Genomic DNA, 57671 nt, shown 5'->3' with positions numbered 1-57671 from the left:
TCCTGAGACACATGCCGAGCTTCAGCAAATTCAGATTGTATTTCACAAGAAGAAGATCTGGGACAAGTACCTGATTTTTTGGGTGGCGGTTTTCCTCTTATCCTCAGCCGCTTTTGTCGTCTTGCTGATACAGCAATCCGGCATCGTTTAGACCCCAACGACCGCATCCCCGCCATAATAAACAAAGCGAGGGGCGCCGCTCGTGCAGCACCCCTCTGTATGATGTTTTCCCTGCCTGATTTAGTTGGCAGGTGAATTGCCCAGTGTAAGATCGACTGTCTTCTCCAAACCGTTCCGGTAGAACGTTACTTTTATCGTGTCTCCCGGTTTTTTGTTGATGGTCAGGTACTTGCGAAGATCTGCCGTCGAGTTGATCTCTTTGTCGTCAAGCTTGACGATGACATCGTATTGTTTTAAACCTGCTTTTGCAGCTGGCGAGAAATCAGGGACTCCTCTGATGACGACACCCGCTTTTACATCTTGCGGCAGGTTCAGATCTTCCTTCCACGCAGAACGCGGCACATTCGTCAGATCAAGCGGATTTTGGATGCCGATATAGGCCCGCTTCAGCTTGCCGTCTTGCATCAATTGCGACACGATGTTCTTCACGTCGTTGATCGGAATGGCGAAGCCCAGCCCTTCAACACCTGTCTGGGAAATTTTCATGCTGTTGATCCCGATTACCTGTCCGTAGATGTTGCACAGAGCGCCGCCGCTGTTGCCGGGGTTGATCGCTGCATCTGTTTGCAGGACGTCCATATCCCAGTCGGGCTGTCCGTCGTTGTCCACGTCGATCGGCATCGAGCGGTTGAGGGAACTGATGATCCCCGCCGTCACTGTCTGGGAGAACCGCAAGCCGAGCGGGTTCCCGATCGCGATCGCCGGTTCACCCACTTTTAGCGTGTCGGAATTCCCCAGCTCCGCCACAGTGGTTACCTTCGAACCGTCAATTTCCAGGACGGCCAGATCGGTCAGGGCATCGGCCCCGATGATGGTCGCCTCGACGCGATCCCCTTTCGGCAGGGAAACCTCCACCTTTTGCGCCCCGTCAATGACGTGATAGTTGGTGATGATATGTGCTTTTCCGCCCTTTTTCTCAAAGATGACGCCGGAACCCTCGCCGCTTTCGACCGTGCCGCTTTGCCGCGTCCAGGGGTTGGTTACTTTTTGGATGTTAATCACCCCGACTACGGCATTTTCCACCTTTTGCACCGCCTGGACGATGCCGGTATTGACATCCAGCGATACGGGTTGTGACACCGATACTGGCGTCACCCCTACGTTGTTGCCCATCGCGAGAGCGGTATTCGGTTGATTTAGCGAAACATAACCTGATTTAGTAAGTGCTGGCATCATTAATAGAACGACAAGTCCGCCGATGACTGCAGATGTAACAGAGGTAACGATAAAGCGGCCAACGCCCTGGTCACGCCGTTTTTTGCGCTCCGGTTCGTAGAAATCGTCGTAATACCCCATTTCCATTCTCTCCTTTCTACTAGTAAGCTTAGCAGCCTTTCATAGAAGTTATACCATCCTTCACTCTCAGTATACGAATCCGTTACGGGAAAGTGGCGTGAGAAATATGGAAAGGTTGTGGAATCATACCTCTTCCAGCTTGGTGGGACGATGCGGATACGTCTCACGCAAGTGGGTGTCGTCGCCAACCTTCAACCCTTTTTCTTCGAGAATATTCTTTACGGTCAAGCGGGCCAGCTCTGCCATGTTGTTCTCCTTGCTCAGATGTGCCAGGTAGACCCGCTCCGCCTGTCCCTGCAGGATGTCGGTCAGCGCCTCTCCGGCGGTTTCGTTGGACAGGTGTCCAACATCGCTCAATATGCGCCGCTTGATGCTCCAGGGATAATGCGACATCCGCAGCATCTCGACATCGTGATTGGCCTCAAAGACGTACGCGTCTGCCCCGCGAATCGTCTGCTTGATCCGCTCGCTGACATAGCCCAGGTCCGTGGCTACACTCAGCTTTTTCTTTCCATGATAAAAACAGAAGCCCATCGGTTCGGCAGCGTCATGTGAGATGCCAAACGATTCGACAGCCAGATCTTCAAACTCTTTCATTTCCCCAATCTCAAAAAAACGGCGTTGATCCTCTGTAATCGTGCCGATTTGCCCATCCAGCTCTCCCCAGGTCTTCTGGTTGGTGTAGATCGGGATGTTGTACCTTCTGGCTAAAACACCTACGCCCTTTATGTGGTCGACATGTTCATGGGTCACCAAAATAGCCTTTAGCTCTGCCGGATTCACGCCGATCTCCTGCAGTGCCGCGTCTGCTTGTTTGCCTGTGATCCCCACGTCGATCAACAGTGAAGTCCGGTCTGTTCCGACATAGATGGCGTTTCCTGTACTGCCGCTTGCCAACACGCTAAATCTCAACCCTGTTCCCTTCTTCCTGCATCCTCGCTGTTTGTTGTATCTGACTGCGCTTCCAGCGGTCTTTCCACGGCCCCTGTGAAGGCATTTACATAATGGATCTTCCCATTGTGGACGATTCTCCATACGGGCGCCAAAACCTGCACGACTGCATCGTACTCGTGCCCATAGTACCCGAGCGTGACATCCTCCACCTGTTCGTTCGCTGTGATAATTTCCTTTTCGACCAGCGAGCGGAGCGCTGTATAGGCGGAGATCACCTGCCGGTTGTCTCCCTGATTGTGTACATGAAGATACGTCTGCTTGTATCCTGTCGCCATGCCTTTTTCTACTTTCACTTCCAATGGGGCAATGTAAATCGGCACTCCGTCATGCGACTGCCAAAACATAATCTGGCCCTTCTCGAGCAAATAGTGATCAAGCCGGTACTGTTCGGCGTGAACGACTTTTTGGCTCATTTGCCTTAAAAAATCGTCAGGGTTCTTGGACAGATTAAGCTGAATCGGTTGGGCCAGTTGGGCCGTGATCGGGTCCGCGTCCAAATACTCTACGTTTACGTAGTTCATTTCGGGCGTTTCCTGGGGGATGTCCACTTTCAGCGAGATTTGATGCTGCGCCAGAAAAGCGGTGCCCTCCACCCCGTTTTTGACTGTATCGGAGTCTACCCACTGCTCCGTCCGCGACACGTAGACCTGATACCCCAAAAAGAGATCGAGGAAGAGAAAAGCGCAGATCAGGATGCTTTTGGCTTTGCTCCAGTCCACTGGCCCTCCTCCTCTTCCGGGTTTTTCGCACGTGCGTCTTGCATCAAGGTCGTTCCATCCTGCATTTCCACTACCCAGACCGGGGTCAATTCCACATACTCCGGAAATACCTTGCTCTGATATCCCAAGTACACATTTTGAATCTGATCCGTATCCACCTTCTGTGCCCGCAGGCGCTCGTACAAGGTTGGCCCTGAGATGATCTCCGACTCCTTGTAGTCAACGTAGTTTTTCAGATCGATGAGCGAGCGTTTCATCGTGACGATTTGCCCTTCTTCCGTCGTGACCGAGATCGTTTCCCTGCCGTCATTGCTGACGAGCGGATACGACCCGACGTACCGTCGGAAAGAGATCACATCTCCCTCTCCCAATCGCTGTTCCAGCCGGTCAAAGTAATAGCTTCCCGTCCAGCCGAGGTGCTGATTGATGAACGAAATCCCTCCGAGCATTTTGTCTTCATCCGACAGCCCTTCTGTTTTTTGCGGCAGGGCGGGGTCGGTAAACGTCATCAAATACTGTTCTTTGCGAAGCTGCAGCGACCTGCTTCCATCGGTGTATATCACGGTATTGTCCCGCTCGACGATTTTGCGGATCAGCGTCGGGTCCAGGAAGAACGCGTCGATGATCGCCTTTTCATTAAGCAGCGAGTAGTGGAAACGGAACTGACGGATTTTCTGCTGCTCCTTCGGAACGTAGTATATCTGCCAAAACACCGTGTTCCTGGCCGGTTCCTCCGGCATGTACTTCAGGATTTGCTCCGGCATGAAACGGCCCATCGGCAGGTACGACTCCGTCAAATCCTTGGGGCTCACGACCGTGCGGGCACGAACCACCTGTTTGCCGTCTTTGGAAATAAACAAGGCGTAAACCATGTCCTCGCTCTCTTCGTAATACAGCCAGATCCGGTCGATGCCTTTCATCCGGTTGGACATTTCTCCGCGAAAGGCGAACATTTGCGAGATGATCGAGACCGGTATCCCGGAACGAAACTGAATCTCCAACCCCGGCTTCTCCTGGGTCAAACTTTCCCACTTCTGCTTGGTCAAGGGGTAGGTGAGAAAGTCATAGAAGTACCATTTGCTAAGCTGTGACTGGATCGAGGCGTAAGGGGCATCAGTCGGTCCGGCCTTGGTATGCCGGTTTTCTCCGTAGTGAAACACCACTGCGTTCGGCGTCACGAGATCCTCCATGTCCTTCGACTCGCCGATCAGCCCGGACTCCAGGTAGGTGGTAGGAGCGATAAATTCAAACTGCGGTTGTTTGTTCCACAGCTGGAACGTCAACAGGAAACTGACAGCTACCAGGATGCACAGGATTACCGTCTTGCCGGATTCGGTCATCTGTCTCATGCAGTCTCACCACCCTCAGCGAAGGGCACCCAGAAAGTGACTGTCGTTCCTTCATTCCATTCACTGGCGATTTCGATCTCTGCACCATGTGCTTGAACCAGTTCTCTTGCAATGGAGAGTCCCAGCCCTGTCCCTCCCTGTCTGCGGGAGCGGGCTTTGTCTACCCGATAAAACCGTTCAAAGATGCGGCGAATATCTCGCCGCGGAATGCCGATCCCCGTATCCGTGATCGAAATGATGACCCTGCGCAGCCGTTGGTCGGGGCTGACATGCAGCGTCACCGCCCCCCCTTCAGGGGTGAATTTGATCGCGTTGGACAACAGATTGTCCAGCACTTGATTCATCGCATCCGGATCGGCATAGACCTGCGGCAGCTCTCCCTGAATCTCATTCACAAAGCGGATGCCTTGCTGTTCGCTTTGCAGGGAAAAGCGGTCGGCTGCGTATTTGACTAACTGCGTAAAGTTAATCGCCCTGGGGTGAAGGATCACTCCCTGCGAGTCAAATCTCGACAGCTGCAGCAGGTCATTGACCAGCCTGATCATCCTCTCCGTCTCGGTCATCGTCACCCCTAAAAAGCGATTGGACAGTTCCGGCTCGTCCTTCGCACCGTCCAAGAGCGCTTCGACGTAGCTTTTGATCGTCGTCAGCGGCGTCCGCAGCTCATGCGAAACATTGGCGACGAATTCACGCCGCTGCTGCTCCAGACGGGCTTGTTCGGTGACGTCCTGTAGAACGGCAAACATGCCGCCTTTTTTTCCGCTGTCCTGCTGAAGTGACGTAAAGGTCACCCGCAGCGTCAAGATTTCTTGCGGGGCCAGCTGCATCTCCAGGATCAGCGGCCCCGAATCGAAAGAAAGCGGCATCTCTTCTTCTGAAGGCAGCCGCAGCACATCGTGCAGCGTCATCCTTTTCGCCAGCACTTCCGTCTCTTTCACTTGAAGCATCTCTTCTGCCGAAGGATTCATCAGGATAATCCGTCCGTCCCGATCCGTCGCGATAACGCCGTCGCTCATGTTGGAGAGGATCTGAGACAGCTTTTCCCTCTCCTCTTCCTGCTGCTGGATCGCTTCCCGCAATCGGGCCGTCATGTAATTAAAGGCCATGCCAAGATGGCCGATCTCGTCGTCGCCGTAAATCCGAACATTTCGGTTAAAATTCCCGTCTGCCACAGCCTTCGCCTGCAGTGTCATCTCCTTGACCGGTTTCGTGATCGTGCGGGCCAGCACCACGCCGAGTCCGACCGTCAAGAGCAGGGCGATCCCCGTTCCCGTAGCGAGAATGCTGGTAATGTTTCGGATAGTCGTGTACATCTTTTCCATCGAAGCGACCATGTAAACCGCGCCGTAAACCACGTTTCCCCGCTTTACCGGCACAGCCAGCACCTTTACCCGGTTGCCTGTCCGCGGGTCAATCCGGATGGCTTCATTTCTCGTGCCCATCAAGGCGATGGCGATCTCCTTCTGTGCCGTACGCTGTCCGATGATCCCCTTATCGTCCTCAGTGGTCGACACCACGGTACCGGTTTGGTCTACCACTTGAACTCTAGCGTCATTCACCGCTACGAGATTGTACACGAGGTTGTCGATGTCTCTCGTATCCACGTCAGGGGCAGAATCCTTCTTATTGTTGGCAGGTGAACTCAGATACCGCTCCGAATTGGCGGCCAACAACGTCGCCTGGGCATTCAGGTTTTCCTCGAAGGAATTGGTGTAGTAACTCTCTACTTCCCGTGCGAAATAAGCCCCGATAAACTGCATCGCGATCAAAATCAACAACATGTAAATAACGACAATTTTCCATTGGACCGTTTTAAACAGACGAAGGCGCCACATCTACATGTGGCCCCCCAGGCCGGGATTGCGCAGGGCGTACCCCAGACCGCGCCGGGTAATGATGTATTTGGGCTGGCTTGGGTCGTCCTCAATCTTCTCCCGCAGCCGTCTAATCGTCACGTCAACCGTACGAACATCGCCGAAGTAGTCAAAACCCCATACTTCCTGCAGTAAATGTTCCCGGGTGAGGACCTGCCCCTGGTGACGCCCCAGGTATACGAGCAGCTCGAATTCCCGATGAGTCAAGTCAAGTACTTCTCCTAACTTTGTCACCGTATAGGAATACAAGTCAATGTCCAAGTCATGGATACGTAAAAAGTGCCCATCCTGCTCTTCCGCCTTTGGCCTCAGCCTGCGAAGATGAGCTTTTACCCGGGCTACCAGCTCACGCGCACTAAACGGCTTGGTGACGTAGTCGTCCGCTCCCAGCTCCAATCCCAAAACCTTGTCCAGTTCCGAGTCTCGCGCCGTCAGCATGATGATCGGCATGTCAAAGGATTGCCGCACAGTACGGCATACTTCCATGCCGTCTCTTCCGGGCAGCATCACGTCTAACAGGATCAGATCAGGTTTCTCCACTTGAACCGCCTGAATCGCTTCCTCCCCGTCATATGCGCATACCACCTGGTAACCTTCTTTTTCCAAGGTGAATTTCAGTATGTCGGCAATCGGTCTTTCATCATCTACGACCAGGAGTTTGGCCATTTGCGCTCACCCCACTTACTATATGGATTCCACTTATAGAATATGTTTTCCTGCCTTTTACTCTTTGATAAGGCAAGCTTCCTCTGAAGAAGCCTAAAGAAAAAGCCGCCCCCTAACCCGGGAACGACCTTCTATGTTTATTCTACTACTATTATTTTAAGTATGACAATGGATTCATCAATTTACCATCTTTGTGAACTTCAAAGTGGAGATGGACACCTGTAGAGTCGCCTGTCGAACCCATGACCCCGATTTTCTTGCCTTTGCTGACGACATCTCCGACTTTTACGCTGATCGACTTCATGTGGCCATAACGTGTCGTCATTCCGTTTCCGTGGTCAATGACTACCGAATTACCGTAATCGCCATCCCAGCCAGCCAGGGTGACACGACCGTTGTCTGCCGCAAGAACAGAGCCGGAACCCGCTATATCAATCCCTTTGTGCATCCGGCCCCAGCGCATGCCAAAACCGCTGCTGATGTATCCCTTAGCCGGCCAGCTCAAACGGCCTGTCCCACGGGAAGGAATCACTTTTGTACCTCTCTCGACGATTTTGGTCACAGGCTTCTCCAGAACCTTCTCGTCTATTACCTCTTTGGAGACTTCCTGTCCATTCTCCATCACGATCTGATAGCGGACAAGTTTTTTGCCTTCCTTCCCCTGCTGGATGATTTTCGTTTCACCCTTGGGAAGCTGATCATTGTTTTTCGTTTCAGTCGAGTAGTCGATTGTTTCAGTCTGTTCTTTTTCCTCCGTTACCTGGACGGTGACCAGCGATCTCGTCGCCGTCACGTTCAGCTTCTGCCCTAATTGCAAAAGCGTATCTTCCGTCACTCCCGGATTGTTTGCATAGATGTCTTTGGAGGTGATTCCGTATTGCTTGGCGATGCATGTGATGCAATCGCCTTCTTTGACCGTATGTACTTCCTGCTTTAATGTTCCTTTGCTGAGCAGATCGGTAAGCTTGTCCACTGTCAGAACTTGTGCTACCGGAACAGAACCCTCGTCAGTGGCGACGTTTTCCTTAAACTTGACCTGTTTCTTCGGGCTGTCCGCTGCCATTTTGACTGAGGCGGCGGAGACTGTGTAATTTTTATCTTCAACCGCATCGCCTGCATATTTCTTCTTGATGCGGTTGAGCGCTTCGTTTGCTTCCGCTTGATTGGCCGCGTATCCGATGACCGTACCGTCTACGCTAATTTTTACCGCGTCTACCCTGATCTGTGCTTCTTTGGCCAAAGCGGCTAATGTTGCTTCGTTATCGTATTTCCCTTTGTAAACCATCTCTTGCGTAAAGCTTATGTAATCCGACAATTTCAGGGGAGCGCCGTTTTTCTTTGATTGTTCCTTTTTTAGCTGCTCCTCAGCCCACTTTTGGACGATTTCGGTATCATTGACGATCCCCACTTCCTTGCCGTTAACGACGACGTGGTAGATCGGTATAATATGAGATTCGTAATAGTATGTGGCGGAAACTCCGACAGCCAGGCAGGCAACTGCCGCTGAACTGCTCCAGATAACCGCTTTTTTATGTTTTGATATGTATGTGCTGACCCGTTCTCCGATTTTCTTTGTTTTATCGCCTGTGTAAATTGGTTTCAAACGTTGTTTCAACCAGGCTTTCCACTCGGCTAGCCCCATCATCAACCCTCCTGAACAAAAAATCACACGTTAACAGAATGTTTCTAAAATAGCTAATTAACATTCTGTTCTTTCATCTATATTTGGTTATAATTGGCAAATATATCGAAAAATCAACTATTACGACTTTACCACAAGTAAGATGCCGTCATCAAGTGTAAAATAGCGTCGAATAATCTCAATCTTTGAGTGGCACAATAGAAAAAATCCCATTCCACATTATGGAGGTCAACCGTGAAAGAGCGTAATATTCTCGCTGGATTCAGGAATGAAGATGCTGCTCATGCAGCGGCCAAACAGCTTCATGCAGCCGGCTTCGACACGGTGCAGGTAGACGTCATTGGAACCTATCCGGGAGATGGGGTTGAGAAGGTAATGAACCCGATAAGCGGGGACATTCCCAGCCTTGGCTCCTTGACTTTAGGTGCTGACTTTCCAACTGGCCGGGACGCAAGCATACTGGCTGCAGCAGATCCGGCGGCGAGCGGAATGTCTGACGGAGGCCAGGAAACAGTCGGGAGAAGCGTATTGTTGACTGCCGTCGTTCCGGAAGACCGCGCTGACGAGGCGAAAGCCATCATCACTGCTGCGGACGGCGAAGTGTAAAAAAAGCTTTAGAAGGGAGATAGAAGCCACCCCCCCGTTGTACGCGGATGGGTGGCTTTTGTTTATCTATCATTAGCGTTTGACCTCTATCATCGAGGTGACATCTTTCAGGGATAGGCGGCGGAATGAAAACTCTTCCGTATCAGCCCGCTTAAAGGTAGTAATAAAGCAAACATACCCTTTGCTCACGTGAGACATCGTGCCTTTGATCACGCTGCCGTTAAACATCTTTACCTCTACCTTTTTTCCAACCAGTTTCAACGCCTTTTGGTCAAATCCCATCTCAAACACCTCGTTTTCGTTTGGTATGGGATACCATATGCCCAGACGTTCCCCAGTGGTGTCTGTCTCTTTTTAAAAAAAGTTAGGAGTAAACGCCGCGAACCACGACCGTCTGTTCCCTGTCAGGACCAACGGAGAAGATGGACAACGGCACTCCGGTCAGCTGCGTAATCCGCTCAACGTAGTGGCGGGCATTCTCAGGCAAGTCGTTGATGTTACGAATTCCGGTAATGTCTTCCGTCCAGCCCGGCAATTCTTCGTACACCGGTTCACAGTTGGCCAGGACATTTAGGTTGGCCGGAAATTCTTCAATTACTTTGCCATTGTATTTATATGCCGTACAAATGCGAAGCGTATCGATTCCCGTCAGCGTATCCAGCTTGGTCACAGCCAACCCGGTAATCCCGCTGACACGGCGGGCATGGCGAACCACTACGCTGTCAAACCAGCCAACGCGGCGCGGACGGCCTGTCGTCGTGCCGTATTCAAAGCCTACCTCGCGAATGTGATCGCCGGTTGCATCATGCAATTCAGTCGGGAACGGACCATCGCCGACACGGGTCGTGTATGCTTTGGCTACGCCGATTACCTGATGGATCTTGGTCGGCCCTACGCCGGAGCCGATGGTTACACCGCCGGCGATTGGATTGGAGGACGTGACGTACGGGTACGTCCCTTGGTCGATGTCCAGCATGACGCCTTGTGCTCCCTCAAACAACACGCGATTTCCCTGGTCGATTGCATCGTTAAGCACCACGGAAGTGTCTGCCACGTACGGACGAATGATTTCCGCATAGCCCAGGTATTCCTCAAGTACTTCCTGAAGATCGAACCCGGACGTTTCGTACAGTTTTTCGAACAAACGGTTCTTTTCCGCCAGGTTGCGGGACAGCTTCCGTTCAAATTCATCCCGATCGAGCAAATCCGCCACGCGGATGCCGATCCGAGCCGCTTTATCCATGTAAGCAGGACCAATCCCTTTGCGGGTGGTGCCGATCTTGTTTGCCCCTTTGCTCTCTTCCTCCACACTGTCTAATTTGATGTGGTAAGGCATGATCAAATGGGCGCGGTTGCTGATTTTTAATTGTTTCGTGGAGAACCCAAATCCGTGAAGATATTCCAGTTCTGTCACCAGTGCTTTCGGATCGATGACCATCCCGTTCCCGATGACACAAACCTTGTCTTTATAGAAGATCCCTGATGGAATCAAGTGAAGCTTGTATTTATTCCCATTAAAAATGATGGTATGACCCGCATTGTTTCCTCCCTGGTAACGGGCTACCACCTCTGCTGTCTCTGCCAGATAATCTGTAATCTTTCCTTTTCCTTCATCGCCCCATTGGCTTCCTACAACAACTACTGAAGACATCGCGAAGCACCTCCTGATCTTGTCAGAAACACTACTTAGTGTACTAAAACGGGACCCTCCGTGTCAATGCAAAAGCCGAACAATACTCAAAACTATAAATCTATATGTTCGGTTTCAGTGTAGATACAAAAAAGAAATGCCGAACGATTCGGCATTTGCTGTCAGTTTTATCCAGCCATGTCTCGATGGCGTGTATCCAGGCTGACGAATTTGTTGTACTCCTTTAAAAAGGCCAGCTCGACTGTGCCTGTCGGACCGTTCCGCTGCTTGGCGATGATGATCTCAATGACGTTTTTATTTTCGGTCTCCCGGTCGTAGTAATCGTCACGATACAGGAAAGCGACGATATCGGCATCCTGCTCGATTGACCCGGATTCACGAATGTCCGACATCATCGGCCGCTTGTCCTGCCGCTGCTCTACCGAACGGCTTAACTGGGACAAGGCGATCACCGGAACGTTCAACTCACGGGCAATGCCTTTTAGCGTACGGGAGATTTCCGAAACCTCCTGCTGCCGGTTTTCTCCTCTTCCCCGGCCGTGAATCAGCTGCAGGTAATCGATCAGGATCATTCCGAGTCCCCGTTCGGCCTGCAGACGCCGGCACTTGGCCCGGATATCCTGTACGGTAACTCCCGGTGTATCGTCGATGTAGATAGGCGCCTTGGCCAATGTGCCAATCGCCATGGTCAGTTTTTGCCAATCATCTTCCTCGAGCCACCCCGTCCGCATTTTGGAGGCGTCTAGGTTGCCTTCGGCGCAAATCATCCGCTGAACCAATTGAGAGGCAGCCATCTCCAATGAAAAGATCGCGACGGTTTCCCCCGCCCTGGCCGCTACGTTTTGGGCGACGTTTAACGCAAACGCCGTTTTCCCTACAGATGGACGGGCAGCCAGGATAATCAGATCAGAGCGCTGAAATCCCGAGGTCATTTTGTCGAGATCGGGATAGCCCGACGGAATCCCTGTCACTTCACCGCGGCGCTGGCTGAGCAACTCAATTCGCTCGTAAGTCTCCATCAGCACGTCCCGAATGGAAGTAAAACCGCCGCTGTTGCGGTTCTGTCCAAGCTCCAAAATATACCGCTCCGCATCGGCTATGATCTCCCCGACTTCATCCTCGCGGGAATAGCCGTCGTTGGCAATCTTGGTCGCGGTGCGGATCAAGCGGCGCAGCAGGGCTTTTTCTTCCACGATCCGCGCGTAGTACTCGATATTGGCTGCTGTCGGCACCGATCGGGCCAGGTCGGTCAGATACGATACCCCGCCGATCTCCTCCAACAGCTTATGATCCTGCAGTTCAGCCGTAACAGTGACCAGATCGACAGGCTCCCCTTTTTCGTAAAGGTCCAGCATCGTTTTAAAAACGCGCTGGTGAGCTGTCTTGTAAAAGTCTTCCGGACGAAGGATCTCTACTGCCGTGATGAGAGCTTCCCTTGCTAGAAAAACGGCACCTAGTACAGATTGTTCAGCTTCCAAGTTTTGCGGCGGCACTCGATCTAAAAACAGGTCGCTCACTTCACACCCCTCGCTCACTCGTGTTCGATTGATTATTCTTCCGTTACGTGTACCTTGAACACTGCTGTCACATCGTGATACAGCTTGGCTTTCACCTGGGTAACCCCGAGGGTCCGGATCGCATCCATCTCCAATTTGCGTTTATCCAGCTTAATGCCGGCCTGTTCTTCCAGGGCTTGAACGACCTGCTTGCTGGAGATCGCTCCAAACAGACGTCCGCCTTCCCCTGCTTTACCGGAAATTTTGACCGTCAGTTCGTTCAGTTTGACAGCCAGCTCTTCCGCTTCCTGTTTTTCCTGTTCCTTGCGTTTTTCCTCGCTGCGCTTCTGCGCCTCAAGCGTCTTTATATTTCCATCGGTCGCTTCTTTGGCCAAGCCTCTGGGCAGCAAGAAGTTCCTTACATAGCCTTCAGACAAGTCCTTTACTTCACCTTTTTTTCCTTGTCCCTTTACATCCTTCAAAAAGATTACCTTCACGGCAAATCTCCCCCTTTACGACAAACTGTCAATAACTCCTTTGATGCGCTCAACCGCCTCTTCAACCGTGATGTCGTTTAGTTGGGCAGCCGCCCCAGTAAGGTGGCCGCCGCCGCCCAACTGTTCCATGATTGTCTGAACGTTGATGTCTCCCAAGGAGCGGGCACTGATCATGGTAGCTCCATCGGCACGGGTCCCCACTACAAAAGAAGCCTGGATCCCGGACAATGTCAACAGCAGCTCGGCTGCTTGCGCCATCTCCACCTGTGTGTATTCTTCATGCGGATTGCCGACGGCAATGGCGATATGACTGCGGTAAATCTCCGTATTCATAACCACCCGGGCCCGTCTGACAAACTGATTGAGGTCCTCTTTCAAGAACCGCTGGACGGAAGCCGTATCCGCGCCGTTGCGGCGCAAGAACGACGCTGCTTCAAAGGTGCGCGAACCGGTGCGGAAGGCAAAGCTTTTCGTATCGACGACAATCCCTGCCAACAGCGCCGTCGCAATCAAGTTTTCGATGTTGATTCGTTCGCTCTGATACTGCAGCAGTTCGGACACCAACTCACTGGTGGATGAGGCGTACGGCTCCAGATACGTTAGAACGGGATCATGAATGAAATCTTCTGCCCGGCGGTGGTGGTCGATTACAACCACCCGGTTGGTCTCCTCCAAGAGCTGCGGCTCGATCACAAGCGGTGGACGGTGTGTATCAACCACGACGAGCAGTGTCCGTCCAGTGATGAGCTGCAGAGCCTGCTCCGGAGAGATGAATGCTTCTGAAAGCTGCTCGTTGTTGTTGATCTCACGCATCAGCCGTTCAATGCCGGTGGTTACTTCATCCAGGACGATATAAGCATTTTTTTGATGCACCTGGACCGCCTTCCATACGCCAAGCGACGCCCCGATCGAGTCCATATCCGCATTTTTATGTCCCATGACGATGACAAAATCTGCTTCGTGGATTAAATCCCGCAAGGCGTGGGCGATGACCCTGGCGCGTACCCGGGTGCGTTTTTCCACTGCGTTTGACTTGCCGCCGTAAAAGGTGAGCTTACTGCCGACCCTGACCGCAGCCTGATCTCCGCCGCGCCCCAGTGCGATATCCAGACTGGATTGAGCAATTTGTCCCAGTTCCACCAGGGACGCATCCCCGCCGCCTACGCCGATGCTCAGCGTAACGGGAATTTTATTGTCCGCCGTCATGTCCCGGACGACATCCAGGATGTCAAAACGGCTTTCCTCAAGCCGATCCAGCGTTTCACGATGCATCACGGCGATAAATTTGTCGGAGGTGTACCGGCGCAGGAAAATCTTGTGCTTTTGCGCCCATTCGCTGATGACACCGTAGACGCTGGTCGAAAGCAATGTACGGCTCTGTTCGTCCATCACCTGGCCAACCTCGTCAAGATTGTCCAAATGGATAACCGCCACCACGGCCTTTTCGCGGCTGTAGCGCATGGACAGCTCCTTGAACTCGTTGATGTCCTTAAAATAAAGCAGGCGGTCGCCCGGACGAATCAAAACCTCGTAGTGCCGATCATTTATGATAAGTTCTGCCCGCTTCTGATCGGGCTTTATTTCAAAACCAGGAAAAACTTCAGAAAGATTTTTGCCGATGAGCGATTCTTCTCCTAAAATCTCCTGCATGTACGGGTTGGTCCACTCGATCACCTTATCATCACTGTACAGCAGAATGCCCATTGGCATCTCCTGAATGACGCCTTCACCAGCCTTTTTTACCCGATGGGCAATCGTGGCCAAATACACGCGCAAATCCCGCTGAAAACCCTTCTCCATTTGCAGCGAGAACAAAACAAGCCCGACAATGCATAAAATGCCTAGCGCTCCGTACATCCAGTGGTACCACGTCAATATGGCTAACAGCAATAAGCTGAAGCTGAGGGCCAACACCATGTGCAGCCCGTACCAACGCTTTAGAAGGAACTTGGGCATTTCCTCAGCTCCTCTTCACATTCTTGTTCCCAGTCTTTTGCGCAATCCGATTCCTAGATCAAAAATCCCTAATAAGCTTAGTATATTAGTTATAGGAGGAAAAATAAATAGAGAGACGATCAGCACGGGTGTAAGTAATTTCCATTTCTTTGCGTGAATGACGTACAGACAAAGGCCAAGTCCCTGAATGATAAAGGCGATGTCCAAGATGTAGCGGACATTGAGGATCGCGCTTCCCCAATAACCCTGCATAAGAGAAGATTGAAAGACGAGAATGAGCAGCAGGGAGATAAAGTAATAAATCAGAAAAGACCGGGGAAAGCTCCACTCCCGAAGCGGTTTTAGCACAGGGATAGGGTGACCCGTCCGTTTTGCAACTATACTTGCCAACCAGTGATTCACCCCGCTGAAAAACAGGCTGAACACGACGAGAAAAGACGGCAGCAAGACAAATGACAAGCTGATCTGCTGTTCGATCAGCTCTTCACTGACCCCCAACCTTTGCGAAAGGTTTAGCGTTCCTTTGGTCACCGTTTGGGCCAACCGGTCATACTCCGCGCCGATGTCGATCCCCATAAAAAAGGTAGCGATCGCAAGCGAGACCAAGATCAAGCCAAACAATACCCCGGCGCCGCCGAATACCGCAGGCAGAGCAGAGCTGCGCCCTTTGTACATCATCCCCATGACAGTGCCGACCAGGGCAAGACCTACACCAAGAAGCATCCCAAAAATACCCGCTATCAGCAGCCCCAGAATAGCGTAAACGACGATGACCACCAACATGTCTCTTCCGCTTCGCTTTACGGCCAGCAAAATGAACGATACGGGAATGGCCATTAACACCAGTTCGCCGAAAAAAGTATATGTACCTAAAAACAGCAGGACCGTTGAAATCCCCAATAGCAAAGCACTTTCAGCCACTTGTTTGGTCCGATTGGGCATATGGTGCGACTCCCCTTTGCATATGGAAAAAAAGAGGGTCACTAAATGTGTCCCCCTTTTTATCTCTCATTCCTATTATTCAGCCGTGTAAGGCAGCAGTGCTACTTGGCGAGCACGTTTGATCGCTATTGTCAGCATCCGCTGATACTTGGCAGAAGTACCTGTTACACGACGCGGCAAGATTTTGCCACGCTCACTGATGAATTTCCTCAAAAGATCGGTATCCTTGTAATCAATCTTTTTGATTTTATTCACAGTAAAGTAACATACTTTACGACGTTTGTTAGGACGTCCTTTGCGTGCCATGAAATTCCCTCCTTTTCAGGAATGTGAAAGTTTCTTAGAACGGTAAGTCATCATCCGAAATGTTAATGGGCTTACCTGCATCAGCGAAGGGGTCGTTAAACGTGTCGAAACCATTACCTTTCGCGGCCGGCTTGGATCCGCTGAAGCCAGGATCGTAGCCGCTTCCTTCGCCGCCCGATTTTGCGCCCAGGAACTGGACGTTCTCTGCCACTACTTCCGTCACGTATACCTTTTTGCCTTCTTTATTATCGTACGATCTCGTTTGGAGCCGGCCCTCGACGGCAGCTTGTCTGCCTTTTCGCAGATAGTTCGCACACAGATCGGCCAATTGGCGCCAAGCGACGACGTTGATAAAATCCGCTTCCCGCTCGCCGCTCTGGTTAGAGTACGGACGATTGATCGCCAGCGTAAAGGTAGTGACTGCCACACCATTAGGCGTGTAGCGCAGTTCCGGATCTCTGGTAAGGTTGCCGATAAGAATGACACGGTTAAGCATACAATACCCCTCTCCCGCAACGACAATTATTGTTCTTCTTTGACGAAGAGGAAACGAATAACGTCGTCGTTAATTTTCATTAAACGCTCTGCTTCCGCAACAGCGTCCGGATTCGCATTGAAGTTCATCAAAACGTAGAAACCTTCACGAAACTTTTGAATTTCATACGCAAGACGACGTTTGCCCATTTCTTGAAGTTTGGTGATTTCGCCACCAAAGCTAGTCACGACATCGCTGTAACGAGCTACATTCGCTTTCACTTGTTCTTCTTCAAGGTCTGGACGCAATACATACATAACTTCGTATTGACGCATACCTTTTTCACCTCCTTTTGGACTAAACGGCCCTGTAAGGGCAAGGAGCGAGTGCTATTGAACCGCATCTGCATGCACCCAATGAAATACTCGCATTTTGTTATTATAACAAACCACTATACGCCAAGCAAGGCCAGCACCTAAACATTAAACCGGAAATGCATGACATCTCCATCCTGGACGACGTACTCTTTGCCTTCCAGGCGATACTTTCCTTTTTCACGGGCAGCATTGACTGAGCCCGCCTCGACCAGGTCGTCGTAGGCCACGACTTCCGCCCGGATAAAGCCCCGCTCAAAATCGGTGTGGATCACCCCGGCTGCCTGCGGCGCCTTCATTCCGCGGCGGATTGTCCAGGCGCGAACTTCTTGTACCCCTGCGGTAAAGTACGTAATCAATCCAAGCAGACCGTAGGCGGCGCGGATCAACCGATCCAAACCGGATTCCTTAAGCCCTAGTTCTTCCAGGAACATCTGCTTGTCTTCGCCTTCCAGCTCGGCAATCTCCGCTTCCACCTTGGCGCTGATGACGACCACCTCAGCCCCTTCTGCCGCTGCGTGCTGCCGTACCGCTTGCACGTGCGGGTTGTCGTCTGCAGTCAAAATGCCGTCTTCGGCAACGTTGCACACGTAAAGCATTGGTTTGATCGTCAAGAGGTGCAGATCCCTGACCAGCTTCCGCTCGTCCTCATCCAGATCTACGCCGCGTGCTGCTTGGCCTTCCTCAAAAGCGGCCTTTAGCTTTTCCAGGACGTCCAGTTCCTGCTTCGCTTCCTTGTCGCCGGCTTTTACCTTGCGGGCGATCCGTTCGATCCGGCGATCAACCGAATCGAGATCGGCAAAGACGAGCTCCAGGTTGATCGTCTCGATGTCGCTCAGCGGATCAACCTTGCCGGCGACGTGTGTGATATTCTCATCTTCAAAGCAGCGGACCACTTGTGCGATGGCATCCACTTCGCGGATATGGGACAAAAACTGATTGCCGAGCCCCTCGCCTTTGCTCGCCCCCTTCACCAAACCGGCTATATCGACAAACTCAAAAGCTGTCGGAACGACCTTGTTCGGGACCACAATCTCCGTCAATTTGGTCAACCGCGGGTCGGGAACCTCTACTATGCCGACGTTGGGATCTATCGTACAAAATGGATAGTTTGCCGATTCAGCCCCAGCTTGGGTGATAGCATTAAACAGGGTGGACTTGCCGACATTGGGCAGCCCGACGATTCCTACACTGGAACCCATATGATTTCTCACTCCTCATTCTCTCGCTATTTTGGATGATACCGATTGTTAGAGATGATTGCAAGAAAAATACCGGGATGAAAAAGATGGCTCCTTCGCCTTTTCACGGCAGAAGAAGCCACCTCGCCAACACTGTTTTTCTGTAAAAAACACCTTGATGCTTTTCGTCATGAACGGTCTTGAAACATCCCGCCGAACCGTCCCGCCGACTCACATAGCCGATAGTACTCATTCAGCAAGTGATCCAGCTTTTTGCTTGTCTCCAATATCTCCGGTGATGTCAAACCTTTTTCTCTGGCCAAGGAGTTTAAAGCATACCGCAATTCTTCAATTTTCAGCAATTGTTTTGCTTGTTGAAACTCCACCTTGATCCCTTCCCGCACCATTTTTTCCGAGAAAAGCCACGTGTATCACCGGAAGCTGCAAAAAACCTTAGGTCATGTTGCGCGCGCCCAGATGGAGAGGGAAACCACATTACCCGGATTGATGTATCGGTGTGGTGAAGTGCTGGGAAAACCGACGCTGTCACCTTCGTACAGATGGTATTCCCGATCAGACAGTAACACCCGCAGCTCCCCTTGCAGCACAAATCCGCACTCTTCGCCAGAATGGCTGACCAATTCTGAAACGACGCTCTCACCTGGCTCGATTTCTACCAACACAAATTCTATCTTCCCTTGTTGGATGGGGGTTAAAACGTGATATTTCACATTTGTGTTGCGAAGTTGGATCACTTTTCTCTGCTCTTTGCGAATGACCGGGTCGTGTTCATCAGACAAACGGAAAAAATGGTTGATCGGCACGTCCAGAGCTGCACAGATTTTCCAAAAGGTGCCGATCGTCGGATCGACGAGACTTCGCTCGATTTGCGACAACAAGCTGGCGCTCAGACCGGTCTTGTCGGCCAGATTTTGCAGGGTTAGCTGCCTTTGTTTTCGAATTTCTCTTAGTTCGCTGCCGTTAAACATGTGTATTGACCTTCCTTCCGAGATCGAGGCTGGGCAATGAAGAGATCAGCGTCTGCGTGTAGGCGTGGGTCGGATGATGGAAGATCTTCCCGGTCGATCCCTGTTCGACGATGTTCCCTTTTAACATGACGGCCATGCGGTCACACATGTAGCGAATGACTGACATATTGTGAGAAATAAACAAATAGGTCAGGTTTCGCTCCCGCTTTAATTCTTTTAACAGGTTGAGAACTTGTGCCTGCACGGAAACATCTAGTGCCGATGTTGGTTCATCGAGAACGACAAACTGCGGATCAGTAATCAGGGAGCGGGCTATCGCAATACGCTGGCGCTGCCCGCCGCTGAATTCGTGTGGATACCGCGACAGATGCTCCTCTTTTAATCCAACTCTTTTGATCAACGCAAGAAGCCGGTCAGGGCTGCCTTTTTCTCTTCGCTCCACGCCGGGCAGCGCCTGCAGCGGTTCTGTGATAATCTGCTTGACCGTCATCCGCGGATCAAGCGACGACTGGGGATCCTGAAAGACGATTTGCGTTTCACCGGGGTTTTGACGCTGGTAGCGTCCCTTGACCCACAGGGGTTTCCCCTGATACCGAATCTCTCCGCCGCTCGGCGCCTCCAGGCCCATAATCATCTTGCCCAACGTGCTTTTGCCGGAACCGGATTCGCCGATCAGCCCGAATGTCTCCCCTTGGAAGATGGAAAAGCTGACTTGGTCCGCAGCCTGATACTGCTGCTTCCCGGTACCATAGACTTTGCTCACGACATCCAGTTCAATCAATGGTTTCATCCTATTTATCACCTTACCCAGCAAGCTGCTTTATGGGAATTTGCCTGTCCCTCGCCCACCGGCTCCAATACGGGAGGTTCCTGCCGGCAGAGCGGTATGGCCGACGAACAGCGGGATGCGAATACACAGCCCTGGGGACGAGCGCGAAGGTTGGGAACCTCACCGGGAATTGCCTGCAGCGGTTCGGCGGGATCGGCCAGATCGGGAAGTGCGCCGATTAAAGCCCGTGTATAAGGATGGGACGGGCTATTGAGTACGTGGGCCGTTTCTCCTGTCTCTACTACTTCCCCGGCGTACATGACAACAATTCGCCGGCAAAGCTGGGCGACCACTCCCAGGTCGTGGGTGATCATCATGATGGATGTGCCGCGCTTTTCCGACAGTTCCCTCATCAATTTCAAGATTTCATGCTGAATCGTCACGTCAAGGGCAGTCGTCGGTTCGTCGGCGATCAGCAAATCGGGAGGCGCGGCCATCGCCAGAGCGATCACGACCCGCTGGCGCATCCCCCCGCTCAGTTCAAACGGATACTTCTTCGCGACCAGCTCAGGGTTCCGAATATGCACTTCATCCAGGCTGGCGATGGCCAATTGATACGCCGCTTTTTTGGAAAGACGGCGATGGCGGCTGATTACCTCGGCCAGTTGATCTCCTACCCTCATCGTCGGGTGCAAAGCAGTCATCGGCTCTTGAAAAACCATGCCGATCTGCTTACCGCGCAGGGCCTGCCGCCGTTTTTTATCAAATGTGAGGATATTTTCGCCTCTGTACAAAATCTGTCCACTGGCCACTTTCGCATTTTTGTCAAGCAATCCCAGAATCGTCAGGGCTGTCACCGACTTACCGGAGCCGGATTCTCCGACAACGCCGACGATTTCCCCCTTGTCAATCGAAAAGGAGATGTGATTGAGCGCTGTTATCTTGTCTTGCATCGAAGAAAATTCTACTGTCACGTCACGTATCTCAAGCAGCATAGCGGTTTTCCTCCTGTTATCGGTTGGCTTTCGGGTCGAGGATATCCCGGATGCCGTCGCCGATGAGGTTGAATCCGCACGACGCCAGGAACAGGGCAAAGCCGGGAAAAGTCGGATACCACCAGTAGTCAATCAAATACTTCCACCCGATGCTGATCATCGCTCCCCACTCCGGTGTCGGCGGCTGGGCGCCCAAGCCGAGAAAGCCCAATGTCGCGACTAGTAATACGGCATCGCCGATATCCAATGTGACCTGGATGACAACCGGTGAGATCGCATTGGGGATGATGTGCCGGGCAATGATTCGCCACGGCCGGATGCCGAAGGTAAGCGCCGCCTTGACGTACAGCTTCTCGCGCAATGCCAGCGTCTCCGCCCGGGCCAGCCGGACATAGACCGGAATCTTTACGATCGCGATGGCAATCATCGCATTTTGCAAATTGGGACCTAATGTGGCAGCCAGCGCCATCGCCAGCACCAGCGAAGGAAATGCGAGAATGATATCCATCAACCGCATGATCACTTGATCGATTTTTCCGCCGAAATACCCGGAAACCGCTCCGACGACACTGCCGATCAAGCCTGCCGACAAGACGACGGCAACCCCGACGCCGAGGGAAAGCCGAGCACCGTAGATAATGCGGGCAAAAATGTCCCTTCCGACTTCATCGGTTCCAAACCAGTGCTTGGCCGTTGGCGGTGAGAAGCGCTCTGTGATGTTGATCTTCGTCGGGTCGTAACTGGTAATCAACGGAGCCAACACAGATACTAATAGGAAAAAAAGCAGGATGCAGAGACCAAAAATGGTCAGTGGATTTTTCCGAAACTTATACCATAGGGGGTTGACGGTTCGCTTGGTCATGATATCCGTTTGCGTTTGCGCTTGTGTTTGTATCGACATGTGCTTCTCCCCCTATTCCTTAATCTGCGGATCCAGGATGTAATAGGTCAGGTCGACCAGCAGGTTGATGAGCACATACCCGAGGGCAATCACGAATGTGAAGCCCATGATGGAGGGAAAATCGAGGTAAGCGATTGAATCCACCACGTATTTTCCCATTCCCGGCCAGCCGAATATCGTCTCCGTAACGATCGCCCCGCCGAGCAGCGCGCCAAATGAAAGCCCGACGACCGTAATGGTCGGGATCAGTGCATTCCGCAGCGCGTAACGGAACAGCAATACCGACCCGCTGATTCCGTTGGCCATCGCGGTGCGAATGTACTCTTGCCCCAATACTTCCAGCATGCTCGCTCTCACCTGTCTTGTGACGATCGCTAGTTGGGCGAAGGAGAGGACGAATGCCGGCAGGATCAGGTGCCACAAGCTGTTTTTAAAAGCAGCCCAGTTCCCGGTAAGCAAGCTGTCGAGCAGGTAAAGCCCGGTGATTCTCGTCGGCGGAGGAATTTGCAAATCGATCCGGCCGCCCGACGGCAGCCAGCCAAGCAGCTTGTAAAAGATCAGGATGCCAATCAAGCCGCTCCAAAAAACGGGTGTTGATACCCCGGCAATGGAGAACAGCCGGCCACCGTGATCCACCACGGTGTCTTTTTTCACTGCAGCCAACACCCCGATAGGTATCCCGATCGCCAAGGCGATCACGAAGGCAGACAAAGCCAGTTCCAGCGTTGCGGGGAAAAAGGCAACCAGATCATCGATGACAGGTTGTTGTGTGCGAATGGAATTGCCAAAGTCACCTGCAAAAAGCCCTTTGATATAGGTGAAATATTGGACCCAGACCGGTTGGTCCAGGCCCAATTGACGGCGAACTTCTTGCAGTGTTTCCTCATCGGCCCGTTGGCCGACCATCATTCGCGCCGGATCGCCGGGAATAACATGGGACATGAAAAACGTCAACAGCGTTACCCCAAATAGAACAAACACGAGCAGCGAAAGGCGTTTGGCGATGATTTGCTTCATGAGGGAAACACTCCTCTATCGGTCTTATTTCGACATCTCAGCCAGGTTGTAAATTCCCTCCAGCATCGGGTTGTAGACAAAGCCTTTTACATTTTTGCTCACGGGCAGCAGGAAGTCTTTCTGGTACAGGTAGATGTACGGCGCCTCATCGATGACGATCTTTTGCGCTTCCTGGTACAGTTTGGTGCGCTCCGCTTGATCGTTAATCGAGGTTGCCTTGCGGATCGTTTGATCCACCTGGTCGTTTTTATAGAAAGCGCGGTTGCCGGCCAATCCGAAGTTATTCGAGTCAAACCAGTAGTTCATAAACATGTAGGGATCGCCAAAGTCCGGACTCCAGACCCCCAGACACAGATCGAACTCGCCCTTGTCGATCATCTCGCGCATGGTCGCATACGCTACCTTTTGCAAGTTAAGCTTGACGCCGATGTCCGCCATGAAGGCTTGCAGGGTCAGCGCCTCTGTCTCCCACCACGGCTTGTTGTCAGAGTAAAGCAGGTTTAGCGTCAGATTAGCTGCTCCCGCCTCGCTGAGCAGGGATTTCGCCTTGTCGACGTCATGTTTGTATTGGAAGGCTGTTTCATCGTGTCCCCAAAGACCCTTCGGAATCGGCCCTTGCATTTGTGTTGCGTAGCCCTCTTGCACAGCTTGGGTCAACGCCTCGTAATCAACAGCGTAGTTGAGCGCCTGGCGAACCTTTGGATCTTTCAGGGCGGGATTGCCTTTGGATGAATTGATGTACACGTAGTCGACGAACAGGCTCGGCTCTTGCAGAACGTCGATATTACCAGAATCTTTCAACGCTTTCAGCTGCTCTACCGGGATTCCTTCCGCGATGTCGACGTCACCCTTTTCCAATTCAAGCCGTTGTGCCGTAGGATCGGGAATAATTTTGAAGTAGACCGTTTTGATCGCAGGCTGCACGGATGAGTTGGGATTGACAGTCAATTTGATGTACTCCCCTTTCTTCCATTCATCCAGTTGATACGGCCCGCTTCCCATCGTATTGGCAGCCAGGAATGCTTGTCCCAGATCGCCGCCCTGCTCCTTTTCCATCACTTTCGGATTGACGATGCCTCCGTAGTTGGCGGCCAGGGTGGAGAGAAACGGCGGGAAGTTTTCGGAGAGGATAAAGGTGACCGTGTGGGGATCCTCCACTTTGACTTCCTTGATGACGCTGTATGTCTCAGCCGGCCCGTTCTTGATTTTCAGCGTGCGCTCAAAGGTAAACTTCACTGCCTCTGCTGTTACTTCTGTCCCATCGGCAAACTTGTTCCCCTCTTGCAAGTGGAAGGTCCAAGTCAAGCCGTCGTCGCTAACCTTCCAATCCTTGGCTAATCCTGGCTTAACCACCGTTGTTGCACCGTCGTACTCTACCAAACGCTGATAGGTGGGATAAGTGATTTTCCATGCGCTGTTATCCATCGTTACAGCAGGATCAAGCGTCCCTTGGTCGGCACTGATCGCCACCATAAGCGTATCGCTTGGCGTTTTCTGTGTCGTTTGCTCGGCTGGTTGTCCATTCGAACTCTGCTCTGGCGCAGGCTGACTCGTAGTGGAACTGCTGCAAGCTGCCAGTACAAGAGATGAAACCATGCATACGCTAAGCAGCAAGCTGTACCATCTTCTTTTCATCATGCAACCCCCCATTTTAAATATATTTCATATTATTTAATATATTTCAATAAATAGAATTATTCAACTCATTGATTTTTAAGCAGAGAGCGCTATGATTCCTTGATAAATAGCTGTCTGCTGCTTTTTTTTCGCCCACGGGGGATTTCCGTAATCGAAATGCCACCACTCTTTGTGGTAATTGGTAAATCCGACTCCTGTCAGCAGATGATAGAGCCAGCGGCGGTTTTTTCGAATGGCCTCACCTTGTTCATCGAGATCTGCATCGTCTTCGTAAAATCGGGTCATAGCTTTTGAAGTAAAGTCGTCAAACGATGTCCCCATCTCAATCCAGCCATCCGGTCCGGATATCGTCAGATCTACCGCCCCGCCTGTCAGATGCGGGGACGGCCTCATCGGGTCTTCCGAAGGCAAAGCGACGAATTTCGTCAATTCTTCTTCCAGTTCGATTCCTTCGGTCCATCCTTTCTTCATTAATTCTTGCTTAAAACGTTCATAGATGGATGTTTGCAGCTTGAAGGACCTCCAGCCGTCAAGGACGACAAAAGAGTAGCCAGCCGGCAGCTGTTCCGCCGCTTTTAAGAGCAATGCTGCTGCCCCCTCGCGGAGGAAACAATCGGGCAAAGCCCCTTCATAACCGTGATGGTAATAGTACGGGTAAACCTTGATTTTTTCCGATAGGTGCGAAATTGATACGATCTTTTCTCCACATTCGACGATAGACGGCGTCACTATCACATCTGTCGTCTGTTCTAATGGAATGGCTACATCCAACACGATCTGTCATCTCCAATTGCAGATTTGTCCTCAATCTTACTTGAAAGGTTAATTTTTAGTTTACTTCAATTATTTTTAATTTACTGTATTCTGATAGTAAATTCAAGAGAGCAGTGCCTCCTCAAAATGACAGGCAGCTGCCCTCTCTTCCCTACTTTTCGTTTAACAGCCGCTCCCATTCATCCAGTGTTTCGGCAAATACCTGGATCGCCTGCTCGATCGGTTTGGACGTTGACATATCGACACCGGCTGCTTTTAGCACATCCAGCGGCGCTGCCGAATTTCCCGCCTCCAATAAAGAGTGACGAATGCGTTGGACAGCCGGTTCTCCCTCGGTAAGCATTTGCCTGGCTAAAGCGGTTGAGGCAGCAAAGCTGGTCGCGTATTGATAGACGTAAAATCCCTTGTAAAAATGCGGGATACGTGCCCATTCCATGGCGATTTCCGCGTCTGAGACAGTCCCATTCCCGTAATACTTTTTGTTTAACTCCAGGTACAGCGACTTGAGAGAATCGGCTGTGAGCGGCTCACCTGCTGCTTCTTTCTCGTGAATCAGTTTCTCAAATTCGGCAAATTGCGTTTGGCGAAACAGTGTTGTACGGAAATGTTCGAGGTATTGGCTTAGCAGACTCATTTTTTCCTGCTTCGTCTTGGCATTTGCATACATGCTTTTAAACAGCAGCGTTTCATTTAACGTGGATGCGACTTCTGCAGTAAAAATGGGGTACCCGGATGAAATATACGGCTGTTTTTTATTCGTGAAGTAGGATTGCATCGCGTGTCCCAGTTCATGTGCAATCGTCGAAACATCATTTCGCGTTCCTTGATAATTAAGCAGAACATAAGGATGGGTATCGTACGCTCCCCATTGGTAGGCCCCGGTGCGTTTGTCAGGCGTCGAGTAAACATCGATCCAGCCGTTTTGAAAGCCTTCAGCCAGTACCTTGAGGTATTCCTCCCCCCACGGTTTTAAACCAGCCAATACCATTTCCTTTGCCTGGTCATAAGGAATATGGCGATTCTCGTTTTCCTCAGTCGGCGTGTAGATGTCGTACATATGCAATTCTTTGACACCCAATACCCGCTTCTTCAGCTCGAGATATCGATGAAGCAGCGGAAGATTTCGATTTACCGTTTGGATTAACTGATCGTACACCTTTACCGGAATGTTATTGGCCGTCAGACTAGCCTCCAGCGCTGACGGGTAATGCCTGGCATTGGCATAAAAATCATTGGCCTTTACTTCCCCAACCAGAGTTTGAGCAAACGTATCGCGGAAGTGATCTAATGTGTAGTAATAAGCCTGAAAGGCAGCCTTGCGCACAGTCCGGTTTTTGCTTTCCATAAACCGAATGAAATTAGCTGGATTCAATTGAACTTCTTTGCCATTCTCATCCATTATTTTGGGCAGTGTCACGTCTTTTGACAGCATGGCATATACGTTTTCAGAGGTTTCAGATACAGGAGATAACTTTGCCAGCAACTGTTCCATCTCTTTTGACAGCGTATGTGACTTTGTCCGCAAAAGATCCTCGATAAAAAACTTGTACTGGGCAAACTCATTCATCCCCAATATTTTTTTCATCTCGGATTCAGGAATGGCTACGATCTCCGGTACAAGCCAAGACGTACGCTCTGCCAAGGCAACGTTGACCTTTTCCGCCTGATCCAATTGTTGCTGAAGTGTATCGTTTGCCATATTTACATCAAACGCCAACTTGGCATATACGTACGCCTTGTCATTTTTTCTCATCAGGTTGCTGTAGTCATTCAGCGCCTGCAGCAGGAGCTGCGGCGAACTTGCCAGCTTCCCTTGGTACTTGCTTTGAAATTGCCTTGCCTCCCGCTCTACTGTTTGTAAATCCCGTTCCCACGCTGCTTTGTTTGGGTAAATATCACGCAGGTTCCATTTGTACCTGTCGGGAATTTCTCCCCGTGATGCATAGGAAACGGCGAGTGCGTCGAACGGAATACATACAGTCATAACCAGTACTGCCGCAACAACGGCCAGGATTATTTTTTTGATCATCTTCTCACTCCCTTCGCTTCCTATATTTCGCCATTCCAGCATAGCTTATACCAACATTATCCAACGGCGAATAGCTTCAGCCTGCCGCCCGCGTCAAGGCCCTGCATCTGTTGATTCCACAAACGATTTGAATTGTGGATAAAATTGTGGATTGCCCATTTTTGTTCGATTCTGAAATCAGGAAAAGGCTGAATAGATCAAGCTTTTTCGCCGATAAAGTTATCCACAGTTCGAAGGCGAATCTTGTGAATAATCCTTTCGTTTTGTTATCCACATGTCTATATCCAGCCCTGTTTGTGTTGATCTATCCACAGAAAAAAGGGATGCCGCCAAATAGCTGCATCCCCATGTGAATAAATGATTTGCCTGCTTCTGTGATGTGATTGGTGTACTCCCGGTAATATCTATTTTATTGCGATGTCTCCGGATCTGGATTTGAAGAAATCAATACTTTTTTCATTTTCCGCTCAAATTCCAGACGTGGAATCATGACGCTGTGCTGGCATCCTGTACACTTGATCCGGATGTCCATCCCCATTCGGATGATTTTCCAGGCATTCGTCCCGCACGGATGCGGTTTCTTCATTTGAACGACGTCTCCCAACTCAAACTGTTTTCGTTCCACCAACACGTCCCCCCTGCTACATCTTTTCCTTTTCTGAAGCCATATAAGCCACTTTTGGGTATGGTATTTTGATCCCTCTGGCAATAAATTCGGTTTTTACCATTGCCCGAATCATACGGGCTACTCCGTACTGAGTAGTCGGTTTACATTCGGCCGTGATGCGAATGACTACATTTGAAGGGCCTAAATCCTGAACGCCTAAAATTTGCGGCTCTTGAACGACATTTTCGTTCTCCGCAGCCACTTTTTTTAGAACGTCCTCCAGAACACGCTCCACTTCGTCGATATTCTCCTCATATGTCACGGATACATCGACTACCGCCACAGAATTTTGCAATGAAAAATTGGTTACTTCCTGGATCGAGCCGTTTGTAATAATGTGCACTTCTCCAGTCCAGTTTTTGATTTTTGTCGTACGCAAGCCAATCTCCTGAACGGTTCCCGTATACGTATTGACAGTGACGTAATCTCCTACGGCAAATTGATCTTCAAAAATGATAAAAAAACCGGAAATGATGTCTTTTACCAAGCTCTGTGCGCCAAATCCTACCGCCAGCCCCAATACTCCTGCACTGACGAGCACCGGACCCAAATCGATACCCAACTGATCCAAAATCAGCAACATCGCCAGGAAATAAATCAAATACCTCGTAGCATTGCTGGTCAACACCCGCAGCGTATCCAAACGTCTTTGCTCGATCTGCAGTTTGCCGTTCTCTCGCCTGATAAATATTTTGTTAACCGCTGCTTGCGCGATCACCGTAACTATTTTTGTGACAATGACGATCAAAACGATCAAGATCAACCGTGTGGCAAGATTAATCCAAAGTTCTGGGTTTGCCAAATAATCATAGGTGCGCTCAAACATCGACTCAAACCATTTTGCCTGTTCCACAGGTTGCTCTCCTTTCCAACCAAATCCCCTCTCTTGTTCGGAAACTGTTGACACAGCTCCGTTTACCAGATGCATACTCCCCCCGATGTGCGTGGCGGTGGTCAAGGTGATTTCGTCCTGTCTTCTGTTCAATAACCTTATTTTACTCATTTACCAGTGATGGCGCTAGTTGGCGCTGCTCCATTTGCACTAGTATAAGATTTCATTTTTGGTCATATACTATGAATACTTTACTTTGTGGAGGTTCCCATGAATCTTTTTAATGATTCTCCCCACTCTGCTCCAGCTTTTAAAATTGAGTATAAGGACGAAAAAGCGTGTGAGCAGTTATCTCATCACCTTATGCGACGTTTTCTCAGCAAGCCGCTCAATCAAGAAATTGTCATTCTATGCATTGGAACTGATCGATCGACAGGTGATTCCCTCGGACCAATCGTTGGGACCAAACTCCAATCATACTGTCCGAAATATTTACACATTTACGGTACGTTAGAAGATCCGGTCCATGCCGTCAACCTTGCCGACAAGATCGATCATATTTCTCGTATCCACAAAGATTCATTGATTATAGCTGTTGATGCTTGTCTTGGCCAATTTAGCAATGTTGGTTCGATTCAAGTTGTCGATGGTCCGCTAAAGCCAGGTGCAGGCGTAAAAAAAGACTTGCCTGCGGTCGGAACCTTTCATATTACCGGCATTGTTAATGTAGGCGGCTTTATGGAGTACTTTGTCCTCCAAAATACGCGCCTGTTTGTCGTCATGCAAATGGCAGAAGTGATCGCGACAGGCCTTTATCTTGCCAGTCTTCAACTTCACCACGGGAATACTGCCTCCAGTCCCTATCCTTCTTTTTCTACCGAAATGCCTAGTGTGTAAACCAATCCGCAATCGGAACACTGACCGCCGCGATAACCAGTGAAGGGAGCATATTCGCCACATTTATCTTCTTCAACTCCAAAATGTTGATTCCAATTCCTACGATTAGCAGCCCGCCAACGGCTGTAACTTCAGCCAGTATAGAATTCAACATATCACTGCCAATGAAATTGTAGATCTGCGTAGACAGTATGGCGATTGCTCCCTGGTACAAAAGAACAGGTATGGCAGCGAAAGCAACGCCTATACCCATGGTTGAAGTAAAAATTACAGATGAAAATCCATCTATCATCGCTTTCGTAAACAGGATGTCATGATTGCCTCGCAAGCCGCTGTCCATCGCCCCTAGTACTGCCATCGCTCCAATACAATAGACTAACGTAGCATTAACAAAGCCTGTGGCAATACTTCCCCCTTTGTTTGGGTCTCCTGCTTTGCTTTCCAGCCATTGACCAGCTACATTTAGGTAATGCTCGATTCGTATGATTTCCCCCAAAATCGAGCCAATAACCAGGCTAATAATTAACAATAAAAAATTCTGCGTCTTGAAACTCATTTGTAAACCTAAAAAAACGACGGCTAATCCCAACCCCTGCATCACTGTCTTGCGTATCCCATCGGGAATTCGAGAAAGTAATTTTCCTATGACAGCACCTGCAATAATGGCGGCAGCGTTTACTAAAGTCCCTATAAAAATCAAGCTATACCCTCCGCTCTGCTAGGAAAAAAAGCTTCGGCTTGAAGCTCTTTCAAAGGTGTTATCGAGTCCTTCTTTTACAGACAGCTTTCCATTCAGGATCAGGTTGTCGCTACCCAGCCTTCCGTCCTATCAAATCATATCTTATGCTTCCCCAGTCAAATAAGCTGCAGATATCTCTTCGATAGCACAGATTAATTTTAGCGCATCTTCCTCCGTATTAAATAAGCCAAAGCTTGCGCGAACTGCCCCCCTATTTTCCGTCCCGATAGCTTGATGGCCTAACGGAGAGCAGTGAAATCCTGATCGGGTCGCGATGCCGTATTCTTGATCGAGTATGAATGAAACCTCTGTAGCGTCTACTCCCTTGAGATTAAATAACACGACTCCCACCCGCTCTACGTCAATATCCGGGCCATAGATTTCTATTCCATTTATCTCTTTTAGACCTTCAAGTGTTCTTTTTGCCAGATTCCATTCATGCTGAAATATATGTTCCGTTCCTTTTTCCAAAACAAATGTAACTCCGGCTAACAAGCCTGCCAATCCTACTGTATTTGCTGTACCGCTTTCATATCGATCTGGTCTAGCTGTAGGCTGGTCCACTGATTCTGACTGACTTCCTGTCCCGCCATGGATAAGCGGCTCGAGGTCAATCGTGTTACGAACATACAAACCGCCTGTTCCCTGAGGTCCATACAGTCCTTTATGACCAGGAAAAGCGAGCATATCTATTCCCATCTTTTCTACATCAATCGGCACCACACCAGCTGTTTGCGATGCGTCTACCAAAAAGGAAATGTTTCGTTGACCTGCCTCCGAACCAATCTCCCCTATTGGTAAAATGACGCCAGTAACATTTGAGGCATGGCTGACAACAATCAATTTCGTTTCTGGGCGAATTTCTTTTACAAAATCCGCGGTGTAGAATAATTGATCCTCTCTTGGCTGTACATAGGATATTTGAATCCCTTTTGTCCGTCGTAAATACTCCAGCGGCCTTCGTACAGAGTTGTGTTCGATTGATGACGTGACCACGTGATCACCTGGCTGTAGAAACCCTTTAATGGCCTGATTCAACGCTTGGGTAGCATTCATGTAAAAAAAGAGGTCATTCGGGTTCGAAATCCCAAATAACCGTGACAGCTGCGCACGAGTTTGGAACAGTACCTTTCCGGCTTTCATCGCCAAAGTATGTCCTCCCCTGCCAGGGTTAGCAGCATAGTCTTCAATTACCTCGGCCATGGCTAACTTTACTTCAGGTGGTTTTGGCCAGGATGATGCAGCGTTATCCAGATAAGTGATAGGCATACTCTTTTCCCCCACCTCTTTATTTTACCTATCCAGCAACTCTAAGATCCGTTCCAAATCATCATTTGAATAGAATTCGATTTCAATCCGTCCTTTTTTGTTTCCTGTTTTAATTTGAACGGATGTGCCAAATCTCGTCCGCAATCTCTCCTCGATTTGCACGATAACCGGCTCTCTTTTCGGTACCTTTTTTACTTTTGTTTCACGTGAAACACTAAGTTGTTTAACAAGCCCTTCCAATTGCCGAACGCTCAGGTCGTTTTTAACCACTTCGTTTGCTAACTGCAATTGCAGCTTTTCATTTTCAACGGACAATAAAGCACGAGCATGACCCATCGAAAGGGCGGATGAGGATACCAACGCTCTGATTCCATCTGGGAGTTGCAGCAGACGTAAAATGTTTGCGACATGAGGTCGGCTCTTCCCTACCTTTTGTGCTAGAGCCTCTTGAGTTAATGAACAATGCTCAATTAACTTTTGGTATGCTTCCGCTTCCTCCAGCGGATTGAGGTTATCACGCTGAAGATTTTCTATCAAAGCAATTTCCATTAGTTGCAAATCAGTATAAACCTTCTCAACCACCGGAACCTTTTTTAGTCCGGCATCCTTTGCTGCCCTCAGCCGCCGCTCCCCGGCAACTAATTCAAATCCTTTAATACTTTTGCGAACAACAAGCGGTTGGATAATGCCGTGTTCTTTGATTGATTCCGTCAATTCTTTTAACGTATGAGGATCAAATTCCTTACGTGGCTGATACGGATTCGGACGAATTTGATTAACCGCTACTTCTTTAATTTGTTCGCTTTCTTCCACATGATTGTCGCTGAATAAAGCATCTAACCCTTTACCCAAACGTTTATTCATATTCCGACCACTTCCTTCGCGAGGTCAGTGTATACTTCGGCTCCTCTAGAACGTGGATCGTAACTAATAATAGCTTGTCCGTGAGAAGGTGCTTCACTTAAACGGACATTACGGGGAATAATGGTCCGGTATACCTTGTCCTGAAAGTACTTTTTCACCTCTTCGATAACTTGAATTCCCAAATTGGTTCTCGCATCCAACATGGTCAATAGGACACCTTCTATAGCCAGTTGATTATTCAAGTGCTTTTGGACGAGACGAATTGTATTTAACAATTGACTTAGCCCCTCCAAAGCATAATATTCACATTGAATAGGTATCAATACCGAATCTGAAGCTGTTAGAGAATTAACTGTGAGAATCCCCAATGAAGGCGGGCAATCGATTATCACAAAATCGTATTTGTCTTTTACAACTTCTAAGGCCCTTTTTAATCGGACTTCACGAGAAATCGTAGGAACCAACTCAATTTCAGCACCCGCTAATTGAATGGTTGCTGGTATGATTTGCAATCCTTCGATCTCTGTAGGTAACGTTGCATCTATCGGGCTAATATCATTAATTAACACATCGTAAATACAATACCTGACATCTGCTTTATTGATGCCCAGTCCACTTGTTGCATTACCTTGCGGATCGATATCAACTATCAGTACCTGTTTACCCAAAGCGGCCAAGCATGCACTCAAGTTAACGGCTGTTGTAGTCTTGCCTACCCCACCTTTTTGATTGGCCACCGTAATTACCTTTCCCAACATCTCACCCCATTTTACAATCCTGTTATCCTCGAGGGCTATTCGTAGGATTTGATCAGAATGAAACTCAGTTAATTTTTCGTATCACAATAAACCCCACTGCTTTTGTTGTGTCTTAAAATGCGTCTTTCTTATCGTAGAACCGACTGCAGCCCCTTCGGAATCTAATTGGAACATTTCAGTGTTGTTTATAACGATTAAGTTGGTTCTGAACAACAAAGCAACACACCGGATCCATTCGCAAACTCGTTCTGCTCACCCTCCATTCAATCTCTGGTTTCCTCTCACGCTACTTTCATCTTACCCCAATTAATTTTAAAAAAGTAGATTGAAATTGGTAGAAGTCTCTTTCAGAATACCAAATCATAGCGGTATGAAAAAAATTTCTTTTAATCCCAATTTACATATCATTAAAGCTGCTTTTTAGGGGTGCTTCTACACGGTCTTAGGGATTAGTTGTGATTGACGTTTAAGCTAAAAGAGATCGAAAAATGGGAAGATAGCTGATATTTTTGCAAAGGTGATCCGAATCTGTCAGATGAATGCCTCCCTTTGCCGACCGATACGCGGAAACACTTCTTGAATGTTTAAACACTGAACCCAAAATGTCCTCATAATGAAGGCTGAGGACATTTTGATTTGACCTTTTCAAATTAACATCCATTGAAGTAACTGCCTAATAAAGCAACTGTACTCTTTACCTATGGACAAAAAGAAAGCGGCTATCGGCGCCGCTGGTATAAAGAAACGATCACAATAAAAAGAAATTATTGCTCCCGCTTTTTGGGAATACGTATTGTAAATTGATAAAACTCTTCGTGATCTTCTTCATCTGTCTCCACAGATAATCCCGTTTCAAGCACCATGTTAATCGACTGTCGAACCGTATTGATGGCAATTCTAGTATCGCGAGAAAAAGCCTTCCACTTTGGTTTTTTCTCTTTTTCCATCTGCGGTTCCACGGCTGCTTCTAACAGCTGCTTGACACGAGCCTCTGTCTGTTTTACGTTCCAATCCCGGTCGAGGATTTCATGAAGCGTCTTTACCTGTAATTCGGAATCTTTTAAAGGTATGAGTGCACGTGCGTGACGTTCCGTAATTTTCCTTGACAAGAGCGCATCTTGAATCTCTTGGGGTAAATGCAGCAGCCTTAATTTATTGGCTATCGTCGATTGCCCTTTGCCCAGTCGTTGTGCCAAGCTTTCCTGTGTCAAATTGTGAATATCGATTAGTTTTTGATAGGCAACTGCTTCTTCAATAGCTGTAAGACCTTCCCGCTGCAGATTTTCAATTAAAGCGATAGAAGCTGTTTGGGCATCATTAAATTCTTTGACGATTGCAGGAATACGTTCCATGCCCAACTTTTTTGATGCTCGGAGTCTTCGTTCTCCGGCAATTAATTCAAAACGTTCATCTCGAATACGAACAACGATTGGCTGGATAAGCCCATGAGTACGGATGGTTTGGCACAACTCGTCAATTTTGTCATCGTCAAAAACCGTTCGGGGCTGATACGGGTTCGGGACGATCTCGTCAACCGGTATCTGACGTATCTCCTCGTTCTCCGTCTTGTCCGAAAATCCGAACAACCGTGAAAACTGATCCTTTACTGCCATGCCGAATCCCCCACTTTTATACCTTATAAGAAAAGCTTCAATTTGAAGCCTTTTCGATGATGTTGACCCCTCTTTAGAGGTTGCTTTTCTTGCAGGATAAGGACGCCGGTTCTGGATGTCTTCCCTCTTTTCCTGTAAGAAAGCTTCTATTGAAGCCTTTTCGATTTGCACCTGTTCGTAGATGTTCAGCCTCTTTTAAGTAAGCATTTTAAACAAAGAGAAGGCCACCATATTAGTCAAATCAAGCCGGCTGTTTTTCCTGCCTATTCGGTAACCAACACTTCGCTCTAATAATTATTAGCTTTGTCATGATAGCCTTATGAAAAGTTACTCTCTCCGACAAGACACAGTAGAAGCAAAGCGCCTTGTCAATTTACAGACCGCTCACCTAAATTAACTACCCGCTTTTTACCGACGCGATCATATATGTAAGTCCTCTATCCTTCAGCAGAAAGATTCCGATCTCAAAATGAAATGAAATACTGAATCAATTAGCCTTCCTACTGGTTCCTTACTGTCACTACTACTTCTCCAGCCAGCTGAAGACGCTCTTTTCGCGTCCCAATTCATTTCATAACTTTTCGTACAGCATCTAAATTCAACTGGCCTGGATAAGATGTGAGCCTCATATCCATTAGGCAATGGTATTTAAGAGGCTTCAAATACCTATCAGCTTAAGCCCCCGACGAAATGCATGAACTAACCCCGTTACTTACAGAAGTCACCGTTACGTAGGCATTCTTCGCAAGGTAAACGATTTTAACCAAAAGTTGTCGGGGTATCTTCCCCACGTAAAACAGCCGATATTTTATGAACATTTGATCCGAAATATCCTATTTTTTAATGTGATAATCTTAAATATTCTTCACTCTGACGGGCAAATCCTGCTTTTACAGGAAGATTGTTCACACCTGCTTCGATGTTTCACGTGAAACAAAAGTAAGAAAAACTATAATTGAAGCCTCATCAAAAAAGTTGTCCAGTTCTTTCCTAGCGGATGCTTTTCTTGCTGTATCAGGCAGCAGGTTCACGGAATTTCATACTTATTGATGCAGTCAAATAGAAGGACTGCTCCATTCGGAACAGCCTCGCAGTAATCTTAACTACAAAATTGGTTTTTTTACTGGCGTTCCTGCTTTTCGCGGGTACGTTTTCGGTGTGGGATCAATCTTGTCGATTACAATGATGTTACGCTCGCCCGCTTCATCAGGTAATTGCAAAGTCTCCACTTTTTTGGTTTTTCCCCCTAAAGCCTTTATCGATTTTTTAGCCTCTTGAAGCTCAAAGGAAATATCCGGGCCTTTCATAGCGATAAAGTGCCCGCCTACCTTCACAAAAGGCAAGCAGAATTCGGCTAGTACGTTGAGCTTGGCAACGGCACGAGCTGTTGCTGCGTCGTACGACTCACGAAAGGCTTTGTCCTGTCCCAAATCTTCTGCTCTTCCGTGACGTGGCTGTACATCTGCAAGTCCTAATTCCCGAGAGAGGTTTTCCAAAAACGTAATTCTCTTCTGCAAGGAGTCAATGATCGTCACCTGCAAATGAGGAAAGCAAATTTTTAATGGGATACTGGGAAATCCAGCCCCAGCGCCAATATCAACCACTGTGTTTATTTCTGCAAACGGAAAGGAAAAGGCTGCCGATACCGAATCAAAAAAATGCTTGGTATACACCTCGTTTTCCTCCGTAATGGCGGTAAGATTCATCTTTTCATTCCACTCGACCAACAAGCGGTAGTACAAGTCGAATTGAGCCAATTGTTCAGCCGTTAACACGATCCCGTTTTCCGACAGGCGTTCTGCAAATTGTTCCTTTCCCATGCCTGCCCCCTCTTTACTCAGCTGTTTTAACAGGTACCCGATTATAGTGCTCCAGATAGATCATCAGGACGGAAATGTCAGCCGGATTTACACCTGGGATCCGTGAAGCCTGACCGATGTTTAGCGGGTGTACCTTGCTCATATTTTCCCGAGCTTCTTTTGACATACCCTTAATGTCATGAAAATTAATTTCCTCGGGAATCCGCTTCTCTTCAACCTTTTTCATTCTTTCCACTTGTTGCAGCGATTTTCGGATGTAACCGTCGTATTTTATTTGAATTTCTACCTGTTCTGCAACATCTGCAGGTACAGGCTCATGCGGGACCATTTGTGCGATGTGGATATAAAGTACCTCTGGTCTTCGCAGAAGCTGAGCCAAATCCATCACTTCTGTCAGTTCCGGTGAACCGATTTGTCTTAAAACTGCCTGAACTTTTTCGTTGTCAGGACGTACGCGCGTGTTAAAAATACGCTGCTTCTCCTGTTCGATCATCTCGCGCTTCTGTACAAAAGCCGCGTAGCGTTTTTCACTAATCAAACCAATCTCGTAACCGATATCCGTCAGCCGGAGGTCGGCATTATCATGACGCAATAGCAGGCGATATTCCGCCCGGGAAGTGAGCAAACGATAAGGCTCATTTACTCCCTTTGTCACCAGGTCATCAATGAGAACCCCAATGTAGGCGATATCCCGACTGAGAATAACAGGATCCTTCTCCTGGATTTTGCGGGCCGCATTGATCCCGGCCATTAACCCTTGAGCGGCTGCTTCCTCATAACCGGATGTTCCATTGATTTGTCCAGCGGTAAATAAACCAGGAATCCGTTTGGTCTCCAAGGTCGGCCAAAGCTGTGTCGGCAGGATGGCGTCGTATTCAATCGCATATCCTGGACGCATCATCTCTACCTTTTCCATCCCTGCCAGTGTTCGCAGCATGGAGAGCTGCACATCTTCCGGAAGGCTGGTAGACATTCCTTGCACGTACATCTCTTCCGTATGACGTCCCTCTGGCTCCAGGAACACCTGGTGACGCGGTTTGTCATTAAAACGGACCACTTTATCCTCTATGGAAGGGCAATACCTAGGTCCCGCCCCTTCGATTATCCCGGAGAACATCGGTGCGCGGTGCAAGTTGTCGTTGATGATCCCATGTGTTTCGCCGCTGGTATAAGTCAACCAGCACGGGAGTTGATCTTTGATAAATTCAGTCGTTTCGTATGAAAAAGCTCGCGGCTCCTCATCCCCTGGCTGAATCTCCATTTTGTCGAAATCTATGCTCCCCTTCAGTACCCTTGGCGGTGTACCTGTTTTAAACCGGACGATGTCAAAGCCTAATTCCTTTAAGTTCTGCGCCAGACGGATGGACGGGCGCATGTTGTTTGGACCGCTTTCGTACTGCAAATCGCCGAGGATGATTTTTCCCCGCAGATAGGTCCCGGTAGTCAACACAACCGCCTTCGCCTTATAGCGTGCTCCTGTCTGAGTCACGACTCCTTCACATACTCCGTCATTTACAATCAGTTCATCAACCATCGCTTGCCGCAGGATCAAGTTAGGGGTATTTTCTATAGTCTTCTTCATCTCTTGCTGATATAGGATCTTGTCAGCCTGAGCCCGCAGAGCATGTACAGCCGGCCCTTTCCCCGTGTTCAGCATCCGCATTTGAATATGGGTTTTATCGATGTTTTTGGCCATTTCACCGCCCAAGGCGTCGATTTCCCGAACAACATGTCCTTTTGCCGGTCCGCCAATGGAGGGGTTGCAAGGCATAAATGCCACTGCGTCCAGGTTAATGGTTAAAAGCAGCGTACTGCACCCCATTCTCGCCGCCGCTAACGCTGCCTCACAACCAGCATGTCCGGCGCCGATGACGATGACATCGTACTCTCCAGCTTCATACGTAACACTCATGTTGTTTCCTCCTATTTCCCCAGACAAAACTGGGAGAATATCTGATCGAGCAAATCCTCTCCAGCACTTTCCCCAACGACTTCGCCAAGCAGCTCCCATGCGCGCTTGATGTCAATCTGAACCATATCGATCGGCACCTGTTCTTCGATTCCCCTAATCGCGTCCTGCACCGTTTGCCCTGCTTGCCGAAGTAAATGAATATGGCGGGCATTGCTGACATAGGTAAGGTCTTCCTGCCCCGCGCGACCGGTGAAGAATATATGGGCAATCGCTTCCTCCAGTTGATCGATACCCGTCTCTTGTTTGGCGGATGTCATCACCTGCGGCTGCTGCGGGAAATGTTTCTTTACCTCATCCAGATCCAGGTGCTGCGGCAAATCTGTTTTATTAACGATAACGATGACGTTCAAGCCCTGCACTGCTTCAAAAATAGCGTAATCTTCCGAAGTCAGCGGCTCGTTGTGATTTAACACGAGCAGTACGAGATCAGCTTGCTGTAAAATACGCCGTGATTTTTCTACACCGATCTTTTCGACAATATCTTCCGTCTCTCGTATCCCGGCTGTATCGATTAAATGGAGCGGAACCCCGCGTACGTTGACATACTCCTCTATCACATCCCGGGTTGTACCCGCAACGTCTGTTACAATCGCCTTTTCCTCCTGCACCAGGCTGTTCAACAACGATGATTTTCCGACGTTGGGCTTACCTACGATCGCGGTAGACAATCCCTCGCGGAGAATCTTCCCCTGTTTTGCTGTTTGCAATAAACGTTGAATCTCTGACTGCACTTCCTTGCATTTGCCGAGCAGGAAGTTGTGTGTCACCGCTTCTACATCGTGTTCCGGATAATCCAGGGTCACTTCGATATGAGCCATCGCCTCCAGCAAATGCTGCCTGAGCGCCCGGATCAGTCTCGAGAGCTTTCCTTCCACTTGTGAAAATGCTACCTTCATCGCCCGATCTGTCTTTGAGCGGATAAAATCCATAACGGCCTCTGCTTGAGCCAGATCAATCCGGCCGTTGAGAAACGCCCGTTTGGTAAACTCACCGGGTTCAGCCAAACGAGCTCCGGCATTCAATATCAGCTCCAATACCCGTTGAACCGACATCAGGCCGCCATGGCAGCTCACCTCGACTACATCCTCTCGAGTAAAGGTCTTCGGTGCCTTCATCACCGATACCAAAACTTCTTCGATAACATCATCGGTTTCCGGATCAATGATCTTGCCATAATGGATCGTGTGCGTATCCACAGTGGATAACTTATGTTTTCCTCTATATATTTTGTCCACAATCTCTAGGGATTGCGAACCGCTGACGCGGATGACAGCAATACTGCCTTCCCCCATTGGCGTAGCAATGGCTGCGATGGTATCCATCTCCACTCTTTTTCACCTCAAAAGTAAGAAAAACATCAATTGAAGACCTCTCGAAGAAGTAGTCAAGTCCTTCTTTAGAGGAAGTTTTTCATGCAGGATAAGGATGTTTACTCAGGAAGAAATTCTTCTTATCCTGTAAGAAAAACATCAATTGAAGACCTCTCGAAGAAGGAGTCAAGTCCTTCTTTAGAGGAAGTTTTTCATGCAGAATAAGGCTGCGTACTCAGGAAGGAATTCTTCTTATCCTGTAAGAAAAACATCAATTGACGACCTCTCGAAGAAGGAGTCAAGTCCTTCTTTAGAGGAAGTTTTTCATGCAGAATAAGGCTGCGTACTCAGGAAGGAATTCTTCTTATCCTGTAAGAAAAACATCAATTGAAGACCTCTCGAAGAAGGAGTCAAGTCCTTCTTTAGAGGAAGTTTTTCATGCAGAATAAGGATGCTTACTCAGGAAGGAATTCTTCTTATCCTGTAAGAAAAACATCAATTGAAGACCTCTCGAAGAAGGAGTCAAGTCCTTCTTTAGAGGAAGTTTTTCATGCAGAATAAGGCTGCGTACTCAGGAAGGAATTCTTCTTATCCTGTAAGAAAAACATCAATTGAAGACCTCTCGAAGAAGGAGTCAAGTCCTTCTTTAGAGGAAGTTTTTCATGCAGGATAAGGATGCTTACTCAGGAAGGAATCCTTTCTTTTCCTGTAAGAAAAACCACTTCCCGCTGCACTTCCTAAATAATTAGGATATCACAGTTATCTCACAAATAACAGCGAAGAGAACAGCTTCCTGCACCTTCAAGATTCTCCCCCTGCTGTTATCCACAGTATGTTCGGATTCCTTACCTGCAAAACCTATCCACAGCATAGAATCTGAAAACCGCATTTACGCTTCCGGCCGCCAAAAAAAGCAAAAAAAAGAAGCCCTGCTTAGGCTTCTTTGGGTGCAACCACGATATACCGGCGTGGTTCCTCCCCTTCACTATACGTAGTGACATCTATCCGCTTTTGCAAGAAGGCGTGGATAATTTTTCGTTCGGAAGCGACCATTGGCTCCAATCGGACATTTCGCTTGGACTGGACTGCTTTTTTTGCCAGGCGATCGGCCAGCTGCTCAAGTGTTTCCTTGCGCCGCAAGCGATAATTTTCTACGTCCAGGATAATCCGGACATGCTTGTCGGCGTGACGGTTAGCTACGACGTTAACTAGATACTGTATGGCATCCAAGGTTTGTCCGCGGCGGCCAATCAACATCCCCAGGTTCTCCCCTTGGATGTCAAACAGTACGCCTTCCTCATGCGAACCAACCACGATATTTGCTTTTACATTCATCTTCTGAATCACATCTGCCAGAAAACGGCGTCCCTCTTCGACAGGGTCAAAGACAAATTCAACCTCCACCTTTGCTTCCCGAGAGCCGATGAATCCAAAAAGCCCTTTGCTAGGTTCTTCTAAAACCCGAACTGAGACGCGATCGCGAGAAACGCCAAGTTCCTGTATCGCTTTCTCAACAGCATCATCAATTGTTTTCGCCGCGGCCACCACCTTTTTCACTTGGCGGTCCCCTCCTTAGGTCTCAACTGCGTATCTTTATTCCTGTAAAGGAAATACGTTTGCACAATTGTAAAGAGATTCCCGTATAGCCAGTAGAGTGAAAGAGCTGCAGGCAGTGTTACCCCGATCGCCAAAATCATCAGCGGCATCATGATCATAAACATTTGCATTTGCGGATTGCTCGGCGTAACGGCACCCATCATTTTCTGCTGCAGATACGTTGTAAATGCAGCCAATACGGGAAGAATGTAGCCGTACCAACCTATTTCATTGGGATGCAACCCCAGCTGAATGCCGATAAACGTGCTTTTAAAAATTTCCGGTGTCCGAATAATCGCATGATAAAAGGCGATCAGAATCGGCATTTGTACGAGCAAAGGCAAGCAGCCGGCAAGCGGATTGACGTTGTTCTTCTGAAACAGTAAGACGGTCTCCTGCTGTGCCTTCTGCGGATCGTTCTTATGCTTCTCGCGAATTTTTTGCAGTTCCGGCTGCAGCTCCTGCATTTTTTTCGAGCTTTTAATCTGCTTGATCATAAGCGGCAGAATAATGAGCCGGATAATGACGGTAGCCACCAGAATGCCTAACCCGTAACTTCCGAGCAAGGAAGCAGACTCCTTGATTAACCAAGACAACGGCCAGACGAGGTACTTGTCCCAAAACGAAGTGGAATCCGGTCCGACGGGAGGAGCGTTTGTTACACTGGTACAGCCTGATAGGATCAGCATTAACCCTAATCCTAACAAGAGAAAAGTCAGGGTACGCCTTCTCAAAAGATGTTCCTCCTTTTAGAAATTCATAATCCTTTATCTATATCAGGAACAGGATCAATCCCACCTGGATGAAACGGATGGCATTTGGCTATGCGTTTCACGGCCAGCCATCCTCCCTTTAGGGCACCAAATCTACGAACCGATTCAAGCGCATAATGGGAACAAGTCGGAGCAAATCGACAACTGGGCGGTTTAAGGGGAGAAATGAACAACTGGTAGCCGCGAATCAACCATATAAAAATGGAAGACATGCCCTCACCCTCTTTTTTTCCTGTCAGTTTCAACCGATTTCAACACATGTGCCCGCTTCATGGCGTGGCGAAGAGCACTTTCCAGTTCCTGAAGGGTCAGCTTTTCTACACCCTGACGTGCAATGATAACGAGGTCTTTTGAATGCATAATTTGTTCTTCCAAATGGGCAATCGCCTGTCTGATCAATCGCTTTACCCGGTTCCGGACAACCGCATTCCCGATCTTTTTACTGACTGAGATCCCCGCGCGAAACCCGGATTGCTCCCGATTTGTCAATGCATAGATGACAAATTGCCGATTGGCAGCAGACTTCCCCTTCTGAAAAACAATCTGGAAGTCCTCATTTTTTTTCAAGCGATGTGAATGATGCAAGGTGAACAGCCCCTAACATCAACATTATAGTAAAAAAAAGAAGCCACATCCAGCCAGTATTCCCAAATTTCGTCCTCTTTTTTCTATAATGTTTAAACATCTTGCCTTTCTATATAGAAAAAAAAGGCCACGTTCATTGGTGGCCTATGCGGAAAGTACTTTTCTTCCTTTACGACGACGAGCTGCCAATACTTTGCGGCCGTTCTTCGTACTCATACGCTTACGGAACCCGTGATCCTTTTTGCGCTTACGGTTATTTGGATTGAAGCTAGGTTTCATTGCGTCACACCTCCGTCCCTTACAGGCATTCTTTCGAATTATAAAAAGTCTAGGGCAAAAAGTCAAGATATCTCCCGGCTTTGTTCAAATTCACCACAATGTAAATATCCCCAATTGATTATTTCCCGCGCTTGTGGATATTCTGATTATCCACATATTCAGATTTCCCCAGGAATATCTACAGCTTGTACACAAAATATAGGGGTGTTAACATGGCGTTTACACAAGTTGTTGTGTTTGTGGATAAGTTCAAAAAAACCATTGATAACACAGAGTTTATTTGATATCATGGTTGTGTTTTGAATCGTGAATAACCTCTGCTAACTACACTCTTTTCCACAGCATGTGGATAATCTTGTGGACAGATTTTCTTGCGTGTGAATGACTATTCACATGGCTGCGGATAATTGTCTTCTTTTTTTCACTTTTTCAGGCAAAATGAGATCCGGTCTATACTGAATTATCCACATTTTACGATAGAAGAAAAGGCCTTGCTGAAGCTCTTTCCAAGATGCAGTCAGGTCCTTCTTTTGAGGAAACGTTCCAAGCCGGATAAGGCAGTCTTAAGGAAGGCATGCTTTTTTATCCTGGAAAAAGCAAGACTGTTGGATCCCGTACTATTAAAGAAGGGAGGGATTTTTGTTGGACTCCACAATCACCGATCTTTGGCGAAAGGTACTGGCGAAGATTGAGAAGACTTTGAGCAAACCCAGCTTTGATACCTGGTTAAAAGCTACTCAAGCTACGACACTAGAGGAAGACGCCTTAATCGTAACTGCCCCAAATGAATTTGCCCGCGATTGGCTGGAAACCCGCTATTCTCCTTTAATCATCGATACACTCTATGAAACAACCGGGGTAAATATGAAAGTAAAATTCATCGTCCCCCAAGATTCCAGTGCCAATCATCAAGACGATCTGCCTGTTTCGCCCATAAAAAATTACAATCAATCGGTGATTTCTGACGATCAGCCACCCAGTATTTTAAATCCGAAGTACACGTTTGATACATTTGTCATCGGATCTGGAAACCGGTTTGCCCACGCTGCATCACTTGCAGTAGCGGAAGCTCCCGCCAAAGCGTACAACCCGCTGTTTATATACGGAGGCGTAGGATTGGGCAAAACTCACTTGATGCACGCGATCGGACATTACGTGATACAACATAATCCAACCGCTAAAGTTGTCTATCTCTCTTCAGAGAAGTTTACAAACGAGTTTATCAATTCCATCCGGGACAATAAAACCGTCGACTTCCGCAATAAATACCGAAACGTGGATGTTTTGCTGATTGACGACATCCAGTTTTTGGCCGGGAAGGAATCGACTCAGGAGGAATTTTTCCATACATTTAACGCGCTGCACGAGGAAAGCAAGCAAATTGTCATTTCCTCCGACCGTCCGCCAAAGGAGATTCCGACTCTGGAGGACCGGCTGCGCTCCCGCTTTGAATGGGGACTGATTACCGATATTCAACCTCCCGATTTGGAGACACGCATCGCCATCCTCCGCAAAAAAGCAAAAGCGGAGAACCTGGATATACCCAATGAAGTGATGATGTACATCGCCAATCAGATCGACAGCAACATCCGGGAACTGGAAGGAGCACTTATTCGCGTCGTAGCTTATTCTTCTCTGATAAACCGGGACATTGATACCCACCTGGCAGCAGAGGCGTTAAAAGATATCATCCCTTCTGCACGGCCCCGCGTGATTACGATTGCTGACATCCAGCGGGCTGTAGGAGAAGTTTTTAATCTCAAATTGGAGGATTTCAAAGCCAAAAAGCGGACCAAAACAGTAGCTTATCCGCGGCAAATCGCCATGTACTTATCCCGCGAGCTGACTGACGCTTCTCTGCCGAAAATCGGCAACGAATTTGGCGGGCGCGATCACACAACGGTCATTCACGCTCACGACAAGATATCGAAAGCCATTCTGGTAGACCAGCAGCTGCAATCTACGATCCAGGAATTGATGGAGAAATTGAAGACAAACAACTGACCTGTGAACAAAGAAAAAGCCTATACACAACTTATCCACATGTGTATAGGCTCTCTTTTTCCGCAAATCACGCGGATATCCACAAACTCACAGCCCCTATTACTATTTCTGTTATTATATTAACTAAGGATATACTTAAAGAACTCTTTCTTCATTCACACATACCAGCAATGGAGCGAAGAAGTATACCGCCCGAATAGATGGAGGTAATCGTAAAATGCAAATCACGGTTCAACGCGAAAAGTTAGCATTGGCAGTATCACACGTCATGAAGGCTGTCTCCGGAAAAACAACGATGCCAATCCTTACCGGCATCAAGCTAAAAGCGGATCAGGATGGATTAACGTTGACCGGGAGTGATTCCGATATTTCCATTGAGGTGAATATTCCGCTTGAAGAAGCAGATGAGTGGGGTGTTACTGTTCACCAGCCTGGAAGCGTCGTCTTGACCGCGCGGATCTTCAGTGAGATCGTTCGCAAATTACCGGGAAACGAGATTCACATGCAGGTTGACGAACGACTGGCAACCGTCATTCGTTCTGGACAAGCGGAATTTACCATTAATGGAATGAACTCGGAGGAGTTTCCGCAGCTATTGCAAATTGAAGATGATAAATCATTTAGCGTTCCCAGTGACTTGTTAAAGACCATGCTGCGTCAAACCTCCTTTGCCGTCTCCACTACCGAAATGCGCCCGATCTTGACGGGAATCATGTGGTCGCTGGAGGAAGGGCAGCTACGATTTGTCTCCACGGACAGCCATCGTCTGGCCAGCCGGTCGGCGAACGTGGAATGCCCTGCCGAACTGCGCTTTCACAATATTGTTGTACCGGGTAAAAGCTGTAATGAATTAGTAAAAATTCTCGACGATGAGCAGACGTTGGTAGACATCGTCGTCGGGGAAAACCAGATTCTCGTGAAGGCCAACCACATTCTGTTCTTTTCTCGCCTGCTGGAAGGAACCTACCCGGACACTTCCCGGATTATCCCGCAGACGAGCAAGACAGAGATCGTCTTTCAAACGAAAGAGCTGCTGCAAGCCATTGAACGGGCTTCGCTGCTCAGCCGGGAAGGAAAGACGAACGTGGTTCGACTGGCTACACTTCCGGGCGGAAACATCGAAATTTCCTCCAATGCTCCCGAGATTGGCAAGGTAACGGAGGTTGTGGCAGCCAAGTCGTTGGACGGAGAAGAACTAAAAATCTCGTTTAATGCAAAATATATGATAGAGGCACTTCGGTCGATTGACAGCGCCGAAATCAAGGCCAACTTTACCGGGGCCGCCAGTCCGTTCATTCTTCGTCCAACCGACCACGATTGGATCCTGCACTTGATCTTGCCTGTTCGCACGTATTAGTTTGACAACGGAGGAGCTGCTACATGGAGAAGTCAGTGTCAATTCGCACGGAATACATTCCCCTTGGTCAATTCTTAAAGCTGGCCGGTGTCATTGACACAGGAGGAATGGCGAAGCATTTTCTCGCGGAGGTCCCGATTGCCATCAATGGCGAACGGGATAACCGCCGCGGACGAAAGCTCTATCCCGACGATGTCGTAGAGATTGAGGGGTACGGGATATTCAGAGTTACACGGCAGTGAGAGGAGAGCAATCCTTTGTTCTTGCGGGACTTGGCATTAACGAACTATCGGAATTACGGGTCACTTTCGCTTTCGTTTGACGAGCGGATTAATTTAATCGTCGGCAACAATGCCCAAGGGAAAACGAATTTGCTTGAATCGATCTACGTACTTGCCTTGGCAAAGTCCCATCGTACGGCCAAAGATAAGGAATTGGTCAGCTGGAGTGGGGATTTTGCTGTCATCCGCGGCCTGGTTGAACGGCGTTACGGCTCTACCCGTTTGGAGATCCAATTGACGAACAAAGGGAAAAAGGCCAAGGTAAACGGACTGGAACAGCGGAAGTTAAGTGAATACATCGGCGCTCTCAACGTTGTGATGTTTGCTCCAGAAGACCTCGCCATTGTCAAGGGAGCTCCGGCACAACGGCGGCGGTTTCTGGATATGGAAATTGGCCAGGTTTCCCCTGCCTACCTGTACCATTTGAGTAATTACAACAAAGTTTTGGCGCAGCGAAACCAGCTTTTAAAAGATATTGCGATAAAAAAAGGCCAATCTTCGGAAATTCTTTTAATTTGGAATACCCAACTAGCTGAATTAACGGTAAAATTGTTGAAGAAGCGTTTTGAGTTCATCCGCAAGCTGGAATCTTGGGCAAGGGATATCCACGCGGGCATCACCGATGGCAAAGAGACGCTTTCTTTGCATTATATAAACTCATCACCTGTAACGGATGAGATGGAACCTCACACCGCTGCCCAGCAAATCCTGGCCGCTCTGGATCAACTATTTGAGCGGGAAAAGCTTCGCGGAAGCACACTGATTGGTCCTCACCGTGATGATTTCTCACTCCAGATCAATGGAATTGACGTGCAAGCGTACGGTTCTCAAGGACAGCAGCGCACCACTGCCCTCTCATTAAAGCTGGCCGAAATAGAACTGATCAAGGAAGAGGTCGGGGAATATCCGATCCTTTTGCTTGATGACGTCCTGTCGGAATTAGACGAACATCGGCAAACACTGCTGCTTGAAACGATCCAGGATAAAGTCCAGACGTTTGTAAGTACGACGGGTGTGGAAGGCTTAAAACATCAGGTATTACAGCATGCAGCCCGATATGAGGTACAAGAAGGAAAAGTTCGCATGGAAGGGTAAGGTGGTAGGCGTGTTCATACACATCGGGGGGGATACGGTGGTGTTTTCCAAGGACGTCATCTCAATCCTTGACCATCAATCCGTGAAGACTTCGAAAATCACGAGAAAGTTTATTGAAGACGAACGGAAAGTAAAACACTTTGTCGATCACAGTACGGATGAGACCAAATCCTACGTCATCACGAAGGATGCTATCTACTGTTCACCGATTTCTTCCCTGACCCTGAAGCGACGTGCTCAGTTTGTAGATAGTCTGGACCAGTTTCCTTCTGTACAAACTGACCTTGAGGAGTTGACATAAAATGGAGCAAACAACGCAACAGAATTACGATGCCAGTCAGATACAGGTACTTGAAGGTTTGGAAGCAGTCAGGAAACGGCCAGGCATGTACATCGGATCCACTTCAGGCCGAGGATTGCATCACCTCGTCTGGGAGATCGTCGACAACTCCATTGACGAGGCGCTGGCTGGGTATTGCGATGACATTCACGTCTATATTTGTCCCGACAATTCCATCACAGTCACTGACAATGGTCGCGGGATTCCCACCGGGATTCATGAAAAAACAGGCAAATCGACTGTCGAAACCGTACTGACGGTTCTTCACGCCGGCGGCAAATTCGGCGGCGGCGGATATAAAGTCTCGGGTGGATTGCACGGCGTCGGCAGCTCCGTCGTAAACGCTTTGTCGGAGTGGATGGAAGTAGAGGTAAAGCAAAACGGCAGCGTCTACTTTATGCGGTTTACCCGCGGCGTTCCGGAAGCGGACCTCGCGGTTGTCGGCGAATCGGACGAGACCGGGACAAAGGTATCCTTTAAGCCCGACCCGGAAATTTTCACGGAAACGACTGTATATGAATACGAAATCCTGCAGAAGCGCATCAGGGAACTGGCCTTTCTCAATAAGGGACTGCGTATTTCCCTTGAAGACCAACGCCCCGGCCAGGAAAAGAAAGAAGTCTTTCACTACGAAGGGGGAATTATCTCCTTCGTTGAGTACCTCAATAAGAACCGGGAAAAGCTGCATGACGAGGTCATCTACTGTGAAGGTGAAAAGGACGGACTGCAGGTAGAAGTTGCCCTGCAGTACAACGACAGCTACGTCAGCAACATCTATTCGTTCGCCAACAATATCAATACGCAAGAGGGCGGCACGCACGAGGTAGGATTCAAAACCGCCCTTACCCGTGTAATCAACGATTACAGCCGGAAGTTCAACCTGTTGAAGGAAAAGGATGCCAACCTTCAGGGAGATGATGTTCGCGAAGGAATTACAGCGATCATCTCCGTCAAAATTCCCGATCCCCAGTTTGAAGGTCAGACGAAAACGAAGCTGGGGAACTCGGAAGCGCGGGGGATTACGGAATCCATCTTCGGCGAGCGGTTTACCAAATTTATGGAGGAAAACCCCGCCGTTGCCAAAAAAATCGTCGAAAAGGCTTTGATGGCGGCAAGGGCTCGCGAGGCGGCCCGCAAGGCTCGCGAGGTGACTCGGCGTAAAAGCGCACTGGAAGTAGGTTCGCTGCCGGGAAAACTGGCCGATTGCTCCTCCAAGGATGCTTCAGAGAGCGAACTGTTCATCGTTGAGGGGGATTCGGCAGGAGGTTCAGCCAAGTCTGGACGCGACCGCCACTTCCAAGCGATCCTGCCTCTGCGCGGGAAAGTCCTGAACGTTGAGAAATCACGGTTAGATAAGATTTTGAGCAATAACGAAATCCGCGCGATCATCACGGCGCTCGGTACGGGTATCGGCGAGGACTTCGACATCAGCAAAGCCCGCTACCACAAGACGATTATCATGACCGATGCCGACGTGGACGGTTCACACATCCGCACGCTGCTGCTGACGTTCTTCTTCCGCTACATGCGGCCGTTGATTGAACAAGGGTATATCTATATCGCCCAACCGCCTCTGTACAGCATCAAGCAGGGAAAGACGCTCCATTATGCGTACAGCGACCGGCAGCGCGACCAGGTGCTGGCCGGCTTGAAAGAAGTGCCGAAACCCTCTGTCCAGCGTTACAAAGGTCTCGGTGAGATGAATGCCGAACAGCTGTGGGATACGACGATGGACCCGAATACCCGCACGCTGCTGCAGGTTAGCCTGGAAGACGCGATGGATGCGGATATGGTGTTTGAAACCCTGATGGGCGATGAAGTTGAACCGCGCCGCGAGTTTATTGAGGAATTCGCGAGAAACGTCCGGAATTTGGATATCTGATCATTTTTTATCGAAATCCATGTAATAGCAAAAAACTTGGTTATCGGAAGGATAACGGTTACTTTTACGTTGCCTTTCATAACCAAGTTTTTTTTGCCAAAGGGAGCGGGTTTACTTAAAATTGCCTCCCAGCACGTCTGAGACATGTTCAATGGCGATAAACGCTTTTTTGTCAAATTCCTGGACGATCGCCTTCAGCTTCGCCACTTCCAGACGGTTGACCACACAGAAAATAATCTGGGTGTCTTCCTTGCTAAAACCACCCTTCCCATAGAAGAAAGTGGTGTTTCGCCCTAACCGGTCCATGATCGCTTGTGAAATCTCCTCGTATTCGCCCGATATAATCGTCACTGACTTCGATTCATCCCATCCTTCCACGACCACGTCCATTACTCTGGAAGCGATGTAGTACGTAAAGATGGAGTACATGGCAGAATCCCAGCCAAAGACAAAGCCGGCTACGATGAAGATAAACACATTGATGAACATGATAATTTGTCCAACGGGGATGTTCGTTTTTTTGGAAATCAGAATGGCTACGATCTCTGTTCCGTCTAGTGAACCGCCGAATCGCAGTACGAGACCAACACCTAAACCGAGAATCAAGCCGCCGAACAGGACTGCAAGAATTTTCTCATTGGTGAAAGGCTGAACATCGTGCAGTAACGCCGTCGATACAGACATCACAGCGATGCCGTACAGGGTTGAGAAGGCAAAGGTTCTGCCGATTTGTCTGCGGCCCAAAATGAAGAAAGGGAGGTTCAGCACGAAAATAAAGATCCCGAGTGAAACCGAGGTCACTTTAGATAAAATGATCGATACCCCGGTGATTCCGCCGTCGATAATTGCATTCGGCACGAGAAATACCTCTAATGCGAGGGCCATTAATACGGCCCCAAGGGTGATAAAGATAAACTTTTGCAGGAGTTCGATTGGTGTCAGTTTCTTTTCGACATGTGCCATTGTGTAGAAACTTCCCCCTTTGTCGTCGTCATCAGAGACTAGATGCGAGAGAAAACATGTAAATTATGCCCATTCTTTTTTGAAAAAACTCAACCCAACTCCACAGGGGAAGTTGGGTTCCAGCTCTAGCAATGCGGATAGCTTGCCAATTGGCAGATTGAAAGTGACGTTCATGCTTGCCGATATTTTCGTATGCGAAAATGATCGTTTAGCAGCACCCAATTTTGCGGAAAGGGAAAGCCTAATTCCCAGTAACTAATACCGCGCAGATCATACTCCTGAACCAGATTAAACTTGGCCAGGGCGCTTCGGGCATCTTCAAACCAGACTTCATGGGAACGACCTTGTTCGTCGGTGTACCGATAAAACGGGGATTGGGAGCTTTGGTCGTACTGGATTTCAACGCGGTGTTGAACAGCCAGGCGAATCGCTTCCTGCATGCTGAACGTCCTTGCTTCCTGGCCCCGGACATGCGGCAGGAGCCAATCACGTGCATACAATTCAAACCCCATCAGTATCTTATCTTTAGGAATAACAGTCGTGGCGTAATCAAGGACGGCACGGATCTGGTCAATCGGCGAAATGGCTTGGGGAGGGCCGAGTCGATACCCCCACTCGTACGTCATCAGTACGACGAAGTCAAGAATTTCCCCGTGTACGGGATAATCTTGAGCTTCGTACAACAAACCCTTTTGTTCCCCTGACGCCTTGGGGGGAAGAGCAGAGGAGACAAAAAAACCCTCGGCGTGCAGACGATCTGCCGTTCGTCTCAGGAATTGGTTGTAAAGCTGGCGATCATTGGGGTAAACGTTTTCAAAATCGATATTTAAGCCGCGGTACCCCTTTGTTCGCATCGTGTTCACGATATTTGTCAACAGCCGGTCTTGCCGTTGTGGGCTGCTAAGGACGTCGTGGGCAACATCTGAACCAACCTCTTCGGCAGAAAAATTGGCGATGGTCATCACCGGAACCATCTGGTTGGATACAGCTGCCTCAATGACTGCGGTATCAGGGATCGATACCAGACTGCCGTCACTTTGGATCCGGTAGGCAAAAGGACTGATGTAGGTAAGCGACCGGTTGAGGTAACGGAGCTCCTCAACGCCGGCTTGGCCAAATTGGCTGGTAAAGGCATTCACTTCGATCGCCGGTTTAGGCTTATCCGGTATTTTTAACACGTTCCCCGGGTAGATAAGGGCAGGGTCCAACATTTGATTGGCTATGGCAATCGCTTGAACAGTTGTACGATACTTCTGGGCGATCTGCCAAATCGTTTCGCCAGGTCTGACGAAATGTGAAATGGGGATGGTCAGGACCTGTCCCGGATAGAGGAGGGCCGGACTTGTCAGTTGGTTGGCCTCTGCAAGTTCTTGTACAGAGACTGCGTACCGCTGGGCAATAACAAACAGATTGTCGCCCGGTTGGACAACGTATTCACGCTCTGGTTCGGGAATCAGCAGTGCCTGACCCACCAGCAATAGATTGAACTCTGGCAGTTGGTTCAGCACAGCAATTTGGTTAACATCCACGCCGAAGCGCTGGGATAAAAGCCATAGGTTCTCTCCTCTTTGCACGACATGTATTTGCACGGACGTACCTCTCTTTCTTAATAGCACTTAGGGTACTTTATTCCGCGAATGTTCCGTATGTTCCATGCCGGGAAAGAGGCCGGCAAAGACCGGTTAAGGCTGGATTCATGTGGTAATAACTGGATATAGGCTCCCGTTTGAAGCAAACGAGGCTTTTCCGGTTTCCTCGGAGACAACCAAGACGATGGCATCACTCCGCTCCGATAAGCCAAGGGCTGCCCGGTGACGAGTGCCAAGCTTCTCCCCTTCGTTTGACCAGTGGGAAAGCGGAAGGACGTTTGCCGCCGATACAATCTGGTTGGACTGGATCAGGACGGCCCCATCATGGAGCGGGCTGCCCGGAAAAAAGATGGATTCTAGCAGCGAGTGGGAGATCGTGGCTCCGATCGGAATCCCGTGTTGAATCAGATCTTCAAGCGGGTCGCTCCGCTGAACGACGATCAAAGCGCCATACCGTCGTGCCGAGAGGTTCTGGATGCTGATCGATAGATCCAAATATTTATCTGTAAACGGCGAGAGGTAGCAATTTAGATAAAAGGTAGCAGCCGCAGATTCAATCTGGATAAATTTTTCCCTGATCTGCTCAAATTTGCCGAGCAAACATTTTTTGTCTTGATCCAGGCCTACCAAGCTTTGTTGAATATCGAAAAGGATTTGTTCCAAGTCTTGTTTGATCTGCTGTTTCATGGGAGAGAAATCACAGTCTGCCATTTTCATGCTTATCCCTCGATTCATTGTTGGCTGATGTGCTATCATAAGAGTATTGCCTTTCACTTATGTTTCTATATTTCCTGGTTGGCGGGTCCCACGTGCGGCCGCCAAGCTTGTATGGACACGAGGTGGCATCAGCCCCTCGTTTATTGTTCCCAACTTTAGCGGTCATTCGTGTTTTGGACGGGGTATATCATTTTGTGATATAATTAACTATTGTTGAATACCTTTTGGAGGTTTATCGTTTATGGCAGAAGAAACGTCTCGGTTTCCAAAAGTAGATATTAGTCAGGAGATGCGAAGTTCGTTCATTGATTACGCAATGAGCGTTATTGTCAGCCGTGCTTTGCCTGACGTACGGGATGGCCTGAAGCCGGTTCATCGTCGCATCCTTTATGCAATGCATGACATGGGTCTCACTCCGGACAAGGCGTTTCGTAAGTCGGCAAACGTAGTCGGTGAAGTAATGGCGAAGTATCACCCTCATGGAGATTCCGCCATTTATGAAACCCTCGTGCGTTTGGCACAAGATTTCAATATGCGTTACATGCTGGTTGAAGGACAGGGGAACTTCGGCTCCGTTGACGGCGATCCGGCAGCGGCCATGCGTTACACAGAGTCCAGAATGTCCAAAGTAGCCCTTGAACTTCTTCGCGATATTGATAAAGATACGGTCGATTTCGTTCCCAACTACGACGGACGCGAAAAAGAACCGGTCGTTCTTCCTTCCCGGTTTCCCAATTTGCTTGTAAACGGCGCGTCCGGGATTGCGGTGGGAATGGCTACGAACATCCCTCCTCACAACTTGGGTGAAGTAATTGACGGTGTTATCGCGATGATTGACAACCCCGACATTACGATCCAGGAGTTAATGAAAATCATCAAAGGCCCTGATTTTCCGACAGCGGGAGAGATTCTCGGCTACAGCGGAATCCGCAAAGCATATGAAACAGGGAAAGGCTCCATCGTCATGCGGGCGAAAGCGACGATCGAGGAGCACAACAGCAAATCCCGCATTATCGTGACGGAAATCCCATTCCAAGTAAACAAGGCAAGATTGATTGAAAAGATCGCCGAATTGGTTCGGGAGAAAAAGATCGACGGCATTACTGATTTGCGTGACGAGTCTGACCGCAGAGGGATGCGGATTGTCATCGAGCTTCGCCGCGACGTGGTTCCGAAGGTCGTACTGAACAATTTGTATAAACAGACGCAAATGCAGAGCACTTTCGGTGTCAATATGTTGGCACTGGTAGACAGCCGTCCGCGTGTGCTCAATTTGCGCGACCTGATCTACTACTATCTGGAACACCAAAGAGTAATTGTTCGCAGGCGTACCGAATACGAATTGAGACAGGCAGAAGCGCGTGCCCACATATTGGAGGGTTTACGCATTGCGCTTGATCACATTGACGAGATTATCAGTCTCATTCGCGCTTCCCGGACAGCTGACGAGGCAAGGGAAGGGCTGATAACGAATTTCGGTCTCAGCCACGAACAGGCGCAAGCGATCCTCGATATGCGTCTCCAGCGCTTGACCGGGTTGGAGCGGGAAAAAATCGAAAACGAGTATCAAGAACTGGTCGCCAAGATTGCCGAATTGCGTGCGATTCTCGCTGATGAACAAAAGATTTATCACATTATCAACGAAGAACTGTCCGAAATTCGCGGAAAATACGCTGACGAGCGCCGGACCATGATCACCTTTGACGAAAACAGCATTGAAGATGCTGACCTCATTCCCGAGGAAGACGTGGTGATCACCTTAACCCATGGCGGATATGTGAAACGCTTGCCTGTTTCCACCTATCGCAGCCAAAAAAGGGGAGGCAGGGGCATCCAGGGCATCGGGACGCGGGATGATGACTTTGTCGAGCATCTCTACATCACCAATTCCCATGACTTCCTGATGTTCTTCACCAATAAGGGGAAAGTATACCGGTTAAAAGGGTATGAGATCCCTGATTTGAGCCGAACGGCCAAAGGTACGCCGATCATCAACCTGATTCAAATCGAAAAGGGAGAACGCGTCAGCGCTGTGATTCCGGTGAAGGAATTCCGGGAAGACAATTACCTTTTCTTTGCAACGAAAAAGGGGATAGTCAAGAAGACTGAGCTGTCGTCATTTGAACATATTCGCAGGGTAGGGTTGATTGCGGTTAATCTGCGCGAAGATGACGAGTTGATCGGTGTTCGCCTTACGGACGGCAACCAGGAAATCATCATGGGCACCAAACTGGGGATGTCGGTGCGATTCCCGGAATCTGACGTTCGCACGATGGGGCGGGCCGCCACGGGTGTAAAGGGAATAACCCTTGATGATGCCGATGACGTCATTGACATGGACGTTGTCAAACCGGATGCCGACGTTCTTATCGTTACCGCCAAAGGCTACGGTAAGCGAACGCCAATCTCCGAGTACCGCATTCAATCTCGCGGCGGCAAAGGGATCAAGACTCATAACGTGACAGATCGAAGCGGCCACGTGGTAGGCTTGAAGGTAGTCGAGCCTAATGAGGACTTAATGATCGTGACCGTAGCGGGCATCATTATTCGCCTTGAAGTAAAAGGCATTTCTACCATGGGACGCTACACCCAGGGTGTAAAATTGATCCGCCTGGGCGAAAATGAAGAAGTTGGTTCTGTCGCCAAGGTTACGGCAGAAGAGGACAGCGAGATCGATTCACACCCGGAAGAATACCCGGAAGATGGGGAATCAATCGCAGACGATGAGAATACGCAAGAAGAGTAGCTTGATCTGACTGCAGAAGGAACGGTTTCCATTACGGTGCCGTTCTTTTTTGTATGCAAGAGGGAATGGCAATCTTCCTCTTGTAAAATAGACCTAAGCAATTGATGTTTTAATAGGTAAATAGTACTATAACTATAGAGTGGATACAGCAAATTTTAAGTCTTAAAGCCTGGGGGTTCCTTATGCCTGTCATTGCTATAAAAAACTCAATGGGATTTTGTTTAGCTGAGGATGTTTATACTTCGCTTGGCGGATTGTTATTCCATAAGGGAACTTTGGTAAAGGAAAGGGAATTAGAGATTCTGGAAGCGTTCAAGATTTCAGAAGTTACAGTGGAAGAATTGGCGTCCCAAAAACAAGAGGAAGTCAGAAAAGACGAGGTCGAATCTTTAAAGCCGGTTGATCTAGAGTTTATCCGCAGTTATAAAGAGGCGGTACAATTATTTAAAAAGTTAATGATTCACGTAATGGGCGGCCAAACGATTCCGGTTATGGACGTAAGGAAAATTCTCACTCCCCTGCTTCCCATTGTTCAGAACCATCCGAATCTGTTAATGCAGCTTCCGCAAGTGTCTAACGAGGAAGAATACGTCTGTGAACACTCTGTTGCGGTAGGGCTGCTGTCATTTATGATCGCCAAGTGGATGAAGCTTCCGCAAAATGAGTGGGTGCAGATCTCTCTCGCAGGAATTCTCCATGACATAGGCAAGACAAAAATCGATCCAAAGGTTTTATGGAAATCAACACAATTGACCGCAAGTGAATATGAGGAAATGAAGAAACACACCGTATACGGATATCAATTGACAAAAGGGGTTTCCGGGTTAAGCGAGGGAGTTGCGCTTGCGGCCTTGCAACATCATGAAAGGGAAAACGGTTCCGGATATCCTCTTGGGCTAGTCGGCAATAAACTTCATATTTACAGTAAAATTGTAGCAGTAGCCGAGGTTTACCACGGCATGTGTTCCGACCATCTATATAAAAAAGGAGTCTCTCCGTACCAGGCAGTTGAACAGCTTCTCAAGGATAGTTACGGAAAGCTGGACCCGGCTGTAGTACATACTTTCGTCAACGGGCTTACTCAGTTTTCCGTCGGGGCTACCGTTGAACTGACAGACGGTTCAATTGGGAAAATCATTTTCGCGGACCGCAACAATCCGACCCGCCCTATGGTGGAGTCAAACGGCAGGGTGATTAATTTAGCAGAGGTGCGGCAGCTGTATATCAAAAGGATTGTCTAGGAGCATGTAAAAAAGTTGTTGCTTTTTCCTATCAAGCTGTGATACTATTTAAAAGTTGCTGTTTGAGAGATTCCAGAAAAACTTTTTTTAAAAAAGATATTGACTTTCGTGAGTCAAATATGCTATATTAATAAAGTCGCTTCTGACAAAGCGGCAACGATAAAAATGCTCTTTGAAAACTGAACAGCGAAGCGTTTTAGTGAGTA

The 57671-nt window shown here is 48.8% G+C and carries 55 protein-coding genes (1 of these 55 running past the window's edge); 11 read left to right on the top strand and 44 right to left on the bottom strand.

Annotated elements, in window-relative coordinates; all coding sequences use genetic code 11:
- Positions 1-151 carry the 3' portion of a hypothetical protein gene (locus tag ACI7RC_RS15645; protein WP_408109163.1) on the top strand. The gene continues 377 nt to the left of window position 1, outside the view, so 151 of the gene's 528 nt are visible here — the last part of the coding sequence; the start codon falls outside the window, past its left edge; its stop codon occupies positions 149-151.
- Positions 152-240: 89 nt separating this feature from the next.
- Here ACI7RC_RS15645 and ACI7RC_RS15640 read toward each other — a convergent pair whose 3' ends face one another.
- The 7 genes from ACI7RC_RS15640 to ACI7RC_RS15610 form a co-directional block, all read right to left on the bottom strand.
- Entirely contained in the window at positions 241-1476 is a 1236-nt protein-coding gene (locus ACI7RC_RS15640; protein WP_408109162.1) for a S1C family serine protease, read from the bottom strand.
- Positions 1477-1599: 123 nt separating this feature from the next.
- Positions 1600-2388 (bottom strand): MBL fold metallo-hydrolase, encoded by a 789-nt coding sequence (locus tag ACI7RC_RS15635; RefSeq protein ID WP_408109161.1) that lies wholly within the window; start codon positions 2386-2388, stop codon positions 1600-1602.
- Positions 2385-3149 (bottom strand): two-component system regulatory protein YycI, encoded by a 765-nt coding sequence (locus ACI7RC_RS15630; protein WP_408109160.1) that lies wholly within the window; start codon positions 3147-3149, stop codon positions 2385-2387. Before ACI7RC_RS15630 ends, ACI7RC_RS15635 begins: the two co-directional genes overlap by 4 nt.
- Entirely contained in the window at positions 3119-4498 is a 1380-nt protein-coding gene (locus ACI7RC_RS15625; protein WP_408109159.1) for a YycH family regulatory protein, read from the bottom strand. Before ACI7RC_RS15625 ends, ACI7RC_RS15630 begins: the two co-directional genes overlap by 31 nt.
- A complete protein-coding gene (gene walK / locus ACI7RC_RS15620) occupies positions 4495-6333 on the bottom strand; it encodes a cell wall metabolism sensor histidine kinase WalK (RefSeq protein ID WP_408109158.1) in 1839 nt (612 codons plus the stop codon). Before walK ends, ACI7RC_RS15625 begins: the two co-directional genes overlap by 4 nt.
- Positions 6334-7038, bottom strand: coding sequence for a response regulator YycF (gene yycF / locus ACI7RC_RS15615; RefSeq protein ID WP_408109157.1), 705 nt, complete (start codon positions 7036-7038; stop codon positions 6334-6336).
- A 151-nt stretch (positions 7039-7189) separates the two neighbouring features.
- Positions 7190-8680: a LysM peptidoglycan-binding domain-containing M23 family metallopeptidase gene (locus tag ACI7RC_RS15610; RefSeq protein WP_408109156.1), complete on the bottom strand. Its 1491-nt coding sequence runs from the start codon at positions 8678-8680 to the stop codon at positions 7190-7192.
- 234 nt (positions 8681-8914) lie between these two features.
- Between ACI7RC_RS15610 and ACI7RC_RS15605 the strand changes: the two genes are divergently transcribed.
- Positions 8915-9286 (top strand): hypothetical protein, encoded by a 372-nt coding sequence (locus tag ACI7RC_RS15605; protein ID WP_408109155.1) that lies wholly within the window; start codon positions 8915-8917, stop codon positions 9284-9286.
- A 72-nt stretch (positions 9287-9358) separates the two neighbouring features.
- Here ACI7RC_RS15605 and ACI7RC_RS15600 read toward each other — a convergent pair whose 3' ends face one another.
- The 21 genes from ACI7RC_RS15600 to ACI7RC_RS15500 all read right to left on the bottom strand — a co-directional run bounded on the left by ACI7RC_RS15600 (position 9359) and on the right by ACI7RC_RS15500 (position 28796).
- Positions 9359-9568, bottom strand: coding sequence for a hypothetical protein (locus ACI7RC_RS15600; protein ID WP_408109154.1), 210 nt, complete (start codon positions 9566-9568; stop codon positions 9359-9361).
- 82 nt (positions 9569-9650) lie between these two features.
- On the bottom strand, positions 9651-10937 hold the full coding sequence (locus tag ACI7RC_RS15595; protein WP_408109153.1) for an adenylosuccinate synthase: 1287 nt from the start codon (positions 10935-10937) through the stop codon (positions 9651-9653).
- A gap of 167 nt (positions 10938-11104) precedes the next feature.
- On the bottom strand, positions 11105-12454 hold the full coding sequence (gene dnaB / locus ACI7RC_RS15590; RefSeq protein WP_408109152.1) for a replicative DNA helicase: 1350 nt from the start codon (positions 12452-12454) through the stop codon (positions 11105-11107).
- A 32-nt stretch (positions 12455-12486) separates the two neighbouring features.
- Positions 12487-12930, bottom strand: coding sequence for a 50S ribosomal protein L9 (gene rplI, locus ACI7RC_RS15585; protein ID WP_408109151.1), 444 nt, complete (start codon positions 12928-12930; stop codon positions 12487-12489).
- Between the two features lie 15 nt (positions 12931-12945).
- Positions 12946-14886, bottom strand: a complete 1941-nt coding sequence (locus ACI7RC_RS15580; protein ID WP_408109150.1) for a DHH family phosphoesterase — start codon at positions 14884-14886, stop codon at positions 12946-12948.
- Between the two features lie 15 nt (positions 14887-14901).
- Positions 14902-15828 (bottom strand): YybS family protein, encoded by a 927-nt coding sequence (locus tag ACI7RC_RS15575; protein ID WP_408109149.1) that lies wholly within the window; start codon positions 15826-15828, stop codon positions 14902-14904.
- Between the two features lie 75 nt (positions 15829-15903).
- The gene (rpsR, locus tag ACI7RC_RS15570) at positions 15904-16134 is read right to left on the bottom strand and encodes a 30S ribosomal protein S18 (protein ID WP_408109148.1); all 231 of its coding nucleotides are present in this window, start codon (positions 16132-16134) and stop codon (positions 15904-15906) included.
- A 34-nt stretch (positions 16135-16168) separates the two neighbouring features.
- Complete coding sequence (locus ACI7RC_RS15565; RefSeq protein WP_408109147.1) at positions 16169-16630, bottom strand: single-stranded DNA-binding protein; 462 nt, start codon at positions 16628-16630, stop codon at positions 16169-16171.
- Between the two features lie 26 nt (positions 16631-16656).
- Positions 16657-16944: a 30S ribosomal protein S6 gene (gene rpsF, locus ACI7RC_RS15560; protein WP_408109146.1), complete on the bottom strand. Its 288-nt coding sequence runs from the start codon at positions 16942-16944 to the stop codon at positions 16657-16659.
- Between the two features lie 140 nt (positions 16945-17084).
- Positions 17085-18185, bottom strand: a complete 1101-nt coding sequence (gene ychF / locus ACI7RC_RS15555; protein WP_408109145.1) for a redox-regulated ATPase YchF — start codon at positions 18183-18185, stop codon at positions 17085-17087.
- A gap of 167 nt (positions 18186-18352) precedes the next feature.
- On the bottom strand, positions 18353-18550 hold the full coding sequence (locus ACI7RC_RS15550; protein ID WP_408109144.1) for a Spo0E family sporulation regulatory protein-aspartic acid phosphatase: 198 nt from the start codon (positions 18548-18550) through the stop codon (positions 18353-18355).
- Positions 18551-18622: 72 nt separating this feature from the next.
- Positions 18623-19153, bottom strand: a complete 531-nt coding sequence (locus tag ACI7RC_RS15545; protein WP_408109143.1) for a cupin domain-containing protein — start codon at positions 19151-19153, stop codon at positions 18623-18625.
- A complete protein-coding gene (locus ACI7RC_RS15540; RefSeq protein ID WP_408109142.1) occupies positions 19146-19943 on the bottom strand; it encodes an ATP-binding cassette domain-containing protein in 798 nt (265 codons plus the stop codon). Before ACI7RC_RS15540 ends, ACI7RC_RS15545 begins: the two co-directional genes overlap by 8 nt.
- Positions 19944-19951: 8 nt before the next feature.
- Positions 19952-20917, bottom strand: a complete 966-nt coding sequence (locus tag ACI7RC_RS15535) for an ABC transporter ATP-binding protein (protein WP_408109141.1) — start codon at positions 20915-20917, stop codon at positions 19952-19954.
- Between the two features lie 16 nt (positions 20918-20933).
- Complete coding sequence (locus ACI7RC_RS15530; RefSeq protein WP_408109140.1) at positions 20934-21818, bottom strand: ABC transporter permease subunit; 885 nt, start codon at positions 21816-21818, stop codon at positions 20934-20936.
- A gap of 12 nt (positions 21819-21830) precedes the next feature.
- Complete coding sequence (locus ACI7RC_RS15525) at positions 21831-22835, bottom strand: ABC transporter permease (RefSeq protein ID WP_408109139.1); 1005 nt, start codon at positions 22833-22835, stop codon at positions 21831-21833.
- A gap of 24 nt (positions 22836-22859) precedes the next feature.
- Complete coding sequence (locus ACI7RC_RS15520; RefSeq protein WP_408109138.1) at positions 22860-24470, bottom strand: ABC transporter substrate-binding protein; 1611 nt, start codon at positions 24468-24470, stop codon at positions 22860-22862.
- A 78-nt stretch (positions 24471-24548) separates the two neighbouring features.
- On the bottom strand, positions 24549-25247 hold the full coding sequence (locus ACI7RC_RS15515; RefSeq protein WP_408109137.1) for a M15 family metallopeptidase: 699 nt from the start codon (positions 25245-25247) through the stop codon (positions 24549-24551).
- A gap of 151 nt (positions 25248-25398) precedes the next feature.
- Positions 25399-27276 (bottom strand): oligoendopeptidase F, encoded by a 1878-nt coding sequence (pepF, locus tag ACI7RC_RS15510; protein ID WP_408109136.1) that lies wholly within the window; start codon positions 27274-27276, stop codon positions 25399-25401.
- 409 nt (positions 27277-27685) lie between these two features.
- Positions 27686-27901 carry a DUF951 domain-containing protein gene (locus tag ACI7RC_RS15505; RefSeq protein WP_408109135.1) on the bottom strand — a complete coding sequence of 72 codons (216 nt, stop codon included), beginning with the start codon at positions 27899-27901 and terminating at the stop codon, positions 27686-27688.
- A 16-nt stretch (positions 27902-27917) separates the two neighbouring features.
- Entirely contained in the window at positions 27918-28796 is an 879-nt protein-coding gene (locus tag ACI7RC_RS15500; RefSeq protein ID WP_408109134.1) for a mechanosensitive ion channel family protein, read from the bottom strand.
- A gap of 249 nt (positions 28797-29045) precedes the next feature.
- Here ACI7RC_RS15500 and yyaC point away from each other — a divergent pair, with 249 nt between their 5' ends.
- Positions 29046-29672, top strand: coding sequence for a spore protease YyaC (yyaC, locus tag ACI7RC_RS15495; RefSeq protein ID WP_408109133.1), 627 nt, complete (start codon positions 29046-29048; stop codon positions 29670-29672).
- Here the strand turns inward: yyaC and ACI7RC_RS15490 are convergent.
- From ACI7RC_RS15490 to rpmH, 13 genes are all read right to left on the bottom strand, one after another.
- Positions 29662-30372 carry a DUF554 domain-containing protein gene (locus ACI7RC_RS15490; RefSeq protein WP_408109132.1) on the bottom strand — a complete coding sequence of 237 codons (711 nt, stop codon included), beginning with the start codon at positions 30370-30372 and terminating at the stop codon, positions 29662-29664. The genes yyaC and ACI7RC_RS15490 overlap by 11 nt on opposite strands.
- 141 nt (positions 30373-30513) lie before the next feature.
- Complete coding sequence (locus ACI7RC_RS15485) at positions 30514-31680, bottom strand: aminotransferase class V-fold PLP-dependent enzyme (RefSeq protein WP_408109131.1); 1167 nt, start codon at positions 31678-31680, stop codon at positions 30514-30516.
- 24 nt (positions 31681-31704) lie between these two features.
- Positions 31705-32544, bottom strand: a complete 840-nt coding sequence (locus ACI7RC_RS15480; RefSeq protein WP_408109130.1) for a ParB/RepB/Spo0J family partition protein — start codon at positions 32542-32544, stop codon at positions 31705-31707.
- Positions 32541-33299: a ParA family protein gene (locus tag ACI7RC_RS15475; protein WP_408109129.1), complete on the bottom strand. Its 759-nt coding sequence runs from the start codon at positions 33297-33299 to the stop codon at positions 32541-32543. The genes ACI7RC_RS15480 and ACI7RC_RS15475 overlap by 4 nt, the downstream gene beginning before the upstream one ends.
- A gap of 767 nt (positions 33300-34066) precedes the next feature.
- A complete protein-coding gene (gene noc / locus ACI7RC_RS15470) occupies positions 34067-34915 on the bottom strand; it encodes a nucleoid occlusion protein (RefSeq protein WP_408109128.1) in 849 nt (282 codons plus the stop codon).
- 1103 nt (positions 34916-36018) lie between these two features.
- The gene (rsmG, locus tag ACI7RC_RS15465; protein WP_408109127.1) at positions 36019-36735 is read right to left on the bottom strand and encodes a 16S rRNA (guanine(527)-N(7))-methyltransferase RsmG; all 717 of its coding nucleotides are present in this window, start codon (positions 36733-36735) and stop codon (positions 36019-36021) included.
- Positions 36736-36748: 13 nt separating this feature from the next.
- Positions 36749-38647: a tRNA uridine-5-carboxymethylaminomethyl(34) synthesis enzyme MnmG gene (gene mnmG, locus ACI7RC_RS15460; protein ID WP_408109126.1), complete on the bottom strand. Its 1899-nt coding sequence runs from the start codon at positions 38645-38647 to the stop codon at positions 36749-36751.
- Between the two features lie 11 nt (positions 38648-38658).
- Complete coding sequence (gene mnmE / locus ACI7RC_RS15455; RefSeq protein WP_408109125.1) at positions 38659-40035, bottom strand: tRNA uridine-5-carboxymethylaminomethyl(34) synthesis GTPase MnmE; 1377 nt, start codon at positions 40033-40035, stop codon at positions 38659-38661.
- Positions 40036-40950: 915 nt separating this feature from the next.
- Complete coding sequence (gene jag, locus ACI7RC_RS15450) at positions 40951-41574, bottom strand: RNA-binding cell elongation regulator Jag/EloR (protein ID WP_408109124.1); 624 nt, start codon at positions 41572-41574, stop codon at positions 40951-40953.
- Complete coding sequence (gene yidC / locus ACI7RC_RS15445) at positions 41571-42347, bottom strand: membrane protein insertase YidC (RefSeq protein ID WP_408109123.1); 777 nt, start codon at positions 42345-42347, stop codon at positions 41571-41573. Before yidC ends, jag begins: the two co-directional genes overlap by 4 nt.
- Positions 42348-42370: 23 nt before the next feature.
- Entirely contained in the window at positions 42371-42598 is a 228-nt protein-coding gene (yidD, locus tag ACI7RC_RS15440) for a membrane protein insertion efficiency factor YidD (protein WP_408109122.1), read from the bottom strand.
- Between the two features lie 4 nt (positions 42599-42602).
- On the bottom strand, positions 42603-42971 hold the full coding sequence (rnpA, locus tag ACI7RC_RS15435) for a ribonuclease P protein component (protein ID WP_408109121.1): 369 nt from the start codon (positions 42969-42971) through the stop codon (positions 42603-42605).
- A gap of 144 nt (positions 42972-43115) precedes the next feature.
- A complete protein-coding gene (gene rpmH, locus ACI7RC_RS15430) occupies positions 43116-43250 on the bottom strand; it encodes a 50S ribosomal protein L34 (protein ID WP_003388866.1) in 135 nt (44 codons plus the stop codon).
- 642 nt (positions 43251-43892) lie between these two features.
- Here rpmH and dnaA point away from each other — a divergent pair.
- The 6 genes from dnaA (at position 43893) to gyrB (ending at position 50209) form a co-directional block, all read left to right on the top strand.
- On the top strand, positions 43893-45254 hold the full coding sequence (dnaA, locus tag ACI7RC_RS15425) for a chromosomal replication initiator protein DnaA (RefSeq protein WP_408109120.1): 1362 nt from the start codon (positions 43893-43895) through the stop codon (positions 45252-45254).
- Between the two features lie 217 nt (positions 45255-45471).
- Positions 45472-46611, top strand: coding sequence for a DNA polymerase III subunit beta (gene dnaN / locus ACI7RC_RS15420; protein WP_408109119.1), 1140 nt, complete (start codon positions 45472-45474; stop codon positions 46609-46611).
- Positions 46612-46634: 23 nt separating this feature from the next.
- A complete protein-coding gene (yaaA, locus tag ACI7RC_RS15415; protein WP_408109118.1) occupies positions 46635-46853 on the top strand; it encodes a S4 domain-containing protein YaaA in 219 nt (72 codons plus the stop codon).
- Between the two features lie 15 nt (positions 46854-46868).
- Entirely contained in the window at positions 46869-47987 is a 1119-nt protein-coding gene (recF, locus tag ACI7RC_RS15410) for a DNA replication/repair protein RecF (protein ID WP_408109117.1), read from the top strand.
- A 10-nt stretch (positions 47988-47997) separates the two neighbouring features.
- Positions 47998-48288, top strand: a complete 291-nt coding sequence (remB, locus tag ACI7RC_RS15405) for an extracellular matrix regulator RemB (protein ID WP_408109116.1) — start codon at positions 47998-48000, stop codon at positions 48286-48288.
- 1 nt (position 48289) lies between these two features.
- Positions 48290-50209, top strand: a complete 1920-nt coding sequence (gyrB, locus tag ACI7RC_RS15400) for a DNA topoisomerase (ATP-hydrolyzing) subunit B (RefSeq protein WP_408109115.1) — start codon at positions 48290-48292, stop codon at positions 50207-50209.
- A 111-nt stretch (positions 50210-50320) separates the two neighbouring features.
- Here the strand turns inward: gyrB and ACI7RC_RS15395 are convergent, their stop codons facing one another.
- From ACI7RC_RS15395 to cdaS, 3 genes are all read right to left on the bottom strand, one after another.
- Positions 50321-51172 carry a YitT family protein gene (locus ACI7RC_RS15395; protein WP_408109114.1) on the bottom strand — a complete coding sequence of 284 codons (852 nt, stop codon included), beginning with the start codon at positions 51170-51172 and terminating at the stop codon, positions 50321-50323.
- Positions 51173-51342: 170 nt separating this feature from the next.
- Positions 51343-52761: a LysM peptidoglycan-binding domain-containing protein gene (locus ACI7RC_RS15390; RefSeq protein WP_408109113.1), complete on the bottom strand. Its 1419-nt coding sequence runs from the start codon at positions 52759-52761 to the stop codon at positions 51343-51345.
- Between the two features lie 105 nt (positions 52762-52866).
- On the bottom strand, positions 52867-53478 hold the full coding sequence (gene cdaS / locus ACI7RC_RS15385) for a sporulation-specific diadenylate cyclase CdaS (protein ID WP_408109112.1): 612 nt from the start codon (positions 53476-53478) through the stop codon (positions 52867-52869).
- A 241-nt stretch (positions 53479-53719) separates the two neighbouring features.
- Between cdaS and gyrA the strand changes: the two genes are divergently transcribed.
- Entirely contained in the window at positions 53720-56224 is a 2505-nt protein-coding gene (gene gyrA / locus ACI7RC_RS15380; protein ID WP_408109111.1) for a DNA gyrase subunit A, read from the top strand.
- A 182-nt stretch (positions 56225-56406) separates the two neighbouring features.
- Positions 56407-57465: an HD-GYP domain-containing protein gene (locus ACI7RC_RS15375; protein WP_408109110.1), complete on the top strand. Its 1059-nt coding sequence runs from the start codon at positions 56407-56409 to the stop codon at positions 57463-57465.
- Positions 57466-57671 lie beyond the last annotated feature (206 nt).

The organism is Brevibacillus sp. B_LB10_24, assembly GCF_046036945.1.
GTDB lineage: Bacteria > Bacillota > Bacilli > Brevibacillales > Brevibacillaceae > Brevibacillus_C.
This window is presented reverse-complemented; position numbering and strand designations above follow the sequence as displayed.

What these genes read in the sequence shown, in the direction of transcription:
- yaaA (WP_408109118.1), top strand. Translation starts at nt 46,635, where the DNA reads ATGGAGAAGTCAGTGTCAATTCGCACGGAATACATTCCCCTTGGTCAA.
- ACI7RC_RS15530 (WP_408109140.1), bottom strand. Translation starts at nt 21,818, where the DNA reads ATGTCGATACAAACACAAGCGCAAACGCAAACGGATATCATGACCAAG.
- mnmG (WP_408109126.1), bottom strand. Translation starts at nt 38,647, where the DNA reads ATGAGTGTTACGTATGAAGCTGGAGAGTACGATGTCATCGTCATCGGC.
- gyrB (WP_408109115.1), top strand. Translation starts at nt 48,290, where the DNA reads ATGGAGCAAACAACGCAACAGAATTACGATGCCAGTCAGATACAGGTA.
- yyaC (WP_408109133.1), top strand. Translation starts at nt 29,046, where the DNA reads ATGAATCTTTTTAATGATTCTCCCCACTCTGCTCCAGCTTTTAAAATT.
- walK (WP_408109158.1), bottom strand. Translation starts at nt 6,333, where the DNA reads ATGTGGCGCCTTCGTCTGTTTAAAACGGTCCAATGGAAAATTGTCGTT.
- yycF (WP_408109157.1), bottom strand. Translation starts at nt 7,038, where the DNA reads ATGGCCAAACTCCTGGTCGTAGATGATGAAAGACCGATTGCCGACATA.
- ACI7RC_RS15580 (WP_408109150.1), bottom strand. Translation starts at nt 14,886, where the DNA reads ATGCCCAAGTTCCTTCTAAAGCGTTGGTACGGGCTGCACATGGTGTTG.
- noc (WP_408109128.1), bottom strand. Translation starts at nt 34,915, where the DNA reads ATGGCAGTAAAGGATCAGTTTTCACGGTTGTTCGGATTTTCGGACAAG.
- ACI7RC_RS15610 (WP_408109156.1), bottom strand. Translation starts at nt 8,680, where the DNA reads ATGGGGCTAGCCGAGTGGAAAGCCTGGTTGAAACAACGTTTGAAACCA.
- ACI7RC_RS15525 (WP_408109139.1), bottom strand. Translation starts at nt 22,835, where the DNA reads ATGAAGCAAATCATCGCCAAACGCCTTTCGCTGCTCGTGTTTGTTCTA.
- ACI7RC_RS15540 (WP_408109142.1), bottom strand. Translation starts at nt 19,943, where the DNA reads ATGAAACCATTGATTGAACTGGATGTCGTGAGCAAAGTCTATGGTACC.
- cdaS (WP_408109112.1), bottom strand. Translation starts at nt 53,478, where the DNA reads ATGAAAATGGCAGACTGTGATTTCTCTCCCATGAAACAGCAGATCAAA.
- ACI7RC_RS15565 (WP_408109147.1), bottom strand. Translation starts at nt 16,630, where the DNA reads ATGCTTAACCGTGTCATTCTTATCGGCAACCTTACCAGAGATCCGGAA.
- rsmG (WP_408109127.1), bottom strand. Translation starts at nt 36,735, where the DNA reads ATGGGAAAGGAACAATTTGCAGAACGCCTGTCGGAAAACGGGATCGTG.
- ACI7RC_RS15520 (WP_408109138.1), bottom strand. Translation starts at nt 24,470, where the DNA reads ATGAAAAGAAGATGGTACAGCTTGCTGCTTAGCGTATGCATGGTTTCA.
- ACI7RC_RS15575 (WP_408109149.1), bottom strand. Translation starts at nt 15,828, where the DNA reads ATGCCCAATCGGACCAAACAAGTGGCTGAAAGTGCTTTGCTATTGGGG.
- gyrA (WP_408109111.1), top strand. Translation starts at nt 53,720, where the DNA reads ATGGCAGAAGAAACGTCTCGGTTTCCAAAAGTAGATATTAGTCAGGAG.
- ACI7RC_RS15545 (WP_408109143.1), bottom strand. Translation starts at nt 19,153, where the DNA reads ATGTTTAACGGCAGCGAACTAAGAGAAATTCGAAAACAAAGGCAGCTA.
- ACI7RC_RS15640 (WP_408109162.1), bottom strand. Translation starts at nt 1,476, where the DNA reads ATGGGGTATTACGACGATTTCTACGAACCGGAGCGCAAAAAACGGCGT.
- yidD (WP_408109122.1), bottom strand. Translation starts at nt 42,598, where the DNA reads ATGTCTTCCATTTTTATATGGTTGATTCGCGGCTACCAGTTGTTCATT.
- ACI7RC_RS15485 (WP_408109131.1), bottom strand. Translation starts at nt 31,680, where the DNA reads ATGCCTATCACTTATCTGGATAACGCTGCATCATCCTGGCCAAAACCA.
- rpsF (WP_408109146.1), bottom strand. Translation starts at nt 16,944, where the DNA reads ATGCGTCAATACGAAGTTATGTATGTATTGCGTCCAGACCTTGAAGAA.
- ACI7RC_RS15625 (WP_408109159.1), bottom strand. Translation starts at nt 4,498, where the DNA reads ATGAGACAGATGACCGAATCCGGCAAGACGGTAATCCTGTGCATCCTG.
- ACI7RC_RS15395 (WP_408109114.1), bottom strand. Translation starts at nt 51,172, where the DNA reads ATGGCACATGTCGAAAAGAAACTGACACCAATCGAACTCCTGCAAAAG.
- ychF (WP_408109145.1), bottom strand. Translation starts at nt 18,185, where the DNA reads ATGGGTTCCAGTGTAGGAATCGTCGGGCTGCCCAATGTCGGCAAGTCC.
- pepF (WP_408109136.1), bottom strand. Translation starts at nt 27,276, where the DNA reads ATGATCAAAAAAATAATCCTGGCCGTTGTTGCGGCAGTACTGGTTATG.
- ACI7RC_RS15595 (WP_408109153.1), bottom strand. Translation starts at nt 10,937, where the DNA reads ATGTCTTCAGTAGTTGTTGTAGGAAGCCAATGGGGCGATGAAGGAAAA.
- rpmH (WP_003388866.1), bottom strand. Translation starts at nt 43,250, where the DNA reads ATGAAACCTAGCTTCAATCCAAATAACCGTAAGCGCAAAAAGGATCAC.
- ACI7RC_RS15600 (WP_408109154.1), bottom strand. Translation starts at nt 9,568, where the DNA reads ATGGGATTTGACCAAAAGGCGTTGAAACTGGTTGGAAAAAAGGTAGAG.
- ACI7RC_RS15480 (WP_408109130.1), bottom strand. Translation starts at nt 32,544, where the DNA reads ATGAATAAACGTTTGGGTAAAGGGTTAGATGCTTTATTCAGCGACAAT.
- ACI7RC_RS15535 (WP_408109141.1), bottom strand. Translation starts at nt 20,917, where the DNA reads ATGCTGCTTGAGATACGTGACGTGACAGTAGAATTTTCTTCGATGCAA.
- dnaN (WP_408109119.1), top strand. Translation starts at nt 45,472, where the DNA reads ATGCAAATCACGGTTCAACGCGAAAAGTTAGCATTGGCAGTATCACAC.
- rpsR (WP_408109148.1), bottom strand. Translation starts at nt 16,134, where the DNA reads ATGGCACGCAAAGGACGTCCTAACAAACGTCGTAAAGTATGTTACTTT.
- ACI7RC_RS15375 (WP_408109110.1), top strand. Translation starts at nt 56,407, where the DNA reads ATGCCTGTCATTGCTATAAAAAACTCAATGGGATTTTGTTTAGCTGAG.